General features: G+C 70.0%; 45 protein-coding genes and 1 pseudogene. 25 read left to right on the forward strand and 21 right to left on the reverse strand.

Annotated features, from left to right (window positions below; translation table 11 throughout):
• Window positions 1-98: 98 nt before the first annotated feature.
• Entirely contained in the window at window positions 99-1817 is a 1719-nt protein-coding gene (locus J5V16_RS12570; protein ID WP_208496634.1) for a hypothetical protein, read from the reverse strand.
• Window positions 1814-3070: a type VII secretion protein EccE gene (gene eccE / locus J5V16_RS12575; protein ID WP_208496635.1), complete on the reverse strand. Its 1257-nt coding sequence runs from the start codon at window positions 3068-3070 to the stop codon at window positions 1814-1816. The genes J5V16_RS12570 and eccE overlap by 4 nt, the downstream gene beginning before the upstream one ends.
• 257 nt (window positions 3071-3327) lie before the next feature.
• Between eccE and J5V16_RS12580 the strand changes: the two genes are divergently transcribed.
• Entirely contained in the window at window positions 3328-4584 is a 1257-nt protein-coding gene (locus J5V16_RS12580) for a S8 family serine peptidase (protein ID WP_208496636.1), read from the forward strand.
• 157 nt (window positions 4585-4741) lie between these two features.
• Here J5V16_RS12580 and J5V16_RS12585 read toward each other — a convergent pair whose 3' ends face one another.
• Complete coding sequence (locus J5V16_RS12585; RefSeq protein ID WP_208496637.1) at window positions 4742-5029, reverse strand: WXG100 family type VII secretion target; 288 nt, start codon at window positions 5027-5029, stop codon at window positions 4742-4744.
• 36 nt (window positions 5030-5065) lie between these two features.
• The gene (locus tag J5V16_RS12590) at window positions 5066-5356 is read right to left on the reverse strand and encodes a WXG100 family type VII secretion target (protein ID WP_208496638.1); all 291 of its coding nucleotides are present in this window, start codon (window positions 5354-5356) and stop codon (window positions 5066-5068) included.
• A gap of 535 nt (window positions 5357-5891) precedes the next feature.
• On the opposite strand from J5V16_RS12590, the gene J5V16_RS12595 reads away from it, so the two are divergent.
• Both J5V16_RS12595 and J5V16_RS12600 read left to right on the forward strand, forming a co-directional pair.
• Window positions 5892-6509, forward strand: a complete 618-nt coding sequence (locus J5V16_RS12595) for a hypothetical protein (protein ID WP_208496639.1) — start codon at window positions 5892-5894, stop codon at window positions 6507-6509.
• A gap of 46 nt (window positions 6510-6555) precedes the next feature.
• Window positions 6556-7809 (forward strand): hypothetical protein, encoded by a 1254-nt coding sequence (locus J5V16_RS12600; protein WP_208496640.1) that lies wholly within the window; start codon window positions 6556-6558, stop codon window positions 7807-7809.
• 113 nt (window positions 7810-7922) lie between these two features.
• On the opposite strand, the gene J5V16_RS12605 is transcribed toward J5V16_RS12600, so the two are convergent.
• From J5V16_RS12605 to eccCa, 3 genes are all read right to left on the reverse strand, one after another.
• Window positions 7923-9269: a S8 family serine peptidase gene (locus tag J5V16_RS12605; RefSeq protein ID WP_208496641.1), complete on the reverse strand. Its 1347-nt coding sequence runs from the start codon at window positions 9267-9269 to the stop codon at window positions 7923-7925.
• Window positions 9270-9529: 260 nt separating this feature from the next.
• Window positions 9530-10714 carry a hypothetical protein gene (locus J5V16_RS12610; RefSeq protein ID WP_208496642.1) on the reverse strand — a complete coding sequence of 395 codons (1185 nt, stop codon included), beginning with the start codon at window positions 10712-10714 and terminating at the stop codon, window positions 9530-9532.
• A 117-nt stretch (window positions 10715-10831) separates the two neighbouring features.
• The gene (gene eccCa, locus J5V16_RS12615) at window positions 10832-14863 is read right to left on the reverse strand and encodes a type VII secretion protein EccCa (RefSeq protein WP_208496643.1); all 4032 of its coding nucleotides are present in this window, start codon (window positions 14861-14863) and stop codon (window positions 10832-10834) included.
• Window positions 14864-15125: 262 nt separating this feature from the next.
• Here eccCa and eccD point away from each other — a divergent pair, with 262 nt between their 5' ends.
• The 3 genes from eccD (at window position 15126) to J5V16_RS12630 (ending at window position 19073) form a co-directional block, all read left to right on the forward strand.
• On the forward strand, window positions 15126-16499 hold the full coding sequence (eccD, locus tag J5V16_RS12620) for a type VII secretion integral membrane protein EccD (RefSeq protein WP_208496644.1): 1374 nt from the start codon (window positions 15126-15128) through the stop codon (window positions 16497-16499).
• Window positions 16500-16544: 45 nt separating this feature from the next.
• A complete protein-coding gene (eccB, locus tag J5V16_RS12625) occupies window positions 16545-18143 on the forward strand; it encodes a type VII secretion protein EccB (RefSeq protein WP_208496645.1) in 1599 nt (532 codons plus the stop codon).
• A gap of 141 nt (window positions 18144-18284) precedes the next feature.
• Window positions 18285-19073, forward strand: coding sequence for an Rv0361 family membrane protein (locus tag J5V16_RS12630; RefSeq protein WP_208496646.1), 789 nt, complete (start codon window positions 18285-18287; stop codon window positions 19071-19073).
• 55 nt (window positions 19074-19128) lie between these two features.
• Here J5V16_RS12630 and J5V16_RS12635 read toward each other — a convergent pair whose 3' ends face one another.
• Window positions 19129-19926 (reverse strand): SGNH/GDSL hydrolase family protein, encoded by a 798-nt coding sequence (locus J5V16_RS12635; RefSeq protein WP_243901150.1) that lies wholly within the window; start codon window positions 19924-19926, stop codon window positions 19129-19131.
• 153 nt (window positions 19927-20079) lie between these two features.
• Window positions 20080-20883: a GntR family transcriptional regulator gene (locus tag J5V16_RS12640; protein ID WP_208496647.1), complete on the reverse strand. Its 804-nt coding sequence runs from the start codon at window positions 20881-20883 to the stop codon at window positions 20080-20082.
• 203 nt (window positions 20884-21086) lie between these two features.
• On the opposite strand from J5V16_RS12640, the gene J5V16_RS12645 reads away from it, so the two are divergent.
• The 10 genes from J5V16_RS12645 to J5V16_RS12690 all read left to right on the forward strand — a co-directional run bounded on the left by J5V16_RS12645 (window position 21087) and on the right by J5V16_RS12690 (window position 31960).
• Complete coding sequence (locus J5V16_RS12645; RefSeq protein WP_208496648.1) at window positions 21087-21989, forward strand: transporter substrate-binding domain-containing protein; 903 nt, start codon at window positions 21087-21089, stop codon at window positions 21987-21989.
• A gap of 9 nt (window positions 21990-21998) precedes the next feature.
• Window positions 21999-22721: an amino acid ABC transporter permease gene (locus J5V16_RS12650; protein ID WP_208496649.1), complete on the forward strand. Its 723-nt coding sequence runs from the start codon at window positions 21999-22001 to the stop codon at window positions 22719-22721.
• Window positions 22721-23392, forward strand: coding sequence for an amino acid ABC transporter permease (locus J5V16_RS12655; RefSeq protein ID WP_208496650.1), 672 nt, complete (start codon window positions 22721-22723; stop codon window positions 23390-23392). Before J5V16_RS12650 ends, J5V16_RS12655 begins: the two co-directional genes overlap by 1 nt.
• Entirely contained in the window at window positions 23373-24185 is an 813-nt protein-coding gene (gene ehuA / locus J5V16_RS12660; protein WP_243901151.1) for an ectoine/hydroxyectoine ABC transporter ATP-binding protein EhuA, read from the forward strand. The genes J5V16_RS12655 and ehuA overlap by 20 nt, the downstream gene beginning before the upstream one ends.
• Before the next feature lie 215 nt (window positions 24186-24400).
• Complete coding sequence (locus J5V16_RS12665) at window positions 24401-25081, forward strand: potassium channel family protein (protein WP_208496651.1); 681 nt, start codon at window positions 24401-24403, stop codon at window positions 25079-25081.
• A gap of 1 nt (window position 25082) precedes the next feature.
• Window positions 25083-26429, forward strand: a complete 1347-nt coding sequence (locus J5V16_RS12670; protein ID WP_208496652.1) for a TrkH family potassium uptake protein — start codon at window positions 25083-25085, stop codon at window positions 26427-26429.
• A 110-nt stretch (window positions 26430-26539) separates the two neighbouring features.
• A complete protein-coding gene (locus J5V16_RS12675; RefSeq protein WP_208496653.1) occupies window positions 26540-28963 on the forward strand; it encodes a sensor histidine kinase in 2424 nt (807 codons plus the stop codon).
• An 11-nt stretch (window positions 28964-28974) separates the two neighbouring features.
• Complete coding sequence (locus J5V16_RS12680) at window positions 28975-29379, forward strand: roadblock/LC7 domain-containing protein (RefSeq protein ID WP_205324330.1); 405 nt, start codon at window positions 28975-28977, stop codon at window positions 29377-29379.
• 226 nt (window positions 29380-29605) lie between these two features.
• On the forward strand, window positions 29606-31282 hold the full coding sequence (gene ctaD / locus J5V16_RS12685; RefSeq protein ID WP_307792950.1) for an aa3-type cytochrome oxidase subunit I: 1677 nt from the start codon (window positions 29606-29608) through the stop codon (window positions 31280-31282).
• A 123-nt stretch (window positions 31283-31405) separates the two neighbouring features.
• A complete protein-coding gene (locus J5V16_RS12690; protein ID WP_208496655.1) occupies window positions 31406-31960 on the forward strand; it encodes an isochorismatase family protein in 555 nt (184 codons plus the stop codon).
• A gap of 55 nt (window positions 31961-32015) precedes the next feature.
• Here the strand turns inward: J5V16_RS12690 and J5V16_RS12695 are convergent, their stop codons facing one another.
• The 9 genes from J5V16_RS12695 to J5V16_RS12735 all read right to left on the reverse strand — a co-directional run bounded on the left by J5V16_RS12695 (window position 32016) and on the right by J5V16_RS12735 (window position 42015).
• A complete protein-coding gene (locus J5V16_RS12695; RefSeq protein ID WP_208496656.1) occupies window positions 32016-32720 on the reverse strand; it encodes a hypothetical protein in 705 nt (234 codons plus the stop codon).
• A complete protein-coding gene (locus J5V16_RS12700) occupies window positions 32717-33271 on the reverse strand; it encodes an RNA polymerase sigma factor (protein ID WP_208496657.1) in 555 nt (184 codons plus the stop codon). The genes J5V16_RS12695 and J5V16_RS12700 overlap by 4 nt, the downstream gene beginning before the upstream one ends.
• Window positions 33272-33386: 115 nt before the next feature.
• On the reverse strand, window positions 33387-34154 hold the full coding sequence (locus J5V16_RS12705; RefSeq protein ID WP_208496658.1) for an isoprenyl transferase: 768 nt from the start codon (window positions 34152-34154) through the stop codon (window positions 33387-33389).
• A gap of 88 nt (window positions 34155-34242) precedes the next feature.
• On the reverse strand, window positions 34243-36060 hold the full coding sequence (locus tag J5V16_RS12710; RefSeq protein WP_208496858.1) for a phosphoenolpyruvate carboxykinase (GTP): 1818 nt from the start codon (window positions 36058-36060) through the stop codon (window positions 34243-34245).
• Window positions 36061-36729: 669 nt separating this feature from the next.
• On the reverse strand, window positions 36730-37284 hold the full coding sequence (locus J5V16_RS12715) for a hypothetical protein (RefSeq protein ID WP_205324320.1): 555 nt from the start codon (window positions 37282-37284) through the stop codon (window positions 36730-36732).
• 60 nt (window positions 37285-37344) lie between these two features.
• Complete coding sequence (locus J5V16_RS12720) at window positions 37345-38016, reverse strand: hypothetical protein (RefSeq protein WP_208496659.1); 672 nt, start codon at window positions 38014-38016, stop codon at window positions 37345-37347.
• Between the two features lie 30 nt (window positions 38017-38046).
• Window positions 38047-40959 carry an FtsK/SpoIIIE domain-containing protein gene (locus J5V16_RS12725; RefSeq protein WP_243901152.1) on the reverse strand — a complete coding sequence of 971 codons (2913 nt, stop codon included), beginning with the start codon at window positions 40957-40959 and terminating at the stop codon, window positions 38047-38049.
• Window positions 40960-40961: 2 nt separating this feature from the next.
• A complete protein-coding gene (locus tag J5V16_RS12730; protein WP_208496660.1) occupies window positions 40962-41735 on the reverse strand; it encodes a hypothetical protein in 774 nt (257 codons plus the stop codon).
• Window positions 41736-41748: 13 nt separating this feature from the next.
• Window positions 41749-42015, reverse strand: a complete 267-nt coding sequence (locus J5V16_RS12735) for a hypothetical protein (protein WP_208496661.1) — start codon at window positions 42013-42015, stop codon at window positions 41749-41751.
• A gap of 182 nt (window positions 42016-42197) precedes the next feature.
• Here J5V16_RS12735 and J5V16_RS25480 point away from each other — a divergent pair, with 182 nt between their 5' ends.
• The 3 genes from J5V16_RS25480 (at window position 42198) to J5V16_RS24405 (ending at window position 44984) form a co-directional block, all read left to right on the forward strand.
• Window positions 42198-43502, forward strand: a complete 1305-nt coding sequence (locus tag J5V16_RS25480; protein WP_408612428.1) for a PhoH family protein — start codon at window positions 42198-42200, stop codon at window positions 43500-43502.
• A 69-nt stretch (window positions 43503-43571) separates the two neighbouring features.
• Window positions 43572-44255, forward strand: a complete 684-nt coding sequence (locus tag J5V16_RS12745) for an aggregation-promoting factor C-terminal-like domain-containing protein (protein WP_208496663.1) — start codon at window positions 43572-43574, stop codon at window positions 44253-44255.
• A 57-nt stretch (window positions 44256-44312) separates the two neighbouring features.
• On the forward strand, window positions 44313-44984 hold the full coding sequence (locus J5V16_RS24405) for an aggregation-promoting factor C-terminal-like domain-containing protein (RefSeq protein ID WP_243901153.1): 672 nt from the start codon (window positions 44313-44315) through the stop codon (window positions 44982-44984).
• Window positions 44985-45059: 75 nt separating this feature from the next.
• Here the strand turns inward: J5V16_RS24405 and J5V16_RS25725 are convergent.
• Window positions 45060-45842, reverse strand: a pseudogene (locus tag J5V16_RS25725) (DUF998 domain-containing protein); the annotation flags it as partial.
• Here J5V16_RS25725 and J5V16_RS12755 point away from each other — a divergent pair.
• The 5 genes from J5V16_RS12755 (at window position 45798) to J5V16_RS25485 (ending at window position 52956) form a co-directional block, all read left to right on the forward strand.
• On the forward strand, window positions 45798-47564 hold the full coding sequence (locus J5V16_RS12755; RefSeq protein ID WP_208496665.1) for a thioredoxin domain-containing protein: 1767 nt from the start codon (window positions 45798-45800) through the stop codon (window positions 47562-47564). The pseudogene J5V16_RS25725 and the gene J5V16_RS12755 sit on opposite strands and share 45 nt — an antisense overlap.
• A gap of 131 nt (window positions 47565-47695) precedes the next feature.
• Window positions 47696-49351 carry an ABC transporter transmembrane domain-containing protein gene (locus J5V16_RS12760; protein ID WP_208496666.1) on the forward strand — a complete coding sequence of 552 codons (1656 nt, stop codon included), beginning with the start codon at window positions 47696-47698 and terminating at the stop codon, window positions 49349-49351.
• The gene (locus J5V16_RS12765) at window positions 49351-51102 is read left to right on the forward strand and encodes an ABC transporter ATP-binding protein (RefSeq protein WP_208496667.1); all 1752 of its coding nucleotides are present in this window, start codon (window positions 49351-49353) and stop codon (window positions 51100-51102) included. The genes J5V16_RS12760 and J5V16_RS12765 overlap by 1 nt, the downstream gene beginning before the upstream one ends.
• Window positions 51103-51267: 165 nt before the next feature.
• Window positions 51268-52164 carry an alpha/beta fold hydrolase gene (locus tag J5V16_RS12770; protein WP_208496668.1) on the forward strand — a complete coding sequence of 299 codons (897 nt, stop codon included), beginning with the start codon at window positions 51268-51270 and terminating at the stop codon, window positions 52162-52164.
• A gap of 63 nt (window positions 52165-52227) precedes the next feature.
• Window positions 52228-52956, forward strand: coding sequence for a helix-turn-helix transcriptional regulator (locus J5V16_RS25485; RefSeq protein ID WP_208496669.1), 729 nt, complete (start codon window positions 52228-52230; stop codon window positions 52954-52956).
• Here J5V16_RS25485 and J5V16_RS12780 read toward each other — a convergent pair.
• Entirely contained in the window at window positions 52947-53855 is a 909-nt protein-coding gene (locus tag J5V16_RS12780) for a hypothetical protein (RefSeq protein WP_208496670.1), read from the reverse strand. The two genes, J5V16_RS25485 and J5V16_RS12780, sit on opposite strands and share 10 nt — an antisense overlap.
• Before the next feature lie 758 nt (window positions 53856-54613).
• Between J5V16_RS12780 and J5V16_RS12785 the strand changes: the two genes are divergently transcribed.
• A complete protein-coding gene (locus J5V16_RS12785; RefSeq protein WP_408612430.1) occupies window positions 54614-56083 on the forward strand; it encodes a non-reducing end alpha-L-arabinofuranosidase family hydrolase in 1470 nt (489 codons plus the stop codon).
• Between the two features lie 650 nt (window positions 56084-56733).
• On the opposite strand, the gene J5V16_RS12790 is transcribed toward J5V16_RS12785, so the two are convergent.
• Complete coding sequence (locus J5V16_RS12790; protein ID WP_243901155.1) at window positions 56734-57642, reverse strand: sigma-70 family RNA polymerase sigma factor; 909 nt, start codon at window positions 57640-57642, stop codon at window positions 56734-56736.
• Between the last annotated feature and the right edge of the window lie 29 nt (window positions 57643-57671).

A 57671-nucleotide genomic window follows, 5' to 3' on the forward strand; every position in this document is an offset into this window, starting at 1 on the left:
CGCGCTGGGTTCTTGGCCTAGGGGGCGCCCCGCTTTTTGGGGGGGGCCTGTTATTGGGGGGCGGGGCCGATCGGCCCCGCCCCTCTTTCACGTCCCGGTCAGTAGGTGCGCATGGGCGCGCCGAACATCTGCGCTTCGATGGAGGTCGGGGAGCACCACAGGTACCGCTCCTTCTGGCCCTTGCGGAGCATGGCGATCATGTCGTCGTGCAGCATCTGGAGCCATTGCAGCACTTCCTGGTTGACGCGGATCGCCGAGCGGGCGATCTGGGCCTCTTCGGCGGTGAGCCGCTGCAGGACGGTCATGTGGGCCTCGCCGGTGAGCTCGTCCGCGTAGTTGGTCAGGCGCGGGAGCACGGTGAGCTGGGTGCGCCAGGGGCCGAGGACGGGCTTGGTCTGGGAGCCGCGCTCGCCGACGTCGTAGACGTACAGCGCCGGGGAGTGCTGGCTGGCCTCGACCGTGACGGGCTGGTCGCCGTGCAGGACGGCGAGGCGGTCGTTGCGGCCGGTCGCGGTCTCGCCCAGGCCGTTCCACTCCTGCGGGCGGGTGGTGCAGACCGCGACGCGGGTGCCGATCGCCAAGGCGCGGAAGACGAGCAGGCGGGCGAGGTAGACGCCGCCGATGAGGTTGATGCGGGTCTCCTCCGGGCGGAAGAACGGGGCGACGACGGGCACCTGCTCGGCGTCGCGGCCGATGACGAGGCCGGAGGGCGGGCTGGCGGAGGTCATGAGCTCCAGAGCCCGCGGGGTGGGGATCTGCGGGGCGGGCTTGACCGCTTCGACGGGGCGGCCCGCGTCGTTGGCGGTCTCGACGGCGCGGTCGGTGACCGGGAGGCCGTAGACGGTGCCTTCGGTGGGGCCGGCGGAGACCGAGCCGATGCCGAAGAGGCCGGCCGAGGTCGGCAGGGAGCTGACCGGGCCGCCGGTGATCGGGGCCGCGCCGGAGTACGGCATGCCCGAGTAGGGCTGGGCGGAGGCGGGCTGCGCGGAGAACGGCTGGCCTGAGATGGGCTGGCCGGACACCGGCTGCGCGGAGACCGGGGAGACCGAGGGGGCGCTGACGGGCGCGGCGGAGACCGGCGCGACCGACGGCTGGGACGGCTGCGCTTGCGGCTGCGGCGGTTGCGTCTGCGGTGAGGTGGGCAGCTGGTACTGCGGCTGCTGCTGCGGCCGGGGCGGTTGCGCCGCGGGCGGCTGTGCGGCCGGGGGCTGCGCCGGAGGCGGCGTGGCCCGGGCCGGGGCCGGCGGCTGCGCCGGAGGACGCTGCGGCTGCTGGTACTGCGGGGGCGAAGCCGGTTGCGGCGCTTGGCCTTGCGGCGACGGCGGGCGCATCTCGGGCGGGCGCGGCGTCTGCTGCTGCGGCGACATGGGCTGCTGCTGGGCCGGGCGCGGGGGCTGCGCGCCGCCGCGGGCGCTCACTGGCGGCTGCGGCGGGGAGACCGGGCGGCCCTGCGGTGCGGGCTGCTGGCCCTGGCGCGCACCGTAAACGGCGCCCTGCGCGGGCTGGCTGCCGGTCTGTCCGGGCTGGGCCTGCTGGCCAGGCTGGCTGCCGGTCTGTCCGGGCTGCCCCTGCTGGCCGTAGACGGCGCCTTGCGGGGGCTGCGCGCCGCCGCGGGCGCTCGGCGGAGGGGTGGCCGATCCGGCGCGGCCGATCTTGGCGGTGCCCGACGACTCGTCGTCGACGGCGCGGCGCTGGCCGCCCTGCTGCTCTTCGTCGTCGTCGGAGTGACGGCCGGTTCGGTGGGCGCCGCTCTGGTACGTGCCGCCCTGGTAGGTGCCGCCGCCGTAGACGTTGCCGTTGCTGTTGCGGTCGCTCATCGGGGGCCTCCTCCGGTGGGGGCGGATGCGTAGGCGGCGGGTCCGTGCTCGCCGTCGAGTCGCTGCAGGCGGACGCCGAGCTGGTCGGCGACGTTCAGCAGCTGGTTCTGGGCCGACTCCCAGGAGGACTGGTCGAGGGCGAGGCGCACGATCCCGTCGACGGCGAGCTGCCGCCCGGTGACGCGGCCGTCGGGGTTGACCTTGCCGTTCGCGCCCGCGGTGACGACGGTCGAGACGGTCACGAACGCGGCGGGCACGCCCGAGAGCGCGTCGCCGGTGCGGTGCAGGGACACGGCGTCGGTGGGCCACTTGGTGATCCGGTAGGCGACGTGGCGCAGGCCGTCCGCGTACCAGTGGCTCCACTCTTCGGCGGTGCGCTCGCCCGGGACCGGCGCGAACGCCACACCGAGCGACTGCGAGACCGCTTCGCGGACGCCTTCGGCGTCGAGGATGCGGTTCGGGACGCCCACGTTCCCGAGGAGCTTGCTCACGCGCTGCGAAGTGCTCGCCAGCGCCTTGTACACGCCGTCGACCTCGCCGCCGCGCTCGGCGGTGGCTTCGCGGGCGTCGCGGGCGCCGAGGCGCACGGCGAGCCAGGCCTTGTGGTGGACGACGGCGGGGTAGTCGCCGAGGAGCTCGCGGTAGGAGCGGGAGGCGGGGCTGTTGTCGTAGGCGCTCAGGCCGACCGGGGTGGTGTGGCCGATGAGCTGGACGGCGGTGACGGGCACGGAGGTCTCGTCGAAGAGCCGTTCGAGGCGCTCGAGCGGGATCGCCTTGGTGCCTTCGTCGGTGGTGCCGATCTCGATGACGGAGAACCAGCCGCCGTTGTCGTGGCCGATGCCGACGTTTTCGTCGCGGTCCTCGATGCCGGTGATGCCGAGGTCGGGGGCGATGCGGTGGAGGACCTCGGTGAGCTGCGCGGGGTCGAGGGCGCGGATGCGCCGCTTCATGCGGGACTTGAGCGGCCAGGTCTGGTACCACCAGTAGTCGCCCTTGCGCCAGAACACGATCACGAGGATGATCAGCGCGACGCCGCCGCCGGCGGCGCCGGGGATCATGCCGAACGCGAAGCTCCCCAGCGCGAGTGTGAGCGCCAGCTCGATGGTGATGAGCTGCGCGACCGTGAGCGGGCCGAGCCTGCCGGTCGAACGGGTCGTGAACACGACCGACTCGCCGGGGGTCGGGCCGTTCCCCTGCTGGGCTTGCACGGACGCGGTGCCGCGAGCTTGCTGTTGGGCCTGCAGCATCGTCATGGGCGACGTCTCCAAGATGAAGGTGAGTGGTCGTATCCATCGTATGCGGACGAGTCCACCTCTTGGTCCCCCGCCCTTCCGGTGTTTCGCGCGGATACGGGTGGACCTGTCCGCTGGTTTCGCGGCGTTAGACTGACCGGGTGCGATTCCTCCCGCGTATACCTCTCTATTCCGCCGCTGCCGCAATGGCCGCGGTCGGGACGCTTCTGCTGGCCACCACACCTGCTCAGGCGCAGCAGGACGGGTGGAACCTCGAGATGGCGCCTGCAGACGAGCGGGGTCCGTGCGTTCCGATCGAGAAGGACGGCGAGTCGCTCAACCAGTGGCCTTGGGCGCGAACGTTCATCGGGCTGGACCAGGCGCAGCAGTACAACCGGGGCACGTTCGAGACGGGCAGCAAAGAGGGGGCCCCGGTGACGATCGCCGTCATCGACTCCGGCGTCGACTCCCGGCGCGCCGCCGACGTGTTCGGTTCGCGGCTGCTGTCGGGATACGACTGGTGGGACGAGAACTCGAAGGGCCAGTGCGATTCGTCCGAGGACGGGCACGGCACCGCGGTGGCGGCGATCGCGGCGGGGAACCGCCTCGGCAGCAATGACGACTTCGTGGGCGTCGCGCCTGAGGCGAACATCTTGCCGATCAGGTTGTTCGCCGGCGGGGACGGCGGCGACGAGCAGAAGAGCCGAATAGTCGCCAAGGGCATCCGGGACGCGGTCGACCACGGAGCCGACGTCGTCAACGTGTCGTCGGTGATGCTGGCGACGCAGGAGCTCGCGGACGCGGTAGCGTACGCCACCAGCAAGAATGTCGTCATCGTGGCCGCGAGCGGTAACGACACGAAGCACATGGACGACAAGAACATCGAAGCGGACAAGCAGACGTTCTACCCCGCCAACTACCCGGAGGTCATCGCGGTGGGGGCGCACAACATGGACGGGAACTGGTACGCGGAGAGCAACTTCGGCGACAACCTCGACCTGCTCGCGCCCGGCCATGGCCTGTCGTACCCGTTCGCGGCGGGCGAGTGGCAGGAAGGCAGCGGCACCAGCTTCGCCGCGCCGTTCGTGGCCGGGGCGGCCGCGCTGCTCAAGGGCCAGTTCGGGGCCGAGGCGACACCGGCCTGGATCCAGCAGCGTCTGCAGCAGACGGCGATCCACCCGCCGAACGAGTTCAACATGTATCAGGGGCACGGGATCCTGAACGTGGCCGCGGCGCTCACCGCGCCGGTGGACGAAGCGGCGGTCACCTCGCCGACGGTGACCGACGAAGTGAGTGAAGAGCCGACCCAGATCCCGACCACGGAGGACGACCGCGAGTACGTGGCCTGGCTCGACCCGGACTACGACCCGCTGCGCACCGAGAAGGCGATCGCCTGGGGGAGCGTGGGTGGCTCGATCGTGCTCGTCACGCTCGTGATGGTGCTGAAGAAGATCGTGCCGAAGGGCCGCAAGCGCGGCTGGAGGCCGGGCACTCGGAAGACCGACATCGTCCCGGCGAAGGCCGCGACCGAGTAAGCGAAGCTTGGTGATCGGGCGGGGCCGGCGCGGTCCCGCCCTTTCGCGTTCCTGTGCCTCATCCGGGTTCCGGTCGTGTCTGCTTCGGGCATGAAGAAACCCGGGCCGTCCTGGCGGACTACCCGGGTTCCTGTCGTCTTCGAGCTTGGGGAAGCTGCTACCCGCCGAAGCGAGAGGCGTTCGCGCGCTCGGTCTCCTCGTAGCGTTCTTTCGCGTTGTTGACAGCGCGACCGACGGCTTCGAGGATGTCGTTGATCTTGGCGTACGCGGCGTCCCACTGGGCCTTGGCCTCTTCGTAGGCCGCCTTGTCGGCACCTTCCCAGTCGAGGGCTTCGAGCTGCGTCCGGAGGTCGGCGAGCGTGCTGGTCATCTCACCAGCCTGCGACGCGATCTCGGCGGTAGCCGCATCGAGCTCCTCGTAGCTCATGGCAATACGAGAACCCATGATTCACCTCTTTCCTTAGGGTCGGGGAAGTAGTAGTTAGAGTTCGCCTTCGAAGGCGCTGAAGTCGGACTGCGACGCGGCGTCCTGCTCGGCCTGCTGGGCAGCCGAGGAGTCGAGGCTGTCGGCGATGTCCTGGAGCGCGTCGAGGAGCTTCGCGGCCTCGGAGTCCCAGAGCGTCATGGTCTGGTTGAACGCGGCAGCACCCTGGCCCGTCCATGAAGCGGCGAGCTCGTCGCAGAGGGCCTTCAGGCGGTCGAGGTTGCCGTCGACCGAAAGCTTGGCGTTGACCACGTCAGTCGCTGCTTGGGCGACTGTCTCTGTGTCCATTGCGACACCGGCCATATTTCACCTCCAAGTGATAAACCGGGGCTGAGGCGCTAGGGACCTAGGCCTGCAGGGGTATCCCAGTGAGTTTTTGATCGATTCCGCAGTCACCATAACCCGTCCGTGCAAACTCACCGGGTTGGCGGTGCGCCTCTGAGTTTACAAGCATCGGGCCAGGCCGTGTATCCCCACTTTGTGCCAGCTCCGCAGGTCCGTTTCCCCCGATCGGGTGAGCCAGAGAGACGGGATGTTCGGTTGCGACGCAAGGGGTGCGCAAACCGGGTCAAGCGGGGTGAACGGTCGGCCGCAGAACGGGGCGCGAGCCGGCCGCCGAATGTCGCCGAAGGCAGAGAACATTCCAGGTGGCGGCGGGTGTCCACCTGCTCCCGCTTTCGTGCCATGCGAGACGGCCTGTTCGGTCTCAGTGGCCGCAGCTCGGTATGCTGGTATGAGCACTAGTCGAGCGACCCTGCCCTCCGCGTCACGCCGAACGGCCCGGGTCGATATCCCCCGTAAACCCGACGATTGTACTGAGGTGATGACGTTGGCGGACCCCGACGCTGTCGGCTACACGGCCAGCTACGACGCGAGCGAAGGCCTGTACACGGTCACGAACACCGCGACCAACCAGACGACTCAGATGACCGAGGAGTCCTTCGACGAGTTCATCTCCAAGATGGACACGACCATTCAGGACCTCGGGCTCTTCCGGAACCGCGTCCTCGACGGCACCGTCGTCACCATCCGCGAGAGCTGGAACCAGGACTACCTCAGCATGGGCGCCATGCAGGAGGTCGACGCGCTCAACCTCAAGCTCGGCGGCTTCGACGACGCGCTCGAGCTCCAGGAGGCGTACCGGACGGTCTTCTACCCTTCGCGCGCAGAGCAACTCGACCGGGTCGTGCACGGCCTGGACACGGGCCGCGTGGTCAGCGAGGACATCAAGAACAGCTACCTGGAGAACGACGGCAACGTCTCGGCCGACGTGGTCAACATCCAGAGCGAGTTCGACAGCAAGGCCGGCGGCATCACGGCCGGCGATGTGGACGAGGCCCGCTCGGAGAACACCCGCGGCGACGACATGCCCGCCACCGGCAACCAGCCTGGCGCCGACGGGACTGGCACCGGCACGGAAGAGCAGCCCCGGGTGCTCTAGTCCTCGTTCATCGTTGAAGACCTGACCCCCCAAGGAAGGAGTCGAGATGGTCGCTAAAGGCAAAGGTGTCGACTACTACAAGAGCACCTATACCCACCAGCAGCTCTGGGACATGCTCCACGAAGGCGACGACTACACCGTCGAGCAAGCGGGCTACATCTGGGTCTCTGCCGCCAGCGGAATGAAGGCCGCCCGCGAGGAACTCACCACGCACGTTTCTTCACTGCGCCTGCAGTGGAGCGGGCCTGCCTCGGATGAGTTCCACGGCCGTATGGAACTCGTCAAGCAGTACAGCGTCGAATCTGAAGAGGGCATGAAGACGGCCGGGGACACGAAGATCCCCCGCCTAGCCGAACACCTGAAGAGCGCCCAGGAACGGGCCAACGCATACCCCGAGTTCGGCTCCCTCAACCCGATGTACATCGACGAGTACGAGGATTGGGTCGAGAGCAAGAAGAAGGTCGACCCTGCAAGCGCTGAAGCGCAGTCGAAGAAGACTCAGTGGCAGCAGGAGTATCAGACAGACCTCAACAATCGGCACGAAGCCATGGCTCAGATCGTTGCTGACCTCGGTGACGAGTACGCACGGGCGAAGGAGGAGACTTTCGGCGAGCTGCCGCCGCCTCCTCCGAGTGACATGCCCGGCAACAACACCTACACGAAGCCGACCGGCGGCATCTTCTCCGAGACCGCGCTGAACTCGTCGAACTCGACGGGGAGTGTCCCTGCTGACCAGTCCGCGGACCTCGACGGCGACGGCTTCGCGGACGCTCCCGGCGACGACCTCGATCCCGTTGAGGGCGACTGGAACTACGGTTCCTACGACGACGTCGACAACACCAACGTGACCGGTGGTCTGGCCGGCGGTGGCGTCATTCCCGCTGGTGGTGGCGGCACCGTCACCACCTCTGGCGGCACTGGCATGGGCGGCTCCTCGCTCCCTGGCGGCACAGGGCTGTTCGGTCCGTCCCAGGGTGCCGGTTCGACCTCGGGCCGCGGCGCCGGGACCAGCCCGGCTCGCGCCGGCGCGAACGGCGGCAAGCCCGGCTCGAGCCCCGCTCGTTCAGGCGCGGGCAGCAACTCCCGAGGTAACACCGGGAGCCGCCTCTCGCAGTCGAGCCGCAACGCGATCGGCCGTGGCGGCAGCGGGAACAACCCCCGTGGCGGCACCCGCTCCGGGTACCACGACGATGACGACGAAGAGACCTACACCCGTGAGACCTGGCTGCGGGAGGACGATGTCGACTGGAGCCAGAACAACGTCCGTCGCGAGGAACTCGACGACGATGACGACGACTGACAGCCGCTGATCGACGTGTGAGGGGCGGACGGCTTAGGCCGTCCGCCCCTCGCTTCTTTGACGAAACCATAAGGGCCTCATGCGCGGCGCGCATGAGGCCCTTGATTTAAGGCCTACTGCCTGTTCGGATCGCTCGGCCGCCAGGGAGCGCCTTGGTCACCGCCGCCAGGCGGGGGGTTGAACCCCTGCTGGCCACGCGGCGGGCTGCTGTAGCCCTGCGGTCCAGGCGGGGGTCCGCCGTATCCTTGGCCGCCCATCGGGGGGCTGCCGTACTGCTGCTGCATTGCAGGTTGCTGCTGGTATGCGCCTTGAGGCTGGCCGTCGTTGGGGCCGAACGGACCGCCTTCGGCCGCAACGGCGTTCTTGCGGCTGCGACCACGGAGCACGAGCCATACGGCGATCGCCGCGGCAATCAAGACCACTGCGGCGGCCACCACGATGATGGTCGAGAGGTTGGATTCCTTGTTCGCCTCTGCACCGCCGGCGGCAGGTCCTCCGGTCTCGACACCCGCTTCGGTTTCGGCGGGGTCCTCGGAAGCGGCGTCATCCGGGGTGGCGCCGCTGGCGCCGGCCTCACCCATCGGGTAACCGAGCGGGTTCTCCGTCACTTCCTCGATGTCCTCGGCGTGGACCGCCTGGTCTGCATTTACGAGGCCGTAGCCGAAGTCCTCATTCCGGTTGCCGCCTCCGTCACCGGCCGTCTGGATCACGCGCTGGATGACATTGCTGGCGTCGAGGTCAGGGTGCGCAGCCCATGTCAAGGCAGCGACGCCGCCGACGATGCCTGAGCCCATCGACGTACCGCCGACGACATTCGCATAGAGCTCAGTGTTTCCCAGGGTCGGATCCTGAGGCACAGGAGCTGTCATTTCATCGGCCGGAGCCGCTACTACGACTTCCGGTCCTGTGGTGGTGTTGTCAAACCAGATGTCGCCATTGCGGTTGGTACCTGTGACCGTGACTAGGCCCGGCACCAACCCCGGATACCCAACCTCACCTGCAGGGTCATTGCCGGCGGACGCGACGATGATCGCGCCCTTATCGATGACATACTGCAGTACTTCGATCTCCTCGCCTGAGAAGCCAGTGCCGTTGATGACCCAGGGAACGACGAGTACATCCGCCCCGTTGTCAACAGCCCACCGGAATGCCTCATCGTCGCTATCCCCGGACGAACCGAAGTCGGTAGCACCCGTGTCCATCCGGATCGGCATAATCGTGGCTTCCGGTGCGACAAGAAGAACTCCGGCTGCAATCGCAGACCCGTGGCCGTCCGTGTCGCCTCGGCCGTCTTCTTCGTCAGGAAAGACCGTGTATCCCGGCAGGATGTCCTTATCATCGAAATACGGGTGGTCGCCGATCCCCGTATCCATCACCGCAACGGTGATGCCCTCGCCCTTGGTGGTGTCCCAAGCGGCCGGGGCCTGCACCAGTTCCGGGACCCAGCCGTTGTCGGACACATAAGTCGAATCCTGGGCCAGTGCCGCACCCGGCGTGGCGGCGACAACGGCCGCTGTGGCCAGGGCGGCGAATCCAGCACCTATGGCGGTGCGGAGTCCGGTTCGGTGCTGCGCTGGTCGGTGTCGCGGAGGGATTGGCGTGAGAGGTGTGGCCATAGGGTGAGACCCCTTCCGTATGCCGGTCGTTACAGCGCGGTCCGCTCTGTCCCACAAGATACCGGACCGAGCACAGCCCCATGAGCCCGCGCGGCTTCAGTCGTTCAGCGTCGGATCCGGGTGGTTGGAGCGGATTCGTGCAGCCTGGAGTGGAGCCGCCCCGGTAAGTCGCGGCAGGTGATGCCGGTGATGGTGTCGGTGGCCGGGTCGCCTTGGGGCAGTATGCATGCCGTCGGTTCGGTGGTGCGCTCGACGCAGGGGCTCTCGAGGCGGAGGGTCGGGGTGGGGGCCTCGGTGTAGGTGAGGGTGAGGGCGTGGAGGCCGGTCGCGGTGGGGTAGGCGGCCCGGTCGTCGTCGGGGGCGGTGGTGGGGAAGGCGCGTTCGGCGGTGATGCGGCGGGTGCCGTCGAGGGCGGTGCCGTCGTAGGTGAGGTGGAACTCGTCCTGGGTCCAGCGGGTCGCGATGGGGGCGGCGGCCGGTGCGCGGAGTTCGTAGGTGAGCAGGTAGCGGTAGGTGGGCAGGCCCCCAGGGGTGAGGTAGTCGCAGGAGGCGGCCTCGATGGTGCGGGTGGTGAAGCCGGGGAAGTCCGGGATGGCGTCGGTGGTCTCGGTGACGGCCTGTTCGAGTGCGGCCCAGGTGCCGGCTTCGGTGTATTCGCCTGCGGGGGCGGCGGGTGCGGCGGCGGTGCGGGTCCAGTCGCGGACTTCGGTGCCCGCGAAGACGGCGGCGGCGAGGGCGAGGCACCAGACGGCAGCTTCGAGGCCGAAGGCGCGGCGGGGCCGGGGGGCGGCGCCGAGCCAGGCGCGGGTCTTGGGGGTGGTGGCGATCCAGAGGCCGGCGAAGAGGAGCGGGCCGACGGTGAAGAGGTGGCGGATGCCGACGCCGGTGGAGCCGTCGCTCATGGTGTCGGCCAGGGGCATCGCGCTGGGGGTGAGCAGGATCAGGGTCTGGACGACGGCGAGCGCGCCGGCGGCCGCGAGGTAGAGGCGAGCGCGGGAGCCGCCGCGGGCGAGGCGGATCGCGGCGATGAGGTTCACCGGGACGGCGGGGGCGAGGATCAGGAGGTAGGCGAGGCCGCGTTCGGTGAGGTCGTTGTCGACGCCGGGCCACGCGTAGGCCTGGACGCCGTGCCAGGCCCAGAGCCAGGTCGCGATGACCGATGCGGTGGCGGCGAGGAGCAGGAGCCGCAGGACCTGGACGCCCGCCGGGGTGCGCGTGACCGCCGTCTCGGTCGTCCCGTGTGGAGTGGGGACGGGTTCGAGCCCGGGGTTGGTGAGCAGCGGTTTCATGCGGAGCCTTGGTGTCAGAGACGCGAGCCGGATTCGCGTCCGTTCTGACACTAATACGCCGCGAGGCCGCCGACCGGTTGCGGTCGGCGGCCTCGAGATCTGCGTCAAACGCAGGTGCTAGGCGGTGCCGTTCGGCGGGAGCAGCGCCGTCTGGATCAGCTGCTCGCCGTCCTTGCGGCGGACGAGCGTGCCGCGGCCCGGAGGCTGCGGGCTCGGGCGGAGCTTGCCGAAGATCGCGCCTTCCTCCTTGCGGCCGCTCATGAGCAGGCCCGGGGACTCGAGCTGCTTGATCTGGCCCACGATCGGGTCCATCATCGCGCGGGACGCGCCGGAGGCGCGGCGGGCGACGATGACGTGGAAGCCGATGTCGCGGCCCTGCGGGATGAGCTCGGCGATGGCGGTCATCGGGTTCACCCGCTGGGCCACCATCTCGTAGTCGTCCACGATGAGGTACAGGTCCGGACCAGTCCACCAGGACCGGTCGCGCAGCTGCGCCGGGGAGACGTCGTCTCCGGGGAGCCGCCGCTCGATCGGGCCCTTGAGGTTCTTGATCGAGTTCTCGAACTGCTTGCCCGACATGGCGTAGTCCAGCAGGGTCGGCTTCGAGATCTCCTCGAGCATGCCGCGCCGGTAGTCCGCCATGATGACCTTGGCCTCCTTGGGCGAGTACGTCGCCTGGATCTGCCGGGCGATGTGCCGCAGGAGGTTGGTCTTGCCGGACTCGGAGTCGCCGAACACGAGCAGGTGCGGCTCGGCCTGGAAGTCGAGGTACACCGGCTTGAGCCCGGCCTCGTTGAGGCCGATCGGGATGCCCGGCTTCGAGCGGTCGACCGCCTGGAGGAAGTCGGCCGCGTGGAGCTGGCGCGGCAGCAGCCGCACCGGCGGGCAGGGCGCGAAGCGCCAGGCCTGCTTGACCTTCTTGACGAAGTCCTCGACGCCGGGCTGCAGGTCGTCGCCGTCGCGGATCCCGTCGATGCGGGGCACGCCGGACAGGAAGTGTAGCTTCTGGAGCGAGAGGCCGCGGCCGGGGCGGTTCTTCGGCACGTTCGCCGCCGCCTTGCGGTCGATCTCGGACTCCATGTTGTCCGAGAGCTTCAGCTCCAGCTTGAGGCCGAACATGTCGCGCATGTTCATGCGGATGTCGCCCCAGCGGGTGCAGGTGACCATGACGTGCACGCCGTAGGCCAGACCCCGGTTGCCGATGGCGCGGACCTGGTCGACGAACGGCTCGAAGTCCTCGCGCAGCGTCATCCAGTTGTCGATGACGAGGAAGATGTCCCCATAAGGGTCCTCCTGGAACCGCCCGTCGGCCTTCATGCGCCGGTAGGAGCCCATGCCGTCGATCTTGTTGTCCGTGAAGAACTTCTCGCGCTCGTCCAGGATGGTCGTGACCTCCTGGATGGTCCGCCGCACGCCCTCTTCCTCCTGGCGGCCGAAGACGCCCGCGACGTGCGGAAGGTCCTCGATGCCGCGCAGCGTGCCGCCACCGAAGTCCAGGCAGAAGAACTGCACTTCGCGAGGCGTGTGGAGGAGCGCGAGCGAGCCGATGAGGCCGCGGAGCATCGTCGACTTGCCCGACTGGGCGCCGCCGGCGATCGCCACGGTGCCCTGGGCGCCCGAGAGGTCGACGACGAACGGGCTGCGGCGCTGCTCGAACGGGCGGTCCTCCTCGCCGAGGACGGCGTGCAGCTTCCCGTTGAGCGAGAAGCCCTTCGGGGACAGGCCGCGCACCGGGTCGGCTTCGAGCGTCGGCAGCAGCTGGTCGAGCGTCGGCGGCTCGAGGAGCGGCGGGAGCCACACCTCGTGGGCCGGACGGCCCATGCCGAGGCAGTTGTTGACCATGACCTCGAGATCCGAGAGCTTCTCGTTCTCGTCGTCGGCCTCGGTCGCCTCCAGCACTTCTTCGGGCTCCTCCTCGACCTCGGGCTCCGGCGGGAGCTCGACGAATCCGGGGAGGAAGCGCTGCACCTTGTGCTGCACGGCCGCGATGCGCTCGGCGCGCGAGGCGACGCGTTTCGGCGGCTTGTAGGGGCCACCGACGTAGGCGGCGCGGAAGCGCACCAGGTCCTGCGTGCCGACCTGGAGGTACCCGTGGCCGGGCGCCTGCGGCAGCTCGTAGGCCGCGCCCGAGCCGATGACCGTGCGCGACTCCTGCGCCGAGAAGGTGCGGAGCGCGACGCGGTAGGAGAGGAAGGTGTCGAGGCCCTTGAGCTTGCCCTCCTCGAGGCGCTGCGACGCGAGGAGCATGTGCACGCCGATCGAGCGGCCGATGCGGCCGATCTGGAGGAACAGGTTGATGAACTCGGGCTTCGCGACCAGCATCTCGGAGAACTCGTCCGCGATGATGAGCAGCGTCGGCATGGGATCCATCGCCTGCCCGGCCTTGCGGGCCTTCTCGTACTCCCAGCGGTTCGTGAAGTTGCCGGCGGCGCGCAGCACCTCCTGGCGGCGCACGAGCTCGCCTTCGAGCGCGTCGGCCATGCGGTCGACCAGCTCGATCTCGTCGGCGAGGTTCGTGATGACCGCGCTGACGTGCGGCAGGTCGTCGAGGGCCGCGAAGGTCGCGCCGCCCTTGAAGTCGACGAGGATGAAGTTGAGCTCTTCAGAAGAGTGCGTGGCGATCAGCGAGCCGATGATGGTGCGGAGCACCTCCGACTTACCCGAACCGGTCGCGCCGATGAGCAGGCCGTGCGGGCCCATGCCGCCGACCGCGGACTCCTTGAAGTCGATGTCGACGATGCCGCCGTCCGGACCCGGGCCGATCGGCACCTTCAAGTAGTCCTTGATCGGCTTCTCGCGCCAGTGCACGGCCGGGTCGAGCGCCGCGGCGTCGTTGAAGCCCAGCATCTCCGGCAGCGACGACGGGTTCGCCAGCGGCGACTGGTCCTCGTCCCCCGACTCGGTCTTCCCGGCTGCGCCCTTGAGCGTCAGCCGCCACGGCGCGAGCGAGCGGGCCACGCCCTCGGCCTGGTTGTACGACATGCGGTCGGGCTTGCCGAGCACGCGGCGGCGCCCGGCCTGGTCGGTGTAGATCTCCTCGACCGTGACGTCGTACAGCTTGATCTGCGGACCGGGCTTGCGCGGCAGGTAGCCGGAGAAGTCGAAGACGGTCACGCCGGCCATGCCGTCGGCGGCGATGATGCCGGTCGGATCGACCTCGCCGCCGTCGAGGATGACGACCAGGTGTGCCTGGCCCTCACCCGCGGTCGCGCCGGGCGACCACGCGCCGCGGCTCGAGAGCTGCTCGCGCAGCGAGTTCTCCAGCTGCGTGGTGGTGCTGTAGAACATGCGGACCGGTCCGGCCCCGTCCTCGGCGGACGGGTGCTGGAGGTGCGGCAGCCACTTCATCCAGTGCCACTCGGCCATCCGCTCGTTGTCCGCCACGACCGCGACGATGAAGTCGTCGGGCGAGTGCAGCACGGCGGCCTGGACCAGCTGGGCACGCAGGTTGTCGACGACGAGCGCCCGGTCGCCGCGCAGGACCACGCGGGCGGCTTCGGTGTACTTCATCGAGCGGGGGATGTCGATGACGTTCGAGTGGGCGGCCACGAAGCGGCGCAGCGCCATCGAGGTCATCGGCTCCAGGTCCTCGACCGGCTTGGTCTCCGGCGGGACGAGCTTCATCGTCATGCGCTGCTTGCCGACGCCCACGCGGATGTCCAGCGCGTCGTCGTCCTTCGCGCGCCGCTCCCACATGCGGCGGGAGCCGACGAGCGACCACAGGGCCTTCGGGTCGGGGTGGCGCCAGCGGGCCGCGCGCCACTGCCGCTCGGCGCCCTTGCGGGCGCGGCGGCGCACCTGATTGAGGTAGCGCATGTAGTCGCGTCGGTCGGCGTTGAACTCGGCCTTCTTCTGGGCGCGGTTGCCGCCCATGCTCGTGGCCATCATGCCGACCATGGAGATGCCCATCATGGCGCCCATGGCGATGCGCAAGGTGTTGTTGCCCCCGCTGCCGCCGCCGGTCGTGCGGCTCATCATCATCATCGCCATGGCCGCGGCGCCCGCGAGCATCGGCAGGATCATCAGATACTGCGTGATGTTCTTGGGCTGCGGGTCGGGCATGTCCGGCGGCGACTCCAGGAGGATGTCACCGCGGGGGGCCTGCGGTCCGCGCTTGCGCGGAGGCCTGCGGAAGAGTTTGGTCGTCACAGAGGGTCCTTGTGCTCACCGGGGGATGCGCCAACCACGGGGACGCTTGCTGGCCGTAACTTGGGCGCTGTCGTATAAATGTTGTAAGTGCGCTCTGTCGAGTATCGCACTAACAGGGTAATGGCGCAGCGCCACCTTTGCCGGTACGCCCACGCCGGTCCCCCCGCCGTTGCATGCGGCATTTATCCTTGAACGGTCCCCCGATCACCGACCCGACCCGGAGGTTCGCACGGTGAGCACCAAGTCGGCCACTCTTTCTAGGGTGACGATCGTCAGTCCCCGCACCAGGATCGACCTCGCGCTGCCCTCAGACGTCCCCCTCTCCGACCTGCTGCCCACGATCCTGCACCAGGCGGGCGAGTACTACATCGACGAGGCGGGCGACAACGGCGGCTGGATCCTCACCCGCCTCGGCGAGGAGGCCCTCGACACGGGCCACTCCTGCTCGCAGCTCGGGATCACCGACGGCGAGATGCTGTACCTCAACCCCGCCGACGCCGCCAAGCCCGAGGTGGTCTTCGACGACATCATCGACGCGATCGCCACCGCCACCGAACAGCGCGGCAACCGCTGGGACCACTTGGCCACCAAGCGGTTCAGCGTCGGCGTCGGCACCGCGGCCCTGGTCGTCGGCGCCATCACGATCCTGCTGACCGGCCACCTCGCCTCCGCGATCGTCGGCCTCTCGGTCGCCGCGATCCTGGTCGGCGCCTCGGCCCTGCTCTCGCGCGCCGTCGGCGACTCGCGGGCGGCCACGTACTTCGGCGTCACCGCGGTGCTCTACGGCGGCGTGGGCGGCCTGCTCATCGCCGACCGGCAGAACACCGGGCTGTTCGACCTCGAAGGCCCGCACGTGCTCATCGCGGCCTCGGCGATCCTGCTGTTCAGCGTCCTGTCCATGGTCGCCGTCGGCGACATGGCGTCCGCCCCGGTCTTCATCGTGACGATCCTCGGCGCGATCGTGCTCGGCATCTCGACGGCCCTGATGATGGCCCTGGGCGACTCGGCCGCCACCGCCGCGGCCATCGCCGCGCCGCTGGCGCTGGCGATCCTGCCGTTCGCGCCGTCGCTGTCGCTGACCATGGCGATGGTGCCCACGCCGCAGCTGCCGACGACCACGGAGGAGCTCAAGGAGGGCGACGCCGAGGCCATCGACGGCAAGCGGATCCTCAAGCTCTCCGAGCATGCCGGGAACTACCTCGAGGCCCTGTACTCGTTCGCGGCCGTCGTCGGGCTCGTCTCCTCGGTCGCGCTCGCGTTCTCAGGCGAGATCCCCGGCCTCATCCTGTCGACGATCATCTCGCTGGTGCTGCTCAGCCGGTCGCGCACGGTCGAGGACCGCGCCGCCCGCATCGTGATGCTCACCGGCGGCATGGGCGGCCTGACCGCGACGCTCGCGGCGATCTTCGTGGCGAGCCAGGACAGCATCCTGGTGCGCCTCACGGTGATCCTCGGGGCGCTCACGCTGCTGACCCTCATCGCGATGGTCTACGGCCTCGCCGTGGCAGGCAAGAAGATCGCCCCCACCTGGGGCCGCGCCCTCGACATCATCGAGGCGCTGCTGATCGTGTCGATCCTGCCGCTGGTCGGCTGGGTCTGCGGCCTGTACACGATCGCCCTGGCACTGCGCGGCTAGCGCCCCGGTCCCCTAGTCCCTCGACTCCGAGAGAGGCGAATTCGAATGGCGCAGATGCGCTCCCGCCGCGAACAGGTGGAGGCCCACAAGTTCATCACCTCGCGCATGAACCAGGCGCTGGTGGTGGCCAACCCCGACTCGATCGAGCGTCCGCTGCGGCGCATCGGCGTCTCGATCTTCGCTTCGGTGATGGTGCTGGCGCTGATCTTCGGCGGCTTCGCGATCGCGACCCTGTTCGGCAAGGGCAACGCGGAGCCGGTCGTGGGCAACATCATCACGATCAAGGGCTCCAACGCCGTCTACGTGTACATCACGCAGGACGGCAAGGACGAGACGCCGGAGAACCAGGCCCGGCTCTGGCAGGTCACGAACTACACGTCGGCCCTGCTGCTCGCCAAGCCCGGTTCGTCAGGCATGCCGGAGGTGCAGGACCTCAAGCCGGCATCGCTCAAGGACACGCCGCGCGGCTCGTTCACCATCGGCATCCAGGGGATCCCCTCGCAGCCGCCGGACAAGAGCGAGCTGCTGAAGAAGGACGTCAACTGGAACACGTGCTCGATGTCGCGGGTCGAGGGCGGCACGGCCGAGTTCCAGCTGACGCAGCTCGTCGTCGCCGATCTGCCGGACCCGGAGGCGTGGCTCGGCGACGACAAGTGGGTGCTGGCGCAGACCGCGCCGAAACCGGGCAGCGACGCTCCGCCCAAGTACTACCTGCTGTGGAACGGCGGACGGTACGAGATCGGCGACGAGGAGACCGCCACGAGCATCATCAGCAGCCTCAACCTTCCGGTCGCGGACGCGGTGATGCTGAACGAGAGCATGCTCAACACGATCCCGCCGATCGCGCCGATCTGGCCCGACCCGAGGTCCGAGTTCGGCGACGCCTCCGAGGTGCCCGCCGTCGGCGGCGGCACGGTCACCTACGGTGCCCCGGTGCGGGCCGCCGGCGAGCAGTACGTGCTCCTGAACGAGAACGGCGTCGACGCCTTCGCGCCGATCTCCGACACCATGTTCAAACTGCTCCAATCGCAGGTCGCCACCGAGCAGGAGGTCGAGCCCACCACGGTCTCGACCGTCGGTAACCAGGCCGTGTTCGAGCCCAAGACCTACCCGAAGGAGGACTTGAGCGAGAGCCTGTGGACCACCGACGCGCGCCGCCCGGCCGTGTGCGCGGTGTACGACCCGGCGAATCAGGACACCGAGTCGACGAAGATCCAGGTCGCCTTGTACGAGACGGCGCCGGACACGCTCACCGAGAACGCGAAGTCGGTCGAGGTCGACGACAACGGCGAGATCTTCTCGACCATCGACAACCTCCAGGCGCAGACGATCCTCCCGCAGGGCACGGCGACGCTGATCGACAAGCGCACCGACCAGGGCGCGACGGTTTCCGGTTTCACGTTCATGGTCAGCGACCAGGGCATCGCCCACGGCATCGTCGACGACGGGCCGACGGACACGACGCAGAACGCGCTCGGCTACGGCGGCGTCAAGCCGGTCTCGGTGCCGGACACGATGGTCGTCCTGATCCCGGAGGGCCCTGAGCTCGACCCGTACGAGGCCCGGAAACAGATGCTGCCCAACATCGAAGACGTGCCGGTCTACGAGACCGAGCCCGAAGAGGGCGCCGAGGGCGGCGGCTGAAACCGTTGGAAGCGTTGACGACGCCGGGGCCTGGACGGTCCCGGCGTCGTTCGTCTGAGCGGCCAGTTCGGAGGGAGGTGGGTGTGGCGCGAGCGTGTTAACCTGGCGCAACCCACTCCCGACAATCCAAGGAATCGCGTCATGGCCTACCCGCCCCAGCAGCCGGGGTTCGACCCGAACCAGCAACAGCCCCAGTACGGCCAGCAGCCGGGGTACGGACAGCAGCCGCCGCAGCAGCCCGGTTACGGTGTCCCGCAGCAGCCCGGCTACGGCCAGGCGCCGCAGCAGCCGGGATACGGCGTGCCGCCGCAGCAGCCGGGATACGGGCAGACCCCGCAGGCCGGGTACGGCCAGCAGCCCGGTTACGGTGCGCCGCAGCAACAGCCCGGTTTCGGGAGCCCGCTGCCCCCGGCCCCGAAGAAGTCGAAGACCGGCCTGATCGTCGGCATCGGCGCCGGTGCGCTCGTGGTGATCGTCGCGATCGTCCTGCTCATCGCCAACCCGTTCGGTGGCGGCGGCCCGTCCAAGTCCGACTCCCCTGAGGACGTCGCCAAGGACTACCTTGACCTGCAGGTCGACATCGTCACCTCCGGCGACTTGACCGACATCCAGGGCATGGCCGACAAGCTGAGCCCGTACATGTGCGCCGAGATGGTCGAGGAGATGGAAGCCGGCCTCGACGACGCCGACATGAGCGAAGAAGACATGGCCGAGTACCAGGACATGATGGCCGAGGCCGAGATCGATGTCTCGTACGAGACCGGTGAGGCCACCGTCGACGGCGACAAGGCGACCGTGCCGGTAACGGTCACCGGCACGGCGAACATCCCCGAGATGGGCGAGATGCCGCTCGACGACGAGTACGAACTCGAACTGGTCAAGGAAGAAGGCGCCTGGAAGGTCTGCGGCGACAGCAGCAGCCTCATCTAGCGGGACCGTCGAAGGGCCCCACCGGGATTCCGGTGGGGCCCTTCGGTTTTGCGCGTCAGACGAGGTCGTTGAGGAGCTCGTAGTAGCCGTCCTTCTGGCCGGCCTTGTTGGGGTGGTAGGACTCGGCGATGGGGTAGGAGATGCCGTTGATCCATTCGGTGTCGTCGCAGACGGCGTGGTCGTCGAAGGCGGCGCGCACGTCGGCGTACTGGAAGCCGTGGCTGAGGGCCGCGGTGCCGATGACGTCGCCGAGGAGGTCGGCGGCGTCGTTGAGGGCGGCCTGCTCGCCGGGGCTGATGCGGGTGATGGCGTTGCACTCCTCGCCGTTGAACAGGAGCGGATAGCCGAGGACGATCACCTCGGCGTTCGGGGCGGCGTCCTCGATCGCGTTGTAGACGGCATGGAGCTTGGCGGGCAGCTGGTCGCGGACGAAGGCCTCGGCCGCGTCGATCTCCTTCCAGCAGGTCCACGGGTAGGGGTACGCGCACTTCTGGACGACGCCGGTCCATCCGGTGTCGTTGCCGCCGATCGTGATCGTGACGAGGTCGGTACTGGCGGAGAGGCCGCCGAGCTGGTTGGCGAGGACGTCGCCGGTCTTCGCGCCCGAGCAGGCCGCGAAGGTGAGGTCGGCGCCGATGGCGTCGGCGAGGAGCGAGGGGTAGGCCGCGTCCGAACGGCGGCAGGAGGAGTCGTCGATGTAGTCGCGGGTGCCCACGCCGGAGGCGTAGGAGTCGCCGAGGGCGACGTACTCGACGGTCTGGGCTTGGGCGGCACCGCTGGTGAGGGCCGTGACGGATACGACGGCGGCGAGCAGCGCGCCCGCCATTGTGGAGATTCGTCGGGGGTGGGACATTTTGGGCTCCGTCTCGAATTTTGTCCGGAATCGGGGCCCTATTTATATAGGTTTCGTAACGGACGGTCCACCAACGGACCGTGAATTGTCAGGATATTGACAAACATCGTTCCCGCTTGCGCGGCAAAGGGTTCCGGCGGCGAGAAAGCGGAGCTAGATGCCCTCGGGGAGGTCGAGGCGGTCGAGCGGCTGCGGCTCGTCCGGGGTCTCGGCTAGGAGCCGGTCGGCGTCGTCCTCTTTGGCCGCCTCGGGCTCGGCGAGCAGGCGGCGGACCTCGGCGTCGAGGTGGGCGCACATCAGCGCCTCGAACCGGGCGGCGTCCTCGGCGGCCAGCGCGTCGACGAACGCGGCGTGCTCGGGGACGAGGTCGACGGCGACTTCGAAGTGCTCGTACATGGAGAAGGTGCACAGCCGGGTCTCGATGAGGAGCGTGGCCATCATGCGCGCCAGGCGGATCGAGCCGCCCCAGGCGGCGAGGCCGCGGTGGAAGTCGAGGTAGGCGTCGCCGAGGGCGCGGGCGTCGTCCTTCTTGAGGGCGCGCTGCATGCGCTTGACCTCGGTGCCGAGTTCGGCGAGGACGGTCTTGCGCTCGGCGAGGGGGCGGGCGAGGATGCGGCGGCCGAGTTCGGGTTCGATGCGGGCGCGGAGCCAGTGGATGTCGCGGACGTCTTCGGGGGTCATGGTGCGCACGGCGAGGCCGCGGCGGCGCGGGATGACGAGGAGGCCTTCGGCGGTGAGGCGCTGCATGGCCTCGCGGAGGGGGCCGCGGCTGACGCCGAGCTGGTAGGCGAGTTCGGCTTCGCCGAGGGCGGCCCCGGGCGGGAGGGACCCGTCCACGACCGCTTCGCGGAGCCGGTCGGCGATGAGGTCCACCGTCGAGGTGCGTCGCACCGGGGCGAGGCGCCCCACCTGGCGGGCTCCGGTGAGCCCGCTCAATCCGCTGCTGCGATCAGACACGTCTGCCTGCTCCCCCTCTGTCGCTTCTGGGCAGCATCTTAGCGCTGCCGGTACATCACGTTCCGGTGCAAGCTCCGGTTGCGTCCCCCGTCAACATGCTTGCTTTTTTGTTATCGAACGTCGATCATCGTATTGTCGACAAACTTACAATAGAACGTTAGTCTCGGCCACGTACCCGACCCCCGAACCAGGAGGCGACCACCGTGTCGAACCATCTGCACCTCAACCGCCGCCATATCCTCGGCGGGGCGACCGCCGGAGCGGCGGCCCTCGCGCTGGCGGCCTGCTCCCGCACCGACCAGGGCGGCGACGGCGGGCTGCTCAAGCAGGCCCAGGACGGCGGCACCCTCCGCATCGCCTACGCGGACGAGGCCCCGTACGCCTACACCGCCGAGGACGGCTCGGTCACCGGCCAGTCCGTGGACGTGCAGCTGTACCTGCTCGACAAGCTCGGCATCAAGGCCGACCAGGTCGAGTGGAAGCTCACCGAATGGGAATCGCTCATCACCGGCCTGGGCACCAACCACGACATGGTCGTGGCCGGCATGTACGTCACCCCCGAGCGCTGCGAGGCCGTCGCGTTCGCCAACCCCGACTACGTGATGCCCGACGCGCTCATGGTCCCGGCCGGGAACCCCGGCGGCTACACCGACTTCAACGCGATGGCCGAGACCGACGGCGTCGTGGGCGTCATGAACGGCACCTCCGAGCAGGAGGTCGCCGACCAGATCTTCGCCGCCGAACAGATCAACGTTCAGGCGAACCTCGACTCGCTCGTCCTGGAGCTCAAGGCCGGCCGGTGCGACGCGATCGGCCTCACCTCCGCGAACCTCAAGCTCAAGGCCGAGGGCGACGCCGAGGTCGAGGTCACCGACGGCTTCTGGCTCATCGACCCCGAGACCGGCGAGGAGATCATCGGCGCGGGCGCGGCCGTGTTCCAGCCGAAGGACTCGGACTTCCGCGACGCGGTCAACGGCGAGCTCGAGACGCTCCTGGCCGACACCGCGAAGTGGGAGGAGCTGGTCGCGCCCTACCAGTTCACGGTCGAGGAGAACCACCCCGAAGGCCTCACCGCCGAAGACCTCTGCCCGGACACCTACCAGTAGGGGGACCCCATGGACCTCCAAGCGGTCGTCGACTCGCTGCCCCGGTACGGGGAGCCGCTGCTGACCACCATCGTCGTGACCGTCGCCTCCGCGGCGTTCGCACTCGTCGTGGCATTCGCGCTGGGCCTGATGACGAGTTCGAAGCACCTCGCGATCCGCACCCCAGCCCGCGCCTTCGTCGAGTTCATCCGCGGCTCGTCCGCGGTGGTCCAGCTGTTCTGGTTCGCGTTCGCGATGCCGGTTCTGCTGGGCATCCAGTTCGACTACCTCATCGCGGCCGGCATCATCGCGCTCGGCCTCAACTACGGCGCCTACAGCTCCGAAGTGGTGCGCGGCGCCATCGCCGCCGTCCCCAAGGGCCAGCTCGAGGCCGCGACGGCGCTCAACCTCACGCCCCTGCAGAAGATGCGCCTCGTCGTACTCCCCCAGGCCTGGCCCGAGATGATCCCCTCGCTGTGCGCGTTCGCGATCATGCTGCTCAAGGCCAGCGCGCTCGTCTCGATCATCGGCGTCATGGACATCACCGCGCTGGCCGGGCTCATCGGCTCGCAGGCCGGGCAGGACCGGCTGGTGCACTACAGCGTCGTGCTCGTCATGTACTTCATCCTGGCCTGGCTGATCTGGACCGGAATGCGCGCGCTCGAGCGCAAGGCCAAGCGCGGCCTGGGCGTCGATGTCAAGCCGGTGAAGGGCCGACTGGCCCCCGAGGTCGCGGCGGGAGGCGTGCGCTGATGCAGACCGGCTGGAGCAATGAGACCGCCCGGGAGATCTTCCCGGCCATGTGGGACGGGTTCATCGTGGTCCTCCAGGTCACCGTGGTGGCCGGGCTGATCGCGGTGCTGCTGGGGCTGCTGGTCGCCGTCGTCCAGCGGGTCGGGCACCCGGCGGCGGGCCGCACCGTGAACGCGGTCATGCAGTTCGTCCGCAACACCCCGCTGCTGGTGCAGGTGCTGCTGGTGTGGACGGCGACGAGCCTGTACATCAACCCGGACTGGAGCGCCTTCGCGGTCGGCTCGGCGGTGCTGGGCGTGCACTATGCCTCTTATACGGCCGAGTCGTACCGGGCCGGGATCGAGGCGATCCCGGTCGGGCAGTGGGAGGCGGCGACCGCACTGAGCCTGCCGACCCACCGGGTGTGGGGCGCGGTGATCCTGCCGCAGATGATGCGGCGCTCGACCGCGGCGGTGGCCAACTGGATCATCGCGATGTTCAAAGAGGTCCCCACCCTGTTCATCATCGGCGTGCTGGAGATGATCTCGCAGGCGCAGAAGTACCAAGGCCAGCACTACACCGGAGCCGTCGAGGGCTACACCATCGCGGGGCTGCTGTTCCTGGCCGCCTCCTACCCGGTGGCGGTCGCGATGCGGCGATTGGAGAACCGTCTTGCAAAATCCCACTACTGACCACCCGATCATCGAGTTCGACCGGGTGAACAAGTCCTTCGGGGACCTGCAGGTGCTGAACCGGCTGAGCTTCACGGTCGACCCGGGCGAGCGCGTGACGCTCATCGGGCCCTCGGGCTCGGGGAAGACCACGATCCTGCGGCTGCTCATGACGCTGGAGCACGTGACCCCGACGAAGGACCCGGCGGCCGACGGCGGCGTCATCCGGGTCGGGGGGCAGCCGCTGTCCCACATGGAGAAGGGCGGGAGGCTGGTGGTGGCGAACGAGCGCCACCTGCGGCAGGTGCGCAGGAGGATCGGCATGGTCTTCCAGTCGTTCAACCTGTTCCCGAACATGCGGGTGCTGCGCAACGTCACCGAGGCGCAGGTGCACACCCTCGGCCGCTCCAAGGACGAGGCCGAGGCGAAGGCCCGGGAGCTCCTGGACGTGGTGGGGCTCTCCGCCAAAGTGGACAGCTACCCGTCGCAGCTCTCGGGCGGCCAGCAGCAGCGGGTGGCGATCGCCCGGGCGCTGGCGATGGACCCGGACATCCTGCTGCTCGACGAGGTGACCAGCGCGCTCGACCCGGAGCTGGTGGCGGACGTGCTGGGGGTGCTGCGCGACGTGGCCGACACGACCAGCATCACGATGCTCATCGTCACGCACGAGATGGGGTTCGCGCGGGACGTCTCGAACCGGGTGATGATGTTCGACCGCGGCGTCATCGTCGAGGAGGGCGCCCCGGATGAAATCTTCTCCGATCCGCGAGAAGCGCGGACGCAGGACTTCCTCCGGGCCGTGCTCGCGGAGTAGACTTGAGGTCTCCTCCATCCTTGGAGAGTGTTAGGGGTGTTCGAGGGGGGCGGCCATGAGGGGTTATCGGCCGCCCCCCTCTTCCTTTTCCCCCGGAATCCTCAGTGGACGGCAGCGCCGCCCGAGTCGGGCGCGGGTACGGCCCGGGCGCGTCGACGGCGGGTGGCAGAATCAGACACCGTGTCAGCACCAGCTCCCGTGCGAGAGGTAGTCCGATGAACCTGTTCGGCAGGGGCGAGAGCCCGACCGAGGAGACCGTGGCCGTGATCGGCCTGGGCCGCTTCGGGTCGGCGGTCGCCGAGTCCCTGACGCGGCTCGGCCATGAAGTGCTCGCGATCGACGAGCGGCCCGAGATCGTGCAGCGCGCCTCCGAGACCCTCACGCACGTGGTGCAGGCCGACTCCACCGAGTCGACCGTGCTCAACCAGCTGGGCATCGGCGAGTTCGACCACGTCGTGGTCGCCATCGGCACCGACATCGAGGCGAGCGTCCTCACCGTGCTGGCCTGCGAGGAGGTCGGGGTCCGCGAGATCTGGGCCAAGGCGATCAACGCCAAGCACGGCCAGATCCTCCACCGCACCGGTGCCCACCACGTGGTCTACCCCGAGGCGGCCATGGGCGAGCGGGTCGCGCACCTGGTGAGCGGCAAGATGCTCGACTTCATCGAGTTCGACGACGGCTTCGCGATCGTCAAGACCAAGGCCCCGACCGAGGCCGTGGGCAAGACCCTCGGCGAGTCGCGGCTGCGCAGCAAGTACGGGGTCACCGTGGTCGGCGTCAAGCAGCCCGGCGAGGACTTCACGTACGCGACGTCCGACACCGTGATCGCCGAGGGGGACACGCTGATCGTCTCCGGGGCCACCACCAAGGTCGAGCACTTCGCGTCCACGACCTGACATGACCGCCCGCATCAAGGCCTTCTTCCGCCACCCCGCGCGGCTCATCCCGCTGGTCTTTCTGTCAGTGATCCTGAGCGGCACACTGCTGCTCCTGCTGCCGGTCTCCCAGACCGACGGGTACGTCACGCACTTCACCGACGCCCTCTTCACCGCGACGTCGGCCGTGTCGGTCACCGGCCTGGCCGTGGTGGACACGCCGTTTCACTGGAGCTGGTTCGGCGAGTTCGTGATCATGCTGCTCTTCCAGCTCGGCGGTCTGGGCATCATGACAAGCGCCGTCCTCATCGGGCTACTGGTCTCGAACAAGCTCGGGCTGCGGACCAAGTTGGCGACCCGAACCGAGATCAGCCAGGCCTTGAGCCTCGGCGACGTGAAGAACGTGCTGCTGCGGACCGTCGCCCTCTCGCTCGTCGTCGAGGCCGCCACCGCGCTCGTGCTCGCGATCCGCTTCTCCACGTACGGGTTCGGGCTCGGCGACGCGGTCTGGTACGGCATCTTCCACGCGGTGAGCGCGTTCAACAGCGCCGGGTTCGCGCTGTTCTCCGACTCGCTCATGAGCTACGCGACCGACTGGTGGATCTGCCTGCCGCTGTGCCTGAGCACCATCATCGGCGGGCTCGGCATGCCCGTGATCTTCGAGGTCACGCGCCGCAAGTGGGGCCGCAAGCAGTGGTCGGTGCACACCAAGCTGACCCTGGTCGGGTCGGGCGTGCTGCTGATCGGCGGGTGGATCGCGTTCCTGGCGTTCGAGTGGTCGAACCCGGCCACGTTCGGGCAGTGGCCCTGGTACGACCGGATCCTGCCGGCGTTCTTCCAGACCTCGATGGTGCGCGCGGCGGGCCTGAACTCGATCGACATCGGCGCGATGAACCAGGACTCGCAGCTGGCGTCGATCATCCTCATGTTCATCGGCGGCGGCTCGGCGTCGACGGCCGGCGGCATCAAGGTGGGCACGTTCTTCGTGCTGCTGCTCGTGATCTGGGCGGAGGTGCGCGGCGAGCCCGACGTGACAGCGTTCCGGCACCGCATCAACCCGTCCGTGGTCCGCGAGGCGCTCACCGTCGCGCTGGTGTACGTGGCCTGCAACGCCTTCGGGGTGTTCCTGATGCAGCGCTTCGAGCCGGACCTGGACCTGATGTCGATCATGTTCGAGGTCACGAGCGCGCTCGCGACGCTGGGCCAGTCCACCGGCGTCACCTACGACCTGTCCGAACCCTCCAAGTGGCTCTTGGCGATCGCCATGTACACGGGGCGCATCGGGCCGGTACTGTTCGCCGCGTCCCTCGCGCTGCGCTCGCGTCACCGCCTGTACCGATACCCGGAAGGACGGCCGCTCGTGGGCTGAACGGCCGACCGGTGGAGTGAGCCCCGCCTCATGCAGCCCTGAAAGCACAAGCGAAGATGGTCACCAGCACTCGCCGCAGCGCTTTCGCCCCTCAGAAAGGACGCCCCCCGATGGCCCGTAAAAGCCGGCAGCGCACCAGTCGTCTCCCGATTCGGATGCAGCTGATGCTGCCGATCGCGGCGGCGCTCATGGGGATGCTGGTGCTCGGGCTCTTCCAGACGGTCACGGTGTGGGACGAATACCAGAACGCCACCGACGCGGAGGTCCTCGCGGAGCTCTCCGAGGGGCTCGACCTGGCCCTCGACCGGCACCAGGCCGAGCTGCGGCCGGTCGTCACCTCGATGATCAACGGCGGCGGCGGCCAGTTCGACTCCGCGGTCGCCCGCCGCGAGACCGACGCCGCCTTCGATGCGCTGCAAGGGGCCTCGGACGCGGCCATCGCCCGCTTCCCCGAGCTCCGGGACGACCTGGGGGACCTGTTCGAGAAGGCCGGCGAGCTCGGGACCGCCCGCGTCGTCTTCGACGACATGGCCACCGGGGAAGCCGCCTACCTCGACGACGAGGTGACGGCGGCGTTCCAGACCTTCCGCGAGACCGCCGACCAGATCGTGGGCGTCGCCGCGATCCTCCCCCGCCTCGTGAACGACGCGCAGATCTCGGCGCACCTCGACTCCCTGGCCGCGGTCATGCAGGCGGGCCGCATCGCCGGCTCGATCCAGTTCACCGTCACCGCCGACCTCGCGCTCCTGGAAGAGGAGGGCGCGGTCCTCGTCTCGCGCCAGACCCTCGGGCAGGTCGCGAGCCTCGCCGGGGAGTTCGACCAGCAGATCACCGAGTTCCAGGCGAACGCGTCCGCCGAGACCGCCTCGACCTACCGGACCGCCATGGAGTCCCAGGAGGTCAAGGACGCGCAGACCGCGCTGGGCGTCTACCTGAACGGGAACATCCCCACCATCTCGCCGACCGCGTTCCTCGATGCGCAGGGCGCGATCGTCGCCTCGCTCGACACGACGCGGAACACGGTCATCAACTTCATGAAGGAAGACGTGAACCTCATGCGCGAGGCCGCCTCGCGCACGCTCCTGACGACGTTCGCGCTCGTGCTCGTGCTGGCCCTGACCTCGATCATCTCCGCGGCGATGCTGGCGCGGCGCATCAGCCTCCGCGTCGACGGCGTCCGCGAGGCGACCCTGACCGCCGCGTACGACACGCTCCCGAAGACCGTGGCCGCGGTGTCCCAGGCCGCCAACGCGAACGAGGTCGACCGGCTGCTGCAGGCCGCGAAGCAGCAGACGGTGCTGCAGACCGACTCGCGCTACGCCGACGAGCTCGACTCCCTCGCCGAGGCGTTCAGCGCCGCCCACCACCAGGCGCTGCGCCAGACCGCGAACCAGGCCCTGCTGCGCATCGACGTCGAGGCGATGATGAAGACCCTCGCCCGCCGCGGCCAGAGCCTCATCCGCCGCCAGCAGCAGGTCATGGAGTCCCTCGTGGAGGGCACCTCCGCGACCGCGATCCCCGACGAGTGGCGCAGCGTCTACCACCTGCTGGCCCGCATGCGCCGCAACGAGGAGAACCTGCTCCTGCTCGCCGGCGGCGACCCGCAGCGCCGCTACAACCACCCGGCCGGGCTCGAGGCGATCATCCGCGACGCCGTGGCCGAGATCGAGGACGCCGGGCGCGTCGTGGTCGAGAACCAGGTCGGGGCCCGGCTCGAGACCAAACCCGCCGGCGACCTCGTGCGCATCCTCGCCGAACTGCTCGACAACGCCGCGTCCTACTCGCCGCCGACCCAGTCGGTGCGGGTCACCTCGCGCCGTTCAGGTTCGGAGATCGTCATCTCCATCGCCGACGACGGCATCGGCCTCGCCCCCGAGCCGATGGCCGCGATCAACCGCCGCCTGGCCGAGCCGACGCAGCTCAACTCCGAACTCACCGCGACCATGGGCCTGCTCGTGGTCGGGCGGCTCGCAGCCGAGCACTCGATCAGCGTCCAGCTGCACTCCACCATGGGCAAGGGCACGCTCGCGCTCGTGCGCATCCCCGCGAGCGCGCACGCCGAGGACCCCGTCGGCCTCGCGCCCGCCGACCGCTCCGGGACGGCCGCGCAGCTCGCCCTCTCGGCGCGCGCCGCGAACCTGCCGGTGACCGGGACGGGCGCCGAGTCGGGTGCGCCGAGCGCCGTCGAGCCGATCGTCCCGCGGCCGCGCCGCGCCGGCTCCGTCCCCGAACCACTGCCTGTAGCTGGGACGACACTCAACGGCGGGAACGGATCCGCCGCCCCTGCGGGCCCAGCCGCCGAGACGCTGGATGTTACCTTCAGGAAAGTGAACCGAGCACTCGAAACCTCCGGCAGGGTCAACGGCGCGGAACTGCCCCGCCGCGCACCCGGTTCCCGGCTGCTCCCCGGCTCCGTTCCCAGCTCGCGTTCGGGCGGCGGCGGAACCGACCTCGACCCTGCCGAGATCAGGGACCGGCTCGCCGGTTTCGCCTCCGGCATCGCGGCGGCCGCCGCGCACGAACAACGCCAATAGAAAGCAGCGAGATGGACAACAAGGACAAGAACGTCGGTGAACTCGACTGGCTCCTGACCTCCTTCGTGGAGAAGGTCCCGGACGTCTCCGAGGCGCTCACGGTCTCCGTCGACGGACTCGCCATCGCCGCCTCGCGCGGCCTGTCGACCGACCGGGCCGACCAGCTCGCCGCCATCACCTCGGGCCTCGCGAGCCTGACGACGGGGGCGGCCAAGGTCCTCGACGCCGGCCGCATCCGCCAGTCCGTGATCGACATGGACGAGGGCGTGCTGCTCCTCATGGCCGTCGGCGACCGCGCCCAGCTCGCCGTCCTCGCCAACGCCGGCTGCGACCTCGGCCAGGTCGGCTACGAGACCGCCCTTCTGGTCAAGCGCGTCTACGCGGCGCTCGAGCCCGACGCCCGCGGCAGCCTGTAGCCGCACTGTAGGAGATTGCTCACCCGCGGGCGCCGCACCCATCGGGCGTCCCGCGGGATCACTTCCCCCGAAACACCAGTCACGCATTCGACCTGCGACAACCACGATGAACGCTGCAGACGGTCACGCACCGCCACGCCGCTAGTGCGTTGCCCCTCCGCATCGGCCCCCCTTCCCGGGGCTATGCTGCGTTCGCTACCTGGAAATGAATCATGGAGGCCCACAGGTGACCACGGTTGAGCCGAAGCTTGAGCCAACGCCTATCGTCGCGCGCCCCTGGCCGGTACGCCGGGAGCCCAACGGTTCCTGGCTCGCCCGCACGCTCCGCACGACGGACGCGAAGCAGATCGGTCTGCTCTACTTCGTGACGTCCTTCGCGTTCTTCGCGATCGGCGGCGTCCTGGCGCTGCTCATCCGCGCGGAGCTGTTCCAGCCGGGCCTCCAGATCGTGTCCTCCGAGCAGTTCAACCAGCTGTTCACGATGCACGGCACGATCATGCTGCTGATGTTCGCGACCCCGATCGTGTTCGCGTTCGGCAACTACCTGGTGCCCTTGCAGATCGGCGCGCCCGACGTCGCGTTCCCACGCCTGAACGCGTTCGCGTACTGGCTGTACCTGCTCGGCTCGATCCTCGCGGTCTCCGGCTTCATCACCCCGGGCGGCGCGGCCTCCTTCGGCTGGTTCGCCTACCAGCCGCTCTCGAACGCGGTCAACTCGCCGGGCATCGGCGCCGACATGTGGTTCGTGGGCCTCTCGATCTCGGGTATCGGCACCATCCTCGGCGCCGTCAACATGATCACCACGATCATCACGATGCGCGCCCCGGGCATGCTCATGTTCCGCATGCCGATCTTCACCTGGAACATCCTCATCACCAGCCTCCTGGTGATCCTGGTCTTCCCGATCCTGTTCGCCGCGCTCCTCGCCGTCATGGCCGACCGCCAGCTCGGCGCGCACGTCTTCGACTCCGAGACCGGCGGCGCGATCCTGTGGCAGCACCTGTTCTGGTTCTTCGGCCACCCCGAGGTGTACATCGTGGCGCTGCCGTTCTTCGGCATCGTCTCCGAGATCTTCCCGGTGTTCAGCCGCAAGCCGATCTTCGGCTACAAGACCCTGGTCGCCGCCACCCTCGCGATCGCGGGCCTGTCGATGGCCGTGTGGGCCCACCACATGTACGCCACCGGCTCGGTCATGCTGCCGTTCTTCTCGCTCATGACCTTCCTGATCGCGGTCCCGACCGGTGTGAAGTTCTTCAACTGGATCGGCACCATGTGGAAGGGCCAGCTGACCTTCGAGACCCCGATGCTGTTCAGCATCGGCTTCCTGGTCACGTTCCTCCTCGGCGGCCTCTCGGGCGTCCTGCTCGCCAGCCCGCCGGTCGACTTCCACGTCTCAGACTCGTACTTCGTGGTGGCGCACTTCCACTACGTGCTGTTCGGCACCATCGTGTTCGCCGTCTACGCCGGCGTCTACTTCTGGTTCCCGAAGGTCGCCGGCCGCATGTACGACGAACGGCTCGGCAAGGTCCACTTCTGGCTGACCTTCATCGGCTTCCACACCACCTTCCTGGTGCAGCACTGGCTCGGCGCCGAGGGCATGCCCCGGCGGTACGCCGACTACCTGGAGACCGACGGCTTCACGACGCTCAACATGATCTCCACGATCGGCGCGTTCATCCTCGGCCTCTCGACCCTGCCGTTCATCTGGAACCTCTTCAAGTCCTGGAAGACCGGCCGCGTCGTCGAGACCAACGACCCGTGGGGCTACGGCGGCTCGCTCGAGTGGGCGACCAGCTGCCCGCCGCCGCTGCGCAACTTCGACCGCCTCCCGCGCATCCGCTCGGAGCGCCCCGTCTTCGACGAGAAGTGGGGCCACCTGGTCAAGGAAGTCAAGGGGCACTAGCGACGACATGAGGAAGACCCGGGAGCGGCTGCTCCCGGGTCTTTCTGCTTCCCGCGGAGGAAATATGCGCACAGTCGCGCACCGGGACTTCCGCGCCCCGCGGGACCTCACTAGGATCGGGGTATGAGCCGGGCACTGATCGTGGTAGACGTCCAGAACGACTTCTGTGAGGGCGGGTCGCTCGCCGTCGCGGGCGGCGCGGCCGTCGCGGCGGGGGTCACCGAACTCATCGGGTCCACCCCGGGCCGGTGGGAGCACATCGTCGCGACCCGCGACTGGCACATCGACCCCGGCCTGCACTTCTCGGCCGAACCGGACTTCCGCGACTCGTGGCCCCCGCACTGCGTGGTCGGCACCGCTGGCGCGGGCTTCCACCCCGACTTCGATCACACGGTCGCCGAGGCCGTGTTCGACAAGGGCGCGTACGAGGCTGCGTACTCGGGCTTCGAGGGCTCGGCGGGCGAGACGGGCCTGGCCGAGTGGCTGCGCGAACGCGGCGTCGACGCGGTCGACGTCGTCGGCATCGCCACCGACCACTGCGTCCGGGCCACCGCCCTCGACGCCGCCGCCGAAGGCTTCGAGACCACCGTGCTCCTCGAGTACACGGCCGCGGTCGCCGAAGAGACGAAGGCCAAGGCACTCAAGGAACTCGAAGAGGCGGGCGTGACCCTCGCCTGACCCCGTGACGTGACGAGGCCCCCGCGAGCGGTGCTCGCGGGGGCCTCGGTTGCGATCAGCGGGTGGAATGCTCGGTCGGGAACTCGGTGCCGGATTCGCTGGGCTCGTCGTCGCCCGGGGTGGGCATCTCTTCGCCGATGGTGGTGGGTTCCTCTTCGGACGGGGACTCGGCGTCCTCCTCCGTGGGCTCCTCCTCGCCGATGGTCGTGGGTTCCTCGCCGGGCCAGGACTCCTCGGCCTCGGTGGGCTGCTCGCTCTCCTCGGTCGGCCGGTCGCTGGTGGGCTCCTCGCCGCAGGGCTCCTCGGTGGGCTGCCCGGACTCGGTGGGCTCGTCGCTGCCGTGCTCCTCCGAGGGTTCCTCGGCGGGTTCGGTGCCGTATTCGGCCTGCTCTTCGGAGGCGGGCGTGTCGTCGGTGGGCTCCTCGCCGCTGCCGGTGGGCTCTTCGCCGGGCCAGGACTCCTCTTCGCTGGGGCCGTCGGTAAGCCAGTCGCAGCCGGGCGTCTCGGTGACCTCGGAGGTCGGGCCGGAGTCGGCGGGGCCGGGACCGCTCTGGTCGGTCGCGGCGGCCTGCTGGAGGGCCCAGCCGCCGGGGACGGCGAGAACCGCGGCGGCGACGCCGGCGGCCGCGACGCGGACGGTGCGGTGGCGGCGCAGGCGGCGGCGCAGCTGCCCGGTGGTGGGCGGGCTGGTCTCGGCGGCGGTGGCCGCCGCGTACTGGTCGAACATGGCGCTCAACGGGTCGCGCTGGGGGGTGTTCATCGTTGCTCCTCGAAGTCGGCGATGCGCAGGCGCTCGGCGAGCGCCGCTTTTCCTCGTGTCAGCCAGGAGCGGACGGTCGCTTCGGCGACGCCCTCCTGTTCGGCGATCTCCGCCGAGGTCATCCCGGCCATGTAGCGGAGGATGACGGCCTTGCGGTGGCGCTCGTTGAGTTCGGACAGGGCCTGCTCGAGGTCCAGCCGCTCGGGTCCGGGGCCTTCGGTGGTCGCGGGGTGCTGCCGGCGCAGGAAGCGGCGGACGACGGCGGCGCGGCGCAGCCGCGAGGTGGCCAGGTTCCAGGCGACCCGGCGCACCCAGGTGGCGGGGTTGTCGTAGGCGCTGATCGCGCCCCAGCGGGCGAGCGCCCGGCAGAAGGCCTCCGCGACCAGGTCCTCGGCCTCGGCGAGGTCGCCGACGTAGGCCCGGATCTGGGCGGTGACCTGGGCGACGTTCGCGGCGTAGAAGCCGTTGAAGTCCGCGCGGTCCGCGGACACGGTGTCGCCGGCGACAGTATGGGACACAGTGGACTGTTGCACCACGGGGCTCGCAGTCATCCGGTTCCTCGATTCCAGGGAAATGACGTGCGGTCGGGTTTGATCGCACTCTCCACACGAAGGACCCGGCTCCAGTGACGCAGCCGAACGCGAGTTTTTTCGGGTGAAACGGGGCTTACTTGCCGTAGCGGCGGTCGCGGATGGCGAACGACCGCACCGCGCGCAGGAAGTCGACCCGGCGGAAGTCGGGCCAGTTCGAGTCGCAGAAGTAGAACTCCGAATACGCCGACTGCCACAGCAGGAACCCGGAGATGCGCTGTTCGCCGCTGGTGCGGATCACGAGGTCGGGGTCGGGCTGGCCGGTCATGTACAGGTGGCGGGCGATCGAGTCGGCGTCGAGGGACTCGGCGACCTCTTCGAGGCTGGCGCCGGTGGCGGCCTGCTCGAGGATGAAGGCGCGCACGGCGTCGGCGATCTCGCGCTGGCCGCCGTAGCAGACGGCGAGGTTGACCTGCATGCCGCGTTTGTCGGCGGTGCGCTGCTGGGCGCTCTTGAGGGCGGTCTGGTGGGCTTCGGGGAGGAGGTCGAGGGCGCCGACCATGCGCAGCTGCCAGGGCTGGTCGTCCTCGGCGAGTTCGCCGGCGAGCTCGTCGATGATGTCGAGGAGGGGGTCGAGCTGCTCTTTGGGGCGGGAGAGGTTCTCGGTGGAGAGGAGCCAGATGGTGACGTGCTCGACGCCGAGCTCGTCGCACCAGCCGAGGAAGCGCTCGATGTGCTTGGCGCCGGCGCGGTGGCCGTCGTTGGGGTCGGTCAGGCCCATGTCGCGGGCCCAGCGACGGTTGCCGTCGACCATGACGCCGATGTGCCGGGGCAGCGGCTGGCCGGTCAGCTCGCGTGCGAGCCGACGCTCGTAGATCCGGTAAAGCAGGTTCGAGATCGCCACAACCGGCAATTGTAGGCTCCCGCCCGCACGCCGCCGCCCGCGCACGGTGCCGTGTGCGCGGGCGGCGGTGGCTGTGATCCCTGCGTGGTTACTGCAGGTCGAGGCGCTGCTTGAGGGCGTCGAGTTCGCTCCACAGGACGGTCGGGAGCCGGTCGCCGAAGCGCGCGAACCAGCTTTCGACCAGCGGGATCTCGGCGGCCCACTCGTCCCTGTCGACCGCGAGGGCGGCTTCGAGGTCGGCCTTCGTCAGCTCGAGCCCGTCGACGTCGATGGCCTCGGGGGTCGGGCAGTACCCGATCGGGGTCTCGACGGCGGCGCCGCGGCCTTCGAGGCGCTCGACGACCCATTTGAGGACGCGGGCGTTCTCGCCGAAGCCGGGCCACAGGAAGCGGCCGTCCTCGGAGCGGCGGAACCAGTTGACGTAGAAGACCTCGGGCATGAGGTCCTCGCTGGCGGCGGACTTGCCCATCTCGATCCAGTGGCCGAAGTAGTCGGCGGCGTTGTAGCCGATGAACGGCAGCATCGCCATCGGGTCGCGGCGCACGACGCCGACCTGGCCGACGGCGGCGGCCGTGGTCTCCGAGGAGAGGGTCGCGCCCATGTACACGCCGTGGACCCAGTCGCGGGCCTGCGTGACCAGCGGGATGGTGCTCGCGCGGCGGCCGCCGAAGAGGATCGCGTCGATCGGGACGCCGCGCGGGTCGTCGTACTGCTCGGCGAGGACCGGGCACTGCTTGATGGGCGTGCAGAAGCGGCTGTTGGGGTGGCTGGAGGGCTCCTCGGAGCGCGGGCTCCAGTCGCGGCCCTTCCAGTCGATCAGGTGCTCGGGGGCCTCGCCCATGCCCTCCCACCACACGTCGCCGTCGTCGGTGAGCGCGACGTTGGTGAAGAGCGTGTGGCCCTTCTCGATGGTGCGCATGGCGTTCGGGTTGGTCCTGTAGTCGGTGCCGGGCGCGACGCCGAAGAAGCCGTACTCGGGGTTGGAGGCCCACAGGCGGCCGTCCTCGCCGAAGCGGAGCCAGGCGATGTCGTCGCCGAGGGTCTCGACCTTCCAGCCGGGGATGGTCGGCTCGAGCATGGCGAGGTTGGTCTTGCCGCACGCGGAGGGGAACGCGCCGGTCACGTGGTAGACCCTCCCCTCGGGGGAGGTCAGGCGCAGGATGAGCATGTGCTCGGCGAGCCAGCCCTCGTCGCGGCCCATGACGGAGCCGATGCGCAGGGCGTAGCACTTCTTGCCGAGCAGCGAGTTGCCGCCGTAGCCGGAGCCGTAGGACCAGATCTCGCGGTCCTCGGGGAAGTGGGAGATGTACTTGGTCTCGCTGCAGGGCCACGGGACGTCGCTCTGGCCGGGCGCGAGGGGCGCGCCGACGGAGTGGAGGCACTTGACGAAGTCGGCGTCCTTACCCATGGCGTCGAGCACGTGCAGGCCCATGCGGGTCATGATGTGCATCGAGGCGGCGACGTAGGCGGAGTCGGTGAGCTCCACGCCGAACATCGGCTTCTCGGCGTCGAGCGAGCCCATGCAGAACGGGACTACGTACATGGTGCGCCCGCGCATGGAGCCGCGGTAGAGGCCGGTCATGGTCTCGCGCATGTAGTCGGGCGCGGTCCAGTTGTTGGTGGGCCCGGCGTCCTCGGGGTCGGTCGAGCAGATGAAGGTGCGCTCCTCGACGCGGGCCACGTCGCCGGGGTCGGTGCGGGCCAGGAACGAGTCGGGCTTGGCCGGCACGGGGACGAGGGTCCCGAAGGCGACGAGCTCGGCGGTCAGGCGCTCCCATTCGGCGGGGGTGCCGTCGCACCACACGATCTGGTCGGGGTCGGTCAGCTCGGCCACTTCGCCGACCCAGGCGAGGAGCCGGTGGTGGCGGGTGGGCGGATCGGTGAGTCCGATCGCTGCGCTGGTCATATCGTCACTGGCTACGGAGACTTCGATGCTCACGGCGGTGGCTCCTTCGGTGCTGTTCTCGTGCACGGCGCGCGCGGTCCGCTTGTGGCGGCTGACGCCGCCGTGCCGGTCGGAGCCCGGACGCTCCAACCGGAACCGGTCTTTCGGACGCTACGGGAAGCGGCGGGCTCGCGCAGGCAGTCGTGCTCGATCGGTCCGGGCCTGAACAGGGACAGCATGCATGAAATTTGATCAAGTGCGTATTCGAGCTCGGAACGAGCACAACTACTTGCACTTTCCGCGCGACCAATCAGTACCGCGCACACTGTCATGAATTTGACCGTTCCTCACAACTAATGCGATCGGTTTCGATCATGGAACGAGCGCGTTAGCGCGCTGTCGCGATCGTGTTTCGCGCACGGGTCCGCCGGATTTTGGCCCGAATCGCCGCACGCCGGGCCGTCTTGGGGTGAAGATGCAGGTCTGCACAGCCGCATCCGAAACGTTGGGAGGGGGCCATGGCGCACCGAGAACCGGAACCGCAGCCGCACCGCGCCAGAGGCGCGACGGTCGGCTTCCTGATCGCGATCGTCCTCGTCCTGGCGATCGTCCTGGTCTACCTGCTCCTGCGGTGAGCGCACGAGAAGGGCGGGTGCGCGATCGCGCACCCGCCTCGTCTTGCTGCTCGGATCAGACCGAGGGGCCCCGGCGGCGCAGCTCGTCGACACTCACCATGGCCTCGCGCAGCTCCTTGAGCCAGTCCTCCGCGTGCTGCTCGACCAGGCGCACGCACCACGCCAGCGCGTCCGAGCGCGACGCGGCCACGCCCGAGCCGACGAGTGTGTCGAGCACCAGCCGCTCGGGCTGGCGCAGCCGCGTCGTCACCGGCAGCGACTGGTGGGTGAAGACCATCGTGGTGGAGCCGCAACGCGCCCCCCACGAGGACTGGCGGTGGTACCGGTACTGGAGCTGCTGCGCGATCTGCACGCGCATGTCGCGCGTCGCCTCGCGGAAGCGCGAGATGCGGCCCTCCTCGGTCGCGGCCCGGTCGGACTCGGTCGCGTCGGCGGGGTGGTCGGGGGTCGGCAGCGGGCAGATGATGATCATCTCGTCGCGGTCCACGGTCACATCGGGCATGCCGGCGATCCAGCCGTCGGGGACGATCCCGTAGATCCAGGCGGGGGCGTCGTCAGTGGACGGCAGGGGGCCGTAATGCCACGAGCCGGTGTCGTCGATGGCGGCCATTGACGGGACTCCTCACGTTTCGTTGACGCATCAGGTGTACCCCATGGCGTCAACCGTTCGCTATAGCCCCCTCATGAACAGGCCCGCCAGCGCGCACACCGCGACGATCGCCGCCCCGACGCACACGAGTGTCTGGCCCGGGCGCGGCCGCACCCGGTACTGCCAGGACAGCCACGCGCCCAACACGATCGGGCCGGTCCCGATGCCGACGAACAGCGTCAACGCGGCGAGGGCCTCGGCGAACGGGAGGCTCCCGGACCACAGGATCGCCAGCGCCGCCCAGACGGCGAGGGCGCCGGTGCCGAGACCGATGGCGGCCGCGGTGATCTCGGTGTGGCGGGGCGCCTCGATCGGGAGTTCACCCTGTCGGGCGAGGGAGAGCAGGCGTTCGGAGCGTTCGATCCGGGCGCGCACGCGCTCGGCGCCGGGGTCCGGGTCCGGTTCCCCCGCAGAGGGAGTGGGGCCGGTGCGGCGGTGGCCCACGAAGTCGCCGAGGGAGCGCCACAGGACGCCGACGGCCTTGTCGGTCTCGGCCACGAGCGCCGCGGCGTTCACCGCGGCGCTGTTCGCGTCCTCGCGGGCGGCGCGGGCGGCCTCGACGGCGGCCGCGAGCCGGCCGGCCTCGGCGCGGTAGGAGGCGACGGCGGCGCCGATCTCGGCGTCGGCGTCGGCGCGCTCCTTGAGGTAGGCGGCGACGGCGGCGGCGTAGTCGGTGTCGGTGTCGGTGGGCACGTGTGGCACCTCTTTCGGCGGGCGGTCGGGCTACGGCAGGTCGAGGATCGCCTCGGGCCGCGGCAGCAGCGCGGTCGTCTTGTAGGGGATGACGACCTGCGGGACGCGGTGGCGGGCGCGGTCGAAGTAGAGGCCGCGCCGCTCGCGCGGGTACCAGGCCGGGCCGCCGCTCGCGGGCGAGAGCGGCGCGAGCTCGGGGCCCTGAACGTCGAGGGCGAGCCAGGCGTCGACGGCGTCGAAGCGGGCGGAGAACCCGCCGAGGTCTTCGCGCAGGCGCGGCACGGACCGCCACCAGCCGAGCGTGTGCAGGTGGCGTTCGGGTCCGTCGATGAGCATGGCGCGCAAGGCGGCCGTGCCGGCGGCGTCGAGGCGGGCGGACCCGGCGTCGACGGCGTAGACGAGGTTGAGGCGCAGCGCGCCGTCGCAGCGGCGGTCCCATTCCTTGCAGACCTCGTCGAGGCCGTCGTGCCAGTCGACTTCGGCGCCTTCGGTTTCGAGGGCGGCGGCGAGGGCGAGCGCGGACGGCGCGGCGTCGGGTTCGAGGCAGCACAGGTCGACGCCGATGCGCTGGCCCTGCCGCTTCGCGCCCTGCGCGGCGGTGAGCGCGGCGGCGGCGAGGATGTCGGCGGCTTCGGCTCCCCTGGTGCCGAGGATGGCGAGGTTGCGGCCGGGCGCGCGGTGGAGCGCGAGTTCGGCGCCGCGGGCGGCGACGTCGATGGTCTGGCCGAGGAGCGCGGTCTCGGGCGACGGCGCGGTCGCGGTGAGCGCGGGGACATGGTCGCCGTCGAAGAGTGCGGGCGGTTCGTTGCCGTTGGGGCGGGCTTCCCAGAGGCGCTTCTGGAGCGGTTCCCAGGCGTCGGCGTGCCCGGCGTTGGGGACGGCCACGACCTTGTTGGCGTTGGTGTGGCCGGACTCGTCGTTGACGACGGCGTGGAAGCGGGCGACGGTGTCGGCGGCGTGGTTGTTCTCGGCGAGGACCCTGCGGGCCTTGGGGAGGGCGATGCGCAGGGTGAACTGGGCGACGAGGCTGGGGCGGCCCCAGAGGGCCTCGATGCCGGCGATGTCCTGCGAGGCGAGCACGAGGTGGATGCCTTGGCTGCGGCCGCGGCGGGCGAGGTCGTCGAGCAGCTGCACGGCTTCGTCGGTGACGGCGTCGCGGGCTTCGAGGAGCACCTGGAACTCGTCCACGATGGCGACGATGCGGGGCCAGTGGCCTTCGGGGTCGGCGGCGCGGAGCTCTTCGAGCTTGGTGGCCTCGTGGGCTTTGGCGGCCTCGGCGCGGCGGCGCAGCTCCTCTTTGAGGTGGCGCAGGAGGGCGAGGCCGAACTCGCGGTCGTCGTTGATGTTGACGCCGACGAGGCGCACATGCGGGAGCCAGGTGGGGTCGCGGCGGCCGGAGGCGAAGCGCGCGAAGGAGACCCCCTCCTTGAAGTCGAGGAGGTAGAGCGCCAGTTCATCGGGGCTGTAGTTGGAGGCGAGGCCCGCGATCCACGCGTACAGGAGGTTCGTCTTGCCCGACCCGGAAGGGCCGCCGACGAGCGCGTGGGGCGGGTTGTCGCCGAGGGCGAGGCGGGCCACGTCGCCGGCGGCGGTCTCGCCGACGGCCGCGAAGAGGCCGGTGGCGGAGGAGGCGGCCCAGAGTCGCTGCGGGAGGAGGTCGACGAGGCGGGCGGGTTCCCTTCCGGCACGGTGCTTCTCGGCGACGGCTTTGGCGGCGGCGGTGACGGTGCTCAGGGGCGGCGGCGCGTCGAGTTCGAGGGCGGCGCCCGGGAGTCCGGTGTAGGCGGTCCTGGTGAGGCGCGGCAGGTCGGCGGGTCCGGCGGTGTCGTCGCCGACGACGACGAGGTGCACTCCGGCGGCGACGCCGGTGCGGCGCAGCCGCGCGAGCTGGGCCTGGTCGTGGGCGGGCCAGGCGGCGAGGTCGGCGTTGAGAAGCACGAGCACCCGCCACGGCTCGGGCCGCCGCCCGGTGGCGGCGGCGAGCTCGGCGAGCGAGGCGTGCTCCCCCGCGAGCACGTCGGCGTTGACGCGCCGCACGGTCTCGACGAGCGAGTCCAGGGTCTCGCGCAAGCCCGAGGGGCCGATGAACGAGAGCAGCCCCGCCTTGCCGAGCGCGGCGAACGCCGAAAGCGACCCGCCGAGATGCTCGGGGTCGTACACATGCAGCCGCACCAGCCCGGCGGGCACGGACCCGACGGCCCGCAGCAGCAGTCCCGGAAGTGCTTGGGCCGCATCGGTATCGATGCGCAGGTGCGCGCGGTCGAGCAACGGCACGAGTGCGGGCAGTGAGACCGTGGTCACCGAGGGTGCTGAATTGTCGTACCCCCCTGCCACACTTGCCTTGCCGGCGGATGCACCCGCTGCACCGGAACGGATCCGAAACATCGCGGAGGCACCGGGGGCATCGCCACTCTCGACCGGAGCGCGCCCGGTCGAGAGTGCGGCCGGCAAGGCGGTGGTGGGTGGGTGGGGTGGGGGGAGGGAGGGCCCCGAAAGCCCCGGTTCGAGCGGCGATTCGCTGTCGGCCCCCGGCTCGAAGGGCGATGCACCGCCGGCTTCCGGCTCGAACGTCGATTCGCTGTCGGCGATGCGCCCGATGCGCAGCATCGGCGCCGCCCCGCGGTCGAGTCCCGACTCGGGCTGCCATCCCGTCCACAGTGCCCCGGCGGCGGCGGGCGCCGCCTGCGCGGCGGCGGCGAGGGCCGCTTCGTGACTGCCCTGCACCGCTGCGGCCTTGCGGGCTTCGAGGGTGGCGAGCATGCGTTCGTGGATGCCCTTGAGCTGCGCCTGCTTGCGGGTCGCGTCGGCGATCGCGCGCTCGGACTCGGACCGCTCGGTCTCGGCGTGGGCCGCGGTGCGCTCGGCGAGGAAGCGGGCCTCGCCGCGGGCGCGCCCGAGTTCGTCGCCCATGGCCACCACCAGTCGTCGCCGCCAGCTGCTCATGGTCAGGCCCTCCGCTCGCTCTTGCTCAACCGGTGCAGGGCCGCGACCAGCGCCGGGCCCATCGCCGCGGTCCGGGCCGCGTCGCCGCCGTCGTCAGTGCCCTTGCGCCCCAAGGTGCAGGCCGAGGCGAGCGCGGCCCCGATGTGGTCCGGCTCGGCCTTCGGGACGAGCGAGCGGACCTTGTCGGCGCATTTGTCGCGCAGGCCGGGCACGTCGCGGGCGGTGGGGGTCCGTCCCAGGTGCTCGGCGGCGAGGGTGCGCACGAGCGGCCAGGCGAGGCCGGGGAGTTTGACGCCGGCCTGGGGCCCGGCGTCGCGCAGGCGCTTGCAGTAGGCCTCGGCGTTGCCGTCGCCCGCGGCTTTGAGCAGGTCGTTGAAGAGCCGCGTGGGCGGCACCTGCTGCGGGTCGGCGGCGCCGGTGCGGTCGCAGAGATCGTTGACGCGGTCGGTCCACCACTGCCGCGGGTCGACGGGAGGCGGTTTGACGGGCGCTCCCTTGGGGACGGCTGCTGCGGGGGTCGCGGCGGCGCCGGCGCCGATGCCGTCGAGGTAGTCGTCGATCGCGGTGGCGGCCTCGGTGAGGCGGACGCGGGCCGCGTCGAGGCGTTCGCGGGCGGCGCCGAGCTTGTGGAGGCCGATCTCGGCGTTGGACTCGCGCGAGGCCTCCTTCAGTTCCGCCTGGGCGGCTTCGAGGCACTGGTCGGCGGTGTCGAGGGCGGGCAGCGGGAGGTCGGCGGCCAGGGCCTTGAGGCGCCCGGCGAGGGCGGCGACGTCCACAGGGGTCTCCGTTCTAGAGGGTCGCGGCGTAGGCCTCGGCCTGCTCGGCGGCGGCGAACGTGGCGGCCAGCGACTGCTCGAGCTCGGCGGCCGCCTGCGCGAGCGCGGCCTGGGCGGTGGCGACCGAGTCGTGGCCGGAGCCGGCGGTGACGGCGGTCAGGCTCCCTTGGGCGGCTTCGATGTTCTGGCTGGCGGAGGCGATGGCGGCCTGGCCGTCGCGCACCTGCTGGAGCGCAGCGGCGATGGCGGACTTGAGTTCGGCGACGCTCACGGTGGACACAGGCTCATTCTCACCGATCGAACGCGTACATGCGGTGATCGGACGATAACCCGGCGTGTCTGCTTTGTCGGATTTCCGACGCCGCCGTGACTACGAGTGTTGCTTTCAATGCATTTAACGGTGGCGAAGTGACGTACCTCCCAACTAGAGTGTGAGTACCAACGGGGGCCCGCCCCCTACACATCGACACCCGGGAGGCGACCGTGCCAGTGCAACGCACTTACGTCCTCGACACCTCGGTACTGCTATCAGACCCTGGTGCGTTCTCACGGTTCGACGAACACCACGTGGTCATTCCGCTCGTCGTAGTAAGCGAACTGGAGGGCAAACGCCACCACCCCGAACTGGGCTGGTTCGCCCGGGAGTGCCTCAGGCGCCTCGACGAACTCCGCATCAAGCACGGGCGCCTCGACCAGCCGATCCCCGTCGGGGACCACGGCGGCTCCATCCGGGTCGAGCTCAACCACGTCGACACCTCCGGCCTGCCGGCCGGGTTCGCCGTGGACACCAACGACTCGCGCATCATCGCCGTCACTCGGGCACTGGGGCTCGAAGGCGCCGACGCGGTGCTGGTCACCAAGGACATGCCGCTGCGGGTCAAGGCCTCCGCGGTCGGCATCCCCACCGAGGAGTACCGCCACGGCCAGGCCGCCGACCCCACCTGGTCCGGCATGGCCGAGCTCGCGGTGTCCGACGAGGAGATCGACCGGCTGTTCGACGGCGGCGACGTGGACCTGCCGCACGACGTGGAGCTGCCGTGCCACACGGGGCTCGTCCTCACCGGCACCGGCTCCAAGGCGCTCGGCCGGGTCACTGTGGACAAGCAGATCCGCCTCATCCGGGGCCGCGACGCTTTCGGCGTCCACGGCCGCTCCGCCGAGCAGCGGGTCGCGCTCGACCTCCTGCTCGACCCCGACATCGGCATCGTCTCGCTCGGCGGCAAGGCCGGCACCGGCAAGTCGGCGATGGCGCTGTGCGCCGGGCTCGAGCAGGTGCTCGAACGGGAGCTGTTCAAGAAGGTCATCGTGTTCCGCCCGCTGTACGCGGTCGGCGGCCAGCAGCTCGGCTACCTGCCCGGCTCCGAGGGCGAGAAGATGAGCCCGTGGGGCCAGGCCGTGTTCGACACGCTCGGGGCCGTCACGAACGACGTGGTGATCTCGGAGGTGCTCGAGCGCGGGATGCTCGAGGTCCTGCCGCTCACCCACATCCGCGGCCGCTCCCTGCACGACGCGTTCGTCATCGTCGACGAAGCGCAGTCGCTCGAGCGCGGGGTGCTCCTGACGGTGCTCTCCCGCATCGGCCAGGGCTCCAAAGTGGTGCTCACCCACGACGTCGCGCAACGCGACAACCTGCGGGTGGGCCGCCACGACGGCGTCGCCTCGGTGATCGACGTGCTCAAGGGCCACCCACTGTTCGCTCACGTGACGCTTACGCGCAGTGAGCGTTCGGAGATCGCGGAAATGGTCACCAACCTGCTCGAAGGCTAGGGATCCAGCTCTGGCATGCTGTGTCCCGGGCGTCTGTGGACAGACGCCCGGGACACAGGAGTAGAGCGCATGATCCCACTGCTGACCCGCTACGGCGCGAAAGCCGCCGCCGTGCTCGTCCTCGCACTCGGGGCCGTCATCGTCGTGAACGCCGTGAACGACAAGCCCTCGGAAGAGGACGCCCAGCACCCCAGCCAGGCCGCCGCCGAGCAGCAGGCCGAGGCCGAGGAAGCGTATGAAGAAGTCCGCTACCTCCACGTCAACTACATCGCCGAGACCGCCGGCGCAGACGTGACCGTCAAGGCCGAGGCCGTCGGCGACTACGCGATGGACAAGGCCGCCGGCCTGGACTCCGCGCAGGAGGACGCCGACAAGGCCGCCGCCGAGGCCGAAGCGGCCGCCGCGGCGAACACCAACCCGACCTCGGTCGACATCCCGTCCAGCTGCGACGAGTACTCCGGCAACAAGGCCACCGGCTGCGCCATGGCGGTCGAACGCGGCTTCAGCCTCGACGAGGTCGGCTGCCTCGTGGCCCTGTGGGACCGCGAGTCCGGCTGGAACCACCTGGCGGAGAACTCGATCGGCGCCTACGGCATCCCGCAGGCCCTGCCCGGACCGAAGATGGAGTCCGCCGGCTCCGACTGGGAGACCAACCCCGTCACCCAGATCAAGTGGGGCCTGGGCTACATCGAGGGCCGCTACGGCACGCCCTGCGAAGCCTGGAACCATTCCGAAGAAGTCGGCTGGTATTAGGACCCCGACCGCCGCCCGGTCCCCCGGGCGGCGGTCGTTTTTTACTGGAGCCACCCCATGATCCCGAAGCTGACCCGCTACGGGGCCCGCATCGCCGCCCTCGTGGTGCTCGCGATCGGCGCCCTCATCGCCGTCAACGCCGTCACCGACGACCCCGCCCTGATCGACGCGGAGCACCCCGGCCAGGCCGCCGCCGAGCAGCAGGCCGACGCCGAGGCGGCGTACGAGGAAGCGCGCGGCCACCACCGCGACTACATCGCCGCGACCGCCGGCGCCGACGTCACCGTCAAGGCCGAAGCCGTCGGCGAATACGCCGCGGACAAGGCGAACGGCCTGAACGACGCCCAGGAGGACGCCGACCAGGCCGCAGAGGAGGCCGCCGCGAACAACAACCCGACCTCAGTCGAGATCCCGTCCAGCTGCGACGAGTTCACCGGGAACAAGGCCACCGGCTGCGCGCTCACCCTGGAGGCCGGGTTCGACCTCGAGCAGTTCGCGTGCCTGGAACTCCTGTGGGACAAGGAGTCCGGCTGGAACGAACTGGCCGAGAACCCGATCGGCGCCTACGGCATCCCGCAGTCCTACCCCGGCAGCAAGATGGCGTCCTTCGGCGACGACTGGCGGACGAACCCCGTCACGCAGATCCTCTGGGGCCTCGACTACATCGAGGGCCGGTACGACGCCCCCTGCGACGCCTGGGCCAAATCCGAGGCCGAGGGCTTCTACTGATCCCTTGAGCCACGCCCCCACGAACGCCAGCGCGACCAGTTCCATGCCGACGGTGGTGCGCTGCAGCAGGCCCGCGCCGAACGCGCCGGGCTCGCGCGGCACGCCGAACCATTCGGCGACGTACGGGGCGGAGCAGGCGACGAGGGCGACGACGGCGATCCAGCTGGCGGCGAGGACGCCCTTGCGGGTCTTGTCGGGGCAGTCGGCCCCGCGCGCCCAGCGGGCGAAGCAGAGGCCCATGACGGCCATGGTGCTGAAGGCGCAGAACGCCGCGTAGCGGTGGATCGCCGAGATCAGAGAGACCTCGGGGAGGCCGGGCGGGTCGGTGGGGAAGAGGGCGACGAGGCCGAGGAAGCCGGCCCAGACCAGGAGCATGGGGCTGAGCCAGCGGGGGGCTTCGACGCGGCGGGCGACGGCGGCGAAGGCGCAGGCGCCGAGCCCGAAGAGGACGAGCGCGACGGGCAGGAGCCAGCCGAGCGGGGTGTAGAGGTGGAGGCTGATGACGACCTCGACGGGGTTGAGGCCGGAGGTCGCGTGGAGGACGACCATCGCGGCGAACCCGGCGGCGAGCGCGGTGAAACCGGCCGTCGTCAGTCCCTTGAGGGTGGTCGCAGTGGTGGCACTGTCGCCAAGGGGCGCATGAATGATCATGCCGTCAAGCCTCGCGAAACCGGGCGTCTGAATCAGTGACGCGGGCACCCGAATCGCTCCCCCCGCCAGCACCCGGCCGGTGGTACGGCCTGCACTACCGCGGGGGTCCGGTGGGTTCGCCGCTCCCGGGCGCGCGGCGGCCGGGTGTGCGAGGCTTGGGGGGTGAACGAGTTGGCGGGAGCCCTGTCCCCGTATCTGCGTCAGCATGCCGAGAACCCGGTGGCGTGGCGCCAGTGGAGTGCGGCGGCGCTGGCGGAGGCCGCGGAGCGCGATGTGCCGGTCCTGATCTCGATCGGGTATTCGACGTGCCACTGGTGCCATGTGATGGCGCACGAGTCGTTCGAGGACAAGACGGTGGCGGACGCGATCAACTCCCGGTTCGTGGCGGTGAAGGTCGACCGCGAGGAGCGGCCGGACCTGGACGCGGTGTACATGCAGGCGACGATGGCGATCACGGGTCAGGGCGGGTGGCCGATGACGGTGTTCGCGTTCCCTGACGGGACGCCGTTCTTCGCGGGCACGTACTTCCCGAAGGCGCATTTCCTGCGGCTGCTGGACGCGGTGCACTCGGCGTGGGCGACGCAGCGGGAGGAGCTGGCGCATCAAGGTGCGGCGGTCGTGGAGGCGAGTGCGCGGAGCGGTCCGGCGTTCGCGGACGTGACGGTGGCCTGCCCGCTGGACGGCCCGTGCCCGCCGGCGCCGCCGGTGCGCACGGAGCTGCTGGACGCGGCCGCGGCGACGACGCTGGCGTCGGCGGACCGGGTGAACGGCGGGTTCGGGGCGGCGCCGAAGTTCCCGAGCGTGCCGGCGCTGCGGTTCCTGTGCGACGCGTACGTGCGCACGGGGGACGCGGAGCTGCTGGGTCATGTGAAGCTGACGGCGGAGCGGATGGCGCGCGGCGGGATCTACGACCAGTTGGAGGGCGGGTTCGCGCGCTACAGCGTGGACGCGTCGTGGACGGTGCCGCACTTCGAGAAGATGCTGTACGACAACGCGGAGCTGCTGTGGCTGTATTCGCGGCTGTACGGCGAGGGGGCGCTGTTCGCGCGGGTCGCGGACGAGACGGCGGCGTTCGTGCTGGAGCGGTTCTCGACGGCGGAGGGCGGGTTCGCGGCGGCGTTCGACGCGGACACCGAGGGCGTCGAGGGCTTGACGTACGTGTGGACGATGGCCGAACTGGAGGCGGTGCTCGGGCCGGATGCGGCGTGGGCCGCGGAGGTGTTCGGGGTCGATCCGGCGAGTCCGAACTTCGAGCACGGCGCGAACGTCCTGGAGCTGCCGCGAGATCCGGACGACAGCGCCCGCTGGGAGGCGGTGCGGCACCGGCTGCTGGCGGCGCGGCGGCTGCGGGCGCAGCCGGGCCGGGACGACAAGGTGGTGGCGGCCTGGAACGGGCTGGCGATCGCGGCGCTGGCGGAGTACGCCTCGCGTACGGGCCACCGGGATTCGCTGCTGGCGGCGGAGCGCGCCGCCGAGCTGCTGCTGCGGGTGCACATCGGCGCTGACGGGCGTCTGGCGCGGGCGTCGCTGGGCGGGGTCGCGTCGGCGGCGCCGGGGATTCTGGAGGACTACGCGGCGGTGGCGCTGGGGTTCCTGCGGCTCGGCGGGGACTGGACGGCGCGCGCGCAGGGGCTCATCGAGCAGATCCGGGAGCATTTCACGGACTTCGAGGGCGGGTTCTTCGACACGGCCGCTGATGCGGAGGCACTGGTGACGCGGCCTGCTGACGTGCACGACGGGCCGACGGCGTCGGGGTGGGCGCTGGCGGCGGCCGCGATGCTGGAGGCGTTCCAGGTGACGGGCGACGAGACGTACAAGGACGACGCGTGGCGGGCGGTGGCGCGGGCCGAGCCGGTGATGGGCGCGAATCCGCGGTTCACGGCGGGGCTGCACGCGGCGGCGGAGGCGCTGGTGCGGGCGCAGCGCTGACCGGCTGCAAGAAATTACTGGTCGCGCGGGCGCGGATCACACGCCGCTTCGTCGTATTTCTGCTTGCCGCCCGGCAAGGGCCGTGCTTACGTTGGTGAGTTGTGAAGCCCAACCCACTGCACCCCCCTGCCTTGTCCCCCGCGGACATCCCGGCCGACCCGTGGCGGTACCTGTGGTACGTCGCCCGCGCCCAGACCGGCCTGGTCGCGCTCGGGTTCGTGCTGCTCAGCGTCTCCGGTTCGGCCTGGATCCTGCTGCCGTGGACGATTTCGAGGATCATCGACGAAGTGCTGCTGGCGGGCTCGGCCGAGCCGCTGGCGCGCTGGTCGGTGGCGCTCGTGGCCGTCGCGATCGCCTCCTCGTGGGTGTTCGTGGCCGGGTACCGGTCGCTGTTCATGGCCGAGTCGCACGCGCGGGTGCGCACGGTCCGCAACCTCACCGACCACTTGAACCGGGCGGGGACGGGCGTGCGCGGCGCGGTCTCCCCCGGCGAGATGGTCAACCTCTCCACTGAGGACGCCCACAAGACGGGGTCGTTCATCTTCCAGCTCGGCTTCGGGTGGATGGGCCTGGTCATGACGGCCGTCGGCGCGGTCCTGCTGTGGCGGGCGAGCCCCGCGCTCGGGTGGACGACGCTCATCGGCGTGCTGCTCATCGGGTTCGTGGTCGGACCGGTGCTCTCGCGCCTGCAGCACCACCAGATCGCGTACCGGTCCTCGGTCGCGAAGCTCACCGGGCAGGCGAGCGACGTCGTGGGCGGGCTGCGCGTGCTGCGCGGCGTCGGCGGCGAGGCCCAGTTCTCGCACCGGTACCGGTCGGCTTCGGCGGAATTGCGCGAGGCCGGGTACGGCGTCGCGACCGCCGACTCGTGGGTGCAGGGGCTGCGGGCGAGCCTGCCGCTGGCGCTCATCGCGGCGGTGACATGGGTCGGCGCGCGCCTAGCGCTGAACGGTGCGATCACAATTGGGGAGCTGTCCGCGGCGTTCGGCATGACCGCGCTCGTCGCCCAGCACTCGGGCGCGATGATCGGCATGGCCCAGTCCGTGATCGCCGCACAGGTCGCCTCCCGGCGGCTCACCGCGTTCTTCAACACCCGCAGCGACATCGCCGACGACGGCACCGCCACCGGCGCTGGCGGGACGCTGCGCGACCCCGAGTCGGGGCTCGCGATCGAACCGGGCCGGCTCACCGTGGTCGTCAGCGCCGAAGCGAAGCCCGCCGAGGCCGCGATGGAACGCCTGGCCCGCTACAGCGAATCCGCCGCCGAATGGGGCGGCGCGAAACTCGCCGACCTCGCGCTCGACGAGGTGCGCGAACGCGTCCTGCTCCTGCGCGACGACTACCTGTTCGCGCAGACCCTCGGCGAGACCCTGCGGGTCGACGAGGCCCGCGCGCTCGCCGCCATCGACACCGCCGGCGCGGGCGACGTCCACTCCAGCCTCGGCTCGACCATGGACGGCGAGATCCACAACGCCGGCCGCAACCTCTCCGGCGGCCAGCGCCAGCGCCTCCGCCTCGCGCGGGCGCTCGCGGCCGACGCGGAGATCCTCCTCGCCGTCGAGCCGACCTCCGCGGTCGACGCGCACACCGAGTCGCTCATCGCCGAGCGGGTCGCAGCGGCCCGCGCGGGGCGCACGACGGCGGTCGTGACGGCCTCGCCGCTGTGGCTGGCGCGCGCCGACCACGTGGCGTGGATGGTGGACGGCAAGGTCCGCGCCACCGGCTCGCACGCCGAGCTGTCGCTGCAAGACGAGTACCGGTCCCTCACCTCTAGGCAGGAGTCCTGATGAGCGCCAATGGAACCAGCGGCCGCCTGCCGGTGGCGGGCCGGGCCGAGATGATCGAGGCGATCAAGCGGCTGGTCCTGTCGGACAAGCGCGCGTTCGCGGGCGTCGTCGCGCTGTACGTGCTCGCGGCGGGCGCGAGCGCCGCGCTGCCGGTGATGCTCGGCGAGGTCATCGACGGGATCGGGACGGGCTGGACCGCCGCCCGCGTGGACCTGGTGTGCGGCGTGATCGCCGCGTGCGTGGTCCTGCAGCTGGTGCTCATGCGCACCGGCCGCCGCATGGGCTACCGGCTGGGAGAGCGGGCGGCGGCGCGGCTGCGCGAGTCGTTCATCGACCGGGTGCTGCGGCTGCCGCTGGGCACGGTCGAGCGCGCCGGCACCGGCGACCTCGCCACCCGCACGTCGGGCGATGTGGGCGCGGTGGCGGAGCTGCTGCGCAAGACCGCGCCCGAGGTCGCGGTCGCGATCATCGAGGGCACGGTCATCATCGTGGCGGCGTTCGTGGTGAACCCGCTGCTGGGCCTGCTGTTCGTGGTGGGCATGCCGATGCTGTTCTTCGCCGGGCGCCGGTACCTGCGGCTGGCGAGCCCGGTGTTCCTGAGCGAGCGGGCCGCGATGAGCGAGATCGCCGAGACGGCGACGGCGTCCGCGGCCGGGGCCGCGACGGTGGCGGCGTACCGGATGCAGGAGGAACGCGGCGCGGCCGGGTACGCGCGGGCGGCGACGCACATGGACCGGCTCAAGGGGATCGTGCGGCTGCAGACCTGGTTCTTCCCGGCGACGGACCTGACGTTCCTGACCCCGGCCGTGGTGGTCACGATCGTGGGCGCGTTCTGGTACCTGAACGACTGGGTGACCGTGGGCGAGGTGGTCGCGGTGGCGATGCTGACGCTGCGCCTCGACGGGCCGGTGTTCCGGTCCATGATGTCGCTCAGCGAGTTCCAGATGGGCGGGGCCGCGATGGCCCGCGTGGAGGGCGTGCACCTCATGCCCGACGAGGTCCGGGAGGCCGCGCCGGAGGGCGCGGAGGTGCGGCTCGACAACGTGACGTTCGGGTACGGCGACGGCCCGGACGTGCTGCACGGCCTGAGCCTGCACCCGCGGCGCGGCGAGCGCCTCGTCGTGGTCGGACCTTCCGGGGCGGGCAAGTCGACGATCGCGCGGCTCGTCGCGGGGATCGACCGGCCGCGCACCGGCTCGGTGACCCTCGGCGGCGCTCCCGTCGCCGACATCCCGCTGGAGCAGTTGCGCCGCAAGGTGATCCTGGTGACCCAGGAGCATTACGTCTTCACCGCGACGCTGCGTGAGAACCTGAACCTCGCCGCACCGGAGGCGGACGACGAGGCGCTGCTGTCGGCGCTCGCCACGGTCGACGCGCGCTGGGCGGCCGACCTGCCCGAGGGCCTGGACACGATGCTCGGCGACGAGCACCACCGGCTCAACCTCGCCGAGGCGCAGCAGCTCGCGCTGGCGCGCGTGATCCTCGCCGACCCGGACGTGGTGATCCTGGACGAGGCGACGGCGGGCATCGACCCGGGCAGCGCGGGGAACGTGGAGGCGTCGCTCGCGGCGGCCTTGAACGGCCGCACGGTGATCGCGATCGCGCACCAGTTGCAGGCGGCCGAGTCGGCCGACCGGATCGCGGTGGTGCGCGACGGCCGCATCGCCGAGGAGGGCAGCCATGCGGCGCTCCTCGAAGCGGGCGGGGCGTACGCGAGCCTGTGGGGCGCTTGGAAGGGCGTCGCGGTCTGAGACGGGATCGGCCCGGAGTCTTCGCTCCGGGCCGTCACACCACGGAAGACTGACATGTACACCATCAGGGCGCAAAATACCAGAAATTCGCATTTCGGATACTAGGGTGATCTCCCGTACCTGCGGCGGCCCCGATGCCGCCGCGCATCTCGGACGGGAGCCTTCATGCCGCGCAACGCCACCCCCCAGGTCTACAAGCACCGCCTCGCGGGCTACACGTACTGGTCGCGGCGCACCTACTCCGACTCGCCGCGCCTCGCGCCCGTCGTGCTCATCGGCGGTGCGCTGCACCGCAAGGAGGACTGGGGCCGGGTCGAGCAGGGCCTGCTCGAGCACGCCGACGTGATCTGCCCGGACCTGCCCGGCTGGGGCGGCGCCGACCTCCTGCCGCCCTACCTCGGCACGGACATCCCGGCGGAGGCGATGGTGCGCCTCCTCGACGACCTGCGCATCGAGCGCGTGAACCTGTTCGCGGGCTCCTACGGCTCGTCGGTGGGGTACCGGCTCGCGCAGACCCATCCCGACCGGATCGGCCGCATGGTCCTGGCCGGGACCATGGGCGGCATCCCGTTGGCGTCGCGGCCGATGATGCGCGCCGCTGTGGCCCTTGCGGAACGAGGTCCGCGCGAGCAGTTCGGGCCGGCCGCCGTCGACGTCCTCATGAGCCCGCACCCGGACATCGCCGCGAAGTCCGTGGTCCGCCGCATCCTCGCGATGCGCTTCGGCGCCGCCGACGACGCCGACCTCGCGAAGTTCATCGCCAACACCAACCGGCTGCTCTCGCGCGACCTCATCGACCCGTCGGTCCCGCCCGCCGTGCCGACGCTGTTCACCACCGGCGAGCACGACACGCTCACCCCGCCCGAGCTGTGCCGCGAGCTCGCGTTCACCTGCCCCGAGAGCTGGTACGTGGAACTCGCCCGCGCCGACCACCTCATCCACCTCGAACGCCCGGCCCAGCTCGTGGACCTCATGGTCCGCTTCTTCGACCGCGAACCCCTGGACGACCTTCCGTACGCCACGGTCGTCGAGGACCTGCGCCGCGTCCCCGCCACGGTTTGACAGCGCTGCCAGGCAGCGCTGTCTAGCGCCGCCGCTGTCGCACCCCGGCGCTACGGTGGAACCGTGGCAGCGCAACCGGGTTACGAAGAGCGCGCACTGCAGGGGACGCTGCGACCGTGGTCGCCCTGCGTGTGGGTCCGGCGCGCCTCCAGCGCGGCGGCGCTCGCACGGGTCGTGCCCGACGGCTGCACCGACCTGCTGTGGCGGCGCGGCCGACTCGAGGTCGCGGGGCCCGACACCGGCCACCGCGACGTAGCGATCGACCCCGGTGAACTGATCGTCGGCGTCCGCCTCCGCCCCAGCGCCGCCCGCCCACTCCTCGGCGACCTGCCGGCCACGGAGGTCACCGACGCTCAACCTGTGCTGCGCGACCTGTGGGGCGATGCGGCCCTGCAACTCTCAGCATCGATCGCCGCCGAAAGCGATCCGTGGCGTATCGGTGCGGCCCTCGCCGCGGCGCTCGGCGACCGGTGCCGCGCCAATGCGCCCGACGAGGTCGCGATCGCCGTCGCCGACGCCCTCGACCGGCCCCGCCCTCCCGCGATCGGCAGCCTCGCTTGGGAACTCGGTTATTCCGAACGCCACCTGCGCCGCCGCGTCCAGGCCGCGACCGGGTACGGGCCGAAGACCCTCGAGCAGATCCTCCGCTTCCGCCGCGCCCTCGCCGCCGCCTCCGACGCCCCTGACTGGAGCCGCATCGCGGCCGAGCAGGGCTACGCCGACCAGGCGCACCTGAGCCGCCAGGTGCGGCGCTGGTCGGGCGCGACCCCGCGCTCACTCGCTCAAGCCTGATCCCAGGCCGCGAGCGTCCGCAGCGCCGCGAGCGTGAACCCGGGCCGGGCCTGCTGCTCGATCGCCGGGTTCCACCGCCGGTAGTAGATCGGCCAGCCGCCGTCCTCCCGCTGCTCGCCCGCGAGACGGTCGAGCGACATGGTCAACTCTTCTGCGGAGAACCATTGGGCCGCAAGGCTCTGCGGGCCCGACGCGAACTCGCACGGGAACGTGTGCTCCTCCTCGGCGTACCCCGGCGGCGTCGGGATGCCTTCAGGGTTCGCCGGATCGAGCAGCACGAGCCCGCCGTCGCGCACGAGCGCCCCGATCCGCTTCGCCTCCCCCTCGGCCCACGCCCGGTCGGGGGCGTGGTCGAGGAAGCGGACGACACTGAAGACCTCGTACGGATGGGAGGCCTCGAGCTCGCTGATCCGGTTGCGGCAGAACGCGGTCGCGCCCTCCACCCACGGATGCTCCACGCCGTGCTCGAGCAGCAGCCCGGTGCTCCGTGCCGTGGTGAGCAGCCCGCCCCGGTCCTGCGGCGGCGCCTCGACCCACGGCGGACGCGGGTACGCGGTGACACTCGGCAGCAGATCCGGCACGCCCCCGTCGGGCGCGGTGTGGCGCTGCAGCCAGTCGCAGATCGGGCCGCCCGTCTCCTGGTCGAGCGCGTCGGCGTCGTCCAGCACCTCAAGCGCCGCCATCGCCGCGAGCGGCTGCGGCGCAGGCCCTTTCACATCGGGCTCGAGCGCGAACGCGAACCCGCCGTCAGCCGTGCGATGCGCCGCGAGCGCGGCCAGGACCGCGTCCCTCCCGCCGCTGCCGAGCCGGCATTCCAGCCGGCGCTGGTCGAGCACGCTCCCGGTCAGCCAGATGAACTCGGCCGCCCGTTCGGTCATCTTCTCGGTGATTCGTCCCATGCCCCCACGCTAGGCCCGCAACGGCCCCCAGGTCTTGAACAGAACGGACCTCCCGGCGGCCCTTCCCGGACAAGCAGCAAGGCCGCAGGTGAACCCTGCGGCCTTCTGATCTGTGGAGCTGGCAGCGGCCTACTTGAACCCACCACCCCAGCTCAGCGTCCACGCGCACCGGCTCCCCGACCTGCTCACCCGCCCGGTTGCGAATCCTGACCCCGCGCCGGCACCCACGGCGCCGGCAAAGCCTGGGCGCTGCGCCGACGCTTGTCCGACGAATCCAAGAGCGCCATCGTGACCGCGTGCCCTGAGCGGTGCCGAGCAGGACGCCGCAGCAGTGCCCGATCCTTCGGCCTGGTAGTGCCGGAGTGGAGTGAAGGTCCCCGACAACACATCGGTGAACGCGCGTTCCTCTGCCAAGCGCGTGGCGGCGCGATAACGACAAGGGGAGCGGCCGGTCCAGCCATTGACTAAACATCGATACTTCTCTATAGTTCGAAACGCCGGAAAGACATCAGATGTTTCGGAGTCGAACTGCGATATGTGAGCGATAACAAGTATTTCCTACGCCCCCAACCGGTGAGGAGGGCCCGATTCCTCGATCCTGTCCCGCTGAACCCGAGGCATTGCCGCGCTCGCGGCGGCCTCCGCTGACTGACCGATCCGGCACCCGTCAGTCCGCGATCGCCCGGTCCAACCCGTAGCAACGGACCCGCATATCCAAGACCCGACGAACCTCAGCTAAGGAGGCCATCATGGCCTGGATGGAAACCCCTAAGAGCCGCAGGCGGATGCTCATCGGCGGAGCCGGCGTGCTCGCCGGGGCCGCCGCCGCGACCGTACTCAACCCGTTCACCAACGCTGCTGCGGCCGCCACGGTCGACACGTCCGCCTGGTATGTGCTGGTGAACCGCACCAGTGGCAAGGCCCTGGACGTCAGCGGTGCCTCCACCGCCGACGGGGCCCTGCTGCAACAGTGGACCCGCACGAACGGCAACAACCAGCAGTTCCAGTTCGTGGATGCCGGCGGCGGCTATTACCGGATCAGGGCGCGGCACTCGGGCAAGATGCTCGACGTCTCCGGCTGGTCGACCGCTGACGGTGCCGCCATCCACCAGTGGACCGATCACGGCGGCGCCAACCAGCAGTTCCGGCTGGCCGACTCCGACGGCGGCTACGTCCGGTTGATCAACCGCAACAGCAACAAGGTGGTCGAGGTCCAGAACGCGGCGACCAACGACGGCGCGGCCGTCGTGCAGTTCAGCGATTGGGGCGGGGCCAACCAGCAGTGGCAGCTCGTCCGCGTCGACGGCGGCGGCGCCGCCTGCGGCCTTCCGTCGACGTACCGCTGGACATCAACGGGTCCGCTCGCGGAGCCGAAGAACGGGCAGGTCTCGCTCAAGGACTTCACCGCCGTCCGCCACAACGGCCAGTACCTCGTCTACGCGACGACGCACGACACCGGAACCGCCTGGAACTCGGTGGTCTTCAGCCCGTTCACCAACTGGTCCGACATGGCCTCGGCCAGCCAGACCAGGGTGACGAGCTTCAACCCGGTGGCCCCGACGCTGATCTACTTCGCCCCGAAGAACATCTGGGTGCTGGCCTACCAGTGGGGCTGGCCGTACAAGTTCTCCTACCGCACGTCGACCAACCCCGCCGACCCCAACAGCTGGGGCCCGCACCAGGAGCTCTTCAACGGGCAGCTTCCCGTGAACAACCCCATCGACCAGACCCTCATCGCCGACGACCAGAACATGTACCTGTTCTTCGCCAACGACGAAGGCCAGATCTACCGCGCCAGCATGCCCCTCGGCAACTTCCCGAGCAGCTTCGGCACGAGCTACCAGCTCGTCATGAGCGACACGAAGGCGAACCTGTTCGAGGCGGTTGAGGTCTACAAGGTCCAGGGCCAGAACCAGTACCTCATGATCGTCGAGGCCATGGGCAGCCGGGGCCGCTTCTTCCGCTCGTTCACGGCCACCAGCCTGAACGGCACGTGGACGCCGCAGGCCGCGACGGAGAGCAACCCCTTCGCGGGCAAGGCCAACAGCGGGGCCACGTGGACCAACGACATCAGCCACGGCGACCTGGTGCGCACCAACCCCGACCAGACCAAGACCATCGACCCCTGCAACCTGCAATTCCTCTACCAGGGACGCAGCCCGAGCTCTGACGGCATGGACTACGGCCTCCTGCCCTACCGCCCGGGTCTGCTGACACTGCAGCGCTAGCGGCACGACACAGGTCAATCTCGGGTGCTCCCGAGGCAGCGGGCGGTCTCATACCGAGCCCGCCCGCATCCGACCCCCGTCGGGATCGGCGAGCACGAAGTGCTCAACAGCAATGAGCGGTCATCAGCCTGATGACCGCTCATTTACCGAATATCCGATTCTGTGGAGCTGGCAACGGCCTACTTGAACCCACCACACCAGCTCGACACCCACGCAAACCGGCTTCCCGAACTACTCTCCCGCTCAGCCGCGAATCTTGACCCCGCACCAGTGCCCCGGAACACCGGCAAAATTTGGGCACTGAACCGCCGCCTATCCGACGAAGTCAGGAGCGCCATCGTGACCGCGCACCAAGAAGGTGTCCGCCAACAAGTCCTTGCCGACCGCTATGACGTCAGCCTCTCCAGCATCAAACGCTTGATCCGCGCCTCACGTTTATCCACTCGACCTCCGACGGTGCGATGCGATCTTGCAGGTGCGACAGCCGTCGACCATCGGCCGGCTCCTACAAGGCCATCGCGACGGGCGAGACCTCGGCGTTCAGCCAGACCATCGAGCATGTCACCGGCCACCGCCTCTGGTGCTCGAGGAGTTCCTGCGGCGCGCACCCCAGCCCTGGCACCTCCTCGCCGCCTGAGCGAACCGAGGAGTCAGGGCACCCGCAGCTCCAGCGCCGCCAGACGTCCCGGTTCGGCGACCGCCTCGATCGCGGCGATCTTTTCGTCCTTGAACGACAGCGTCAACACCAGCCGCAGCTTCCCGCGCGGCGCCAGCACCACGCCGACCTCGCCGTCCAGGAGCACCGCCCGCGTCCAATGACCCGCGCCGGAGAACTCCTCCGCGATAGTCCGGGCACCGAACATCTCAGATCCGGCGCCCAGCAGACGCGCCGCCTCATCCGGCCGGTAGCTGGCATCGGGGTCCAACATCGACAGCAGCGTCTCGAACTCGCCGTCACGAGCCGCCCGCATGAACGCGTCGACCGCGCGGAAGCGCCGCAGCCGGTCGGCGCCGCCAGGCTCGCTCTGATCCCGGACGCGCCGCCTCGCCCGGCTCGCAATCCGCTGCGTCGTCTCCGGGCTCCGGCCCACGATCGGCGCGATATCGGCGAACGGCACCGCGAACAGGTCGTGCAGCACGAACGCCAAACGCTCGACCGGAGACAGCGCCTCCATGACCACCAAGAGCGCCAACCCGACCGAATCGGCCATCACCATCTCCGCCTCGGGATCGGTCCGCCGGAACAGGCGCACCGCAGGCTCGGAGGGCCGCTCGTCGAGCGAATCCTCACGCCGCGACTTGCGTGAGCGCAACAGGTCCAGGCACAACCGGCTGACCACCGTCGTCAGCCAGCCCGCGAGGTTCTCGACCTCGCTGACATCGGCGCGGGCGGCCTTGATCCACGCCTCCTGCACGGCGTCCTCGGCTTCGCTCAGCGAACCGAGGATCCGGTACGCCACCGCGCGCAGATGGCCTCGGTGCTCCTCGAAGCGCTCGGTCGACAAGTTTGCTGCTTCCATCGGTCTGGTTTCCCCCTCGCCGTCCGTCAGTGCGATCAAGGAACGAAATCCTACGTGGGGAAACCGAG

It is taken from the genome of Glycomyces niveus, assembly GCF_017592475.1.
Lineage (GTDB): Bacteria > Actinomycetota > Actinomycetes > Mycobacteriales > Micromonosporaceae > Glycomyces > Glycomyces niveus.

What these genes read in the sequence shown, in the direction of transcription:
- J5V16_RS12670 (WP_208496652.1), top strand. Translation starts at nt 25,083, where the DNA reads ATGACCGCCCGCATCAAGGCCTTCTTCCGCCACCCCGCGCGGCTCATC.
- J5V16_RS12650 (WP_208496649.1), top strand. Translation starts at nt 21,999, where the DNA reads ATGGACCTCCAAGCGGTCGTCGACTCGCTGCCCCGGTACGGGGAGCCG.
- J5V16_RS12780 (WP_208496670.1), bottom strand. Translation starts at nt 53,855, where the DNA reads ATGGGACGAATCACCGAGAAGATGACCGAACGGGCGGCCGAGTTCATC.
- J5V16_RS12600 (WP_208496640.1), top strand. Translation starts at nt 6,556, where the DNA reads ATGGTCGCTAAAGGCAAAGGTGTCGACTACTACAAGAGCACCTATACC.
- J5V16_RS12675 (WP_208496653.1), top strand. Translation starts at nt 26,540, where the DNA reads ATGGCCCGTAAAAGCCGGCAGCGCACCAGTCGTCTCCCGATTCGGATG.
- J5V16_RS24405 (WP_243901153.1), top strand. Translation starts at nt 44,313, where the DNA reads ATGATCCCGAAGCTGACCCGCTACGGGGCCCGCATCGCCGCCCTCGTG.
- J5V16_RS12690 (WP_208496655.1), top strand. Translation starts at nt 31,406, where the DNA reads ATGAGCCGGGCACTGATCGTGGTAGACGTCCAGAACGACTTCTGTGAG.
- J5V16_RS12570 (WP_208496634.1), bottom strand. Translation starts at nt 1,817, where the DNA reads ATGAGCGACCGCAACAGCAACGGCAACGTCTACGGCGGCGGCACCTAC.
- J5V16_RS12745 (WP_208496663.1), top strand. Translation starts at nt 43,572, where the DNA reads ATGATCCCACTGCTGACCCGCTACGGCGCGAAAGCCGCCGCCGTGCTC.
- J5V16_RS12710 (WP_208496858.1), bottom strand. Translation starts at nt 36,060, where the DNA reads ATGACCAGCGCAGCGATCGGACTCACCGATCCGCCCACCCGCCACCAC.
- J5V16_RS12785 (WP_408612430.1), top strand. Translation starts at nt 54,614, where the DNA reads ATGGAAACCCCTAAGAGCCGCAGGCGGATGCTCATCGGCGGAGCCGGC.
- J5V16_RS12715 (WP_205324320.1), bottom strand. Translation starts at nt 37,284, where the DNA reads ATGGCCGCCATCGACGACACCGGCTCGTGGCATTACGGCCCCCTGCCG.
- J5V16_RS12680 (WP_205324330.1), top strand. Translation starts at nt 28,975, where the DNA reads ATGGACAACAAGGACAAGAACGTCGGTGAACTCGACTGGCTCCTGACC.
- eccB (WP_208496645.1), top strand. Translation starts at nt 16,545, where the DNA reads ATGGCGCAGATGCGCTCCCGCCGCGAACAGGTGGAGGCCCACAAGTTC.
- J5V16_RS12585 (WP_208496637.1), bottom strand. Translation starts at nt 5,029, where the DNA reads ATGGGTTCTCGTATTGCCATGAGCTACGAGGAGCTCGATGCGGCTACC.
- J5V16_RS12595 (WP_208496639.1), top strand. Translation starts at nt 5,892, where the DNA reads ATGACGTTGGCGGACCCCGACGCTGTCGGCTACACGGCCAGCTACGAC.
- J5V16_RS12630 (WP_208496646.1), top strand. Translation starts at nt 18,285, where the DNA reads ATGGCCTACCCGCCCCAGCAGCCGGGGTTCGACCCGAACCAGCAACAG.
- eccE (WP_208496635.1), bottom strand. Translation starts at nt 3,070, where the DNA reads ATGACGATGCTGCAGGCCCAACAGCAAGCTCGCGGCACCGCGTCCGTG.
- J5V16_RS12765 (WP_208496667.1), top strand. Translation starts at nt 49,351, where the DNA reads ATGAGCGCCAATGGAACCAGCGGCCGCCTGCCGGTGGCGGGCCGGGCC.
- J5V16_RS12590 (WP_208496638.1), bottom strand. Translation starts at nt 5,356, where the DNA reads ATGGACACAGAGACAGTCGCCCAAGCAGCGACTGACGTGGTCAACGCC.
- J5V16_RS12700 (WP_208496657.1), bottom strand. Translation starts at nt 33,271, where the DNA reads ATGACTGCGAGCCCCGTGGTGCAACAGTCCACTGTGTCCCATACTGTC.
- J5V16_RS12695 (WP_208496656.1), bottom strand. Translation starts at nt 32,720, where the DNA reads ATGAACACCCCCCAGCGCGACCCGTTGAGCGCCATGTTCGACCAGTAC.
- J5V16_RS12610 (WP_208496642.1), bottom strand. Translation starts at nt 10,714, where the DNA reads ATGAAACCGCTGCTCACCAACCCCGGGCTCGAACCCGTCCCCACTCCA.
- J5V16_RS12770 (WP_208496668.1), top strand. Translation starts at nt 51,268, where the DNA reads ATGCCGCGCAACGCCACCCCCCAGGTCTACAAGCACCGCCTCGCGGGC.
- J5V16_RS12580 (WP_208496636.1), top strand. Translation starts at nt 3,328, where the DNA reads ATGGCGCCTGCAGACGAGCGGGGTCCGTGCGTTCCGATCGAGAAGGAC.
- J5V16_RS12635 (WP_243901150.1), bottom strand. Translation starts at nt 19,926, where the DNA reads ATGTCCCACCCCCGACGAATCTCCACAATGGCGGGCGCGCTGCTCGCC.
- J5V16_RS12725 (WP_243901152.1), bottom strand. Translation starts at nt 40,959, where the DNA reads ATGAGCAGCTGGCGGCGACGACTGGTGGTGGCCATGGGCGACGAACTC.
- J5V16_RS12665 (WP_208496651.1), top strand. Translation starts at nt 24,401, where the DNA reads ATGAACCTGTTCGGCAGGGGCGAGAGCCCGACCGAGGAGACCGTGGCC.
- J5V16_RS12655 (WP_208496650.1), top strand. Translation starts at nt 22,721, where the DNA reads ATGCAGACCGGCTGGAGCAATGAGACCGCCCGGGAGATCTTCCCGGCC.